54 protein-coding genes, 1 tRNA gene and 1 pseudogene (2 of these 56 running past the window's edge) are annotated in these 56,834 nt (G+C 70.2%); 29 read left to right on the top strand and 27 right to left on the bottom strand.

What is annotated here, in order from left to right:
* Positions 1-833, top strand: the 3' portion of a protein-coding gene (locus CDO52_RS02830) for a cytochrome P450 family protein (protein WP_017621659.1). It extends 418 nt beyond the left edge of the window; 833 of the gene's 1,251 nt are visible here — the last part of the coding sequence; the start codon falls outside the window, past its left edge; it ends in the stop codon at positions 831-833.
* A gap of 40 nt (positions 834-873) precedes the next feature.
* Positions 874-2,163 (top strand): activator-dependent family glycosyltransferase, encoded by a 1,290-nt coding sequence (locus CDO52_RS02835; protein WP_017621658.1) that lies wholly within the window; start codon positions 874-876, stop codon positions 2,161-2,163.
* A gap of 99 nt (positions 2,164-2,262) precedes the next feature.
* Here CDO52_RS02835 and CDO52_RS02840 read toward each other — a convergent pair whose 3' ends face one another.
* Complete coding sequence (locus tag CDO52_RS02840) at positions 2,263-2,694, bottom strand: hypothetical protein (protein ID WP_017621657.1); 432 nt, start codon at positions 2,692-2,694, stop codon at positions 2,263-2,265.
* Positions 2,695-2,989: 295 nt separating this feature from the next.
* Here CDO52_RS02840 and CDO52_RS02845 point away from each other — a divergent pair, with 295 nt between their 5' ends.
* On the top strand, positions 2,990-3,793 hold the full coding sequence (locus CDO52_RS02845; protein ID WP_026126389.1) for a PhzF family phenazine biosynthesis protein: 804 nt from the start codon (positions 2,990-2,992) through the stop codon (positions 3,791-3,793).
* 31 nt (positions 3,794-3,824) lie between these two features.
* Here the strand turns inward: CDO52_RS02845 and CDO52_RS02850 are convergent, their stop codons facing one another.
* Positions 3,825-4,745, bottom strand: a complete 921-nt coding sequence (locus CDO52_RS02850; RefSeq protein ID WP_094932188.1) for an NUDIX hydrolase — start codon at positions 4,743-4,745, stop codon at positions 3,825-3,827.
* 183 nt (positions 4,746-4,928) lie between these two features.
* Between CDO52_RS02850 and CDO52_RS02855 the strand changes: the two genes are divergently transcribed.
* Positions 4,929-6,209, top strand: a complete 1,281-nt coding sequence (locus CDO52_RS02855; RefSeq protein ID WP_017621654.1) for a hypothetical protein — start codon at positions 4,929-4,931, stop codon at positions 6,207-6,209.
* A gap of 10 nt (positions 6,210-6,219) precedes the next feature.
* Here CDO52_RS02855 and CDO52_RS02860 read toward each other — a convergent pair whose 3' ends face one another.
* The 3 genes from CDO52_RS02860 to CDO52_RS02870 form a co-directional block, all read right to left on the bottom strand.
* Positions 6,220-6,864 carry a hypothetical protein gene (locus CDO52_RS02860; RefSeq protein ID WP_017621653.1) on the bottom strand — a complete coding sequence of 215 codons (645 nt, stop codon included), beginning with the start codon at positions 6,862-6,864 and terminating at the stop codon, positions 6,220-6,222.
* A 264-nt stretch (positions 6,865-7,128) separates the two neighbouring features.
* Positions 7,129-7,743 (bottom strand): hypothetical protein, encoded by a 615-nt coding sequence (locus tag CDO52_RS02865; protein ID WP_017621652.1) that lies wholly within the window; start codon positions 7,741-7,743, stop codon positions 7,129-7,131.
* 5 nt (positions 7,744-7,748) lie between these two features.
* Positions 7,749-8,450 (bottom strand): hypothetical protein, encoded by a 702-nt coding sequence (locus CDO52_RS02870; protein WP_017621651.1) that lies wholly within the window; start codon positions 8,448-8,450, stop codon positions 7,749-7,751.
* A gap of 361 nt (positions 8,451-8,811) precedes the next feature.
* Here CDO52_RS02870 and CDO52_RS02875 point away from each other — a divergent pair, with 361 nt between their 5' ends.
* From CDO52_RS02875 to CDO52_RS02890, 4 genes are all read left to right on the top strand, one after another.
* Positions 8,812-9,033, top strand: a complete 222-nt coding sequence (locus CDO52_RS02875; protein WP_017621650.1) for a hypothetical protein — start codon at positions 8,812-8,814, stop codon at positions 9,031-9,033.
* Positions 9,034-9,078: 45 nt separating this feature from the next.
* A complete protein-coding gene (locus CDO52_RS02880) occupies positions 9,079-9,309 on the top strand; it encodes a hypothetical protein (protein WP_017621649.1) in 231 nt (76 codons plus the stop codon).
* Positions 9,310-9,422: 113 nt separating this feature from the next.
* A complete protein-coding gene (locus tag CDO52_RS02885; protein ID WP_232524369.1) occupies positions 9,423-12,479 on the top strand; it encodes an AfsR/SARP family transcriptional regulator in 3,057 nt (1,018 codons plus the stop codon).
* A 67-nt stretch (positions 12,480-12,546) separates the two neighbouring features.
* A tRNA-Pro gene (locus CDO52_RS02890) sits at positions 12,547-12,620 on the top strand.
* A gap of 580 nt (positions 12,621-13,200) precedes the next feature.
* Here the strand turns inward: CDO52_RS02890 and CDO52_RS02895 are convergent.
* Both CDO52_RS02895 and CDO52_RS02900 read right to left on the bottom strand, forming a co-directional pair.
* Positions 13,201-13,887 (bottom strand): TetR/AcrR family transcriptional regulator, encoded by a 687-nt coding sequence (locus CDO52_RS02895; protein WP_017621647.1) that lies wholly within the window; start codon positions 13,885-13,887, stop codon positions 13,201-13,203.
* Between the two features lie 155 nt (positions 13,888-14,042).
* The gene (locus CDO52_RS02900) at positions 14,043-17,987 is read right to left on the bottom strand and encodes a type I polyketide synthase (protein WP_094932189.1); all 3,945 of its coding nucleotides are present in this window, start codon (positions 17,985-17,987) and stop codon (positions 14,043-14,045) included.
* Positions 17,988-18,285: 298 nt separating this feature from the next.
* On the opposite strand from CDO52_RS02900, the gene CDO52_RS02905 reads away from it, so the two are divergent.
* Positions 18,286-19,110 (top strand): AfsR/SARP family transcriptional regulator, encoded by an 825-nt coding sequence (locus CDO52_RS02905; RefSeq protein ID WP_017621644.1) that lies wholly within the window; start codon positions 18,286-18,288, stop codon positions 19,108-19,110.
* Positions 19,111-19,151: 41 nt separating this feature from the next.
* Here the strand turns inward: CDO52_RS02905 and CDO52_RS02910 are convergent, their stop codons facing one another.
* The 7 genes from CDO52_RS02910 to CDO52_RS02940 form a co-directional block, all read right to left on the bottom strand.
* A complete protein-coding gene (locus tag CDO52_RS02910) occupies positions 19,152-19,904 on the bottom strand; it encodes a thioesterase II family protein (RefSeq protein ID WP_017621643.1) in 753 nt (250 codons plus the stop codon).
* 84 nt (positions 19,905-19,988) lie between these two features.
* Complete coding sequence (locus CDO52_RS02915) at positions 19,989-20,189, bottom strand: acyl-CoA carboxylase subunit epsilon (protein ID WP_017621642.1); 201 nt, start codon at positions 20,187-20,189, stop codon at positions 19,989-19,991.
* On the bottom strand, positions 20,186-21,787 hold the full coding sequence (locus CDO52_RS02920; protein WP_017621641.1) for an acyl-CoA carboxylase subunit beta: 1,602 nt from the start codon (positions 21,785-21,787) through the stop codon (positions 20,186-20,188). The genes CDO52_RS02915 and CDO52_RS02920 overlap by 4 nt, the downstream gene beginning before the upstream one ends.
* A gap of 49 nt (positions 21,788-21,836) precedes the next feature.
* Positions 21,837-22,541: a 3-oxoacyl-ACP reductase FabG gene (gene fabG, locus CDO52_RS02925; RefSeq protein ID WP_017621640.1), complete on the bottom strand. Its 705-nt coding sequence runs from the start codon at positions 22,539-22,541 to the stop codon at positions 21,837-21,839.
* 84 nt (positions 22,542-22,625) lie between these two features.
* On the bottom strand, positions 22,626-23,855 hold the full coding sequence (locus CDO52_RS02930) for a beta-ketoacyl-[acyl-carrier-protein] synthase family protein (protein ID WP_017621639.1): 1,230 nt from the start codon (positions 23,853-23,855) through the stop codon (positions 22,626-22,628).
* Positions 23,855-24,094 (bottom strand): acyl carrier protein, encoded by a 240-nt coding sequence (locus CDO52_RS02935; RefSeq protein ID WP_017621638.1) that lies wholly within the window; start codon positions 24,092-24,094, stop codon positions 23,855-23,857. The genes CDO52_RS02930 and CDO52_RS02935 overlap by 1 nt, the downstream gene beginning before the upstream one ends.
* Before the next feature lie 67 nt (positions 24,095-24,161).
* Positions 24,162-25,172 carry a beta-ketoacyl-ACP synthase III gene (locus CDO52_RS02940; RefSeq protein WP_017621637.1) on the bottom strand — a complete coding sequence of 337 codons (1,011 nt, stop codon included), beginning with the start codon at positions 25,170-25,172 and terminating at the stop codon, positions 24,162-24,164.
* Between the two features lie 380 nt (positions 25,173-25,552).
* Here CDO52_RS02940 and CDO52_RS02945 point away from each other — a divergent pair, with 380 nt between their 5' ends.
* The 4 genes from CDO52_RS02945 to CDO52_RS02960 all read left to right on the top strand — a co-directional run bounded on the left by CDO52_RS02945 (position 25,553) and on the right by CDO52_RS02960 (position 29,799).
* Complete coding sequence (locus CDO52_RS02945; protein WP_026126388.1) at positions 25,553-26,545, top strand: aldo/keto reductase; 993 nt, start codon at positions 25,553-25,555, stop codon at positions 26,543-26,545.
* 67 nt (positions 26,546-26,612) lie between these two features.
* The gene (locus tag CDO52_RS02950) at positions 26,613-27,311 is read left to right on the top strand and encodes a hypothetical protein (RefSeq protein WP_017621635.1); all 699 of its coding nucleotides are present in this window, start codon (positions 26,613-26,615) and stop codon (positions 27,309-27,311) included.
* A gap of 96 nt (positions 27,312-27,407) precedes the next feature.
* The gene (locus CDO52_RS02955; RefSeq protein WP_017621634.1) at positions 27,408-28,139 is read left to right on the top strand and encodes an HAD family hydrolase; all 732 of its coding nucleotides are present in this window, start codon (positions 27,408-27,410) and stop codon (positions 28,137-28,139) included.
* 211 nt (positions 28,140-28,350) lie between these two features.
* Positions 28,351-29,799 (top strand): MFS transporter, encoded by a 1,449-nt coding sequence (locus CDO52_RS02960; RefSeq protein ID WP_017621633.1) that lies wholly within the window; start codon positions 28,351-28,353, stop codon positions 29,797-29,799.
* A 56-nt stretch (positions 29,800-29,855) separates the two neighbouring features.
* Here CDO52_RS02960 and CDO52_RS02965 read toward each other — a convergent pair whose 3' ends face one another.
* Positions 29,856-30,866, bottom strand: coding sequence for a ScbA/BarX family gamma-butyrolactone biosynthesis protein (locus tag CDO52_RS02965; RefSeq protein ID WP_017621632.1), 1,011 nt, complete (start codon positions 30,864-30,866; stop codon positions 29,856-29,858).
* Positions 30,867-30,999: 133 nt separating this feature from the next.
* Here CDO52_RS02965 and CDO52_RS27145 point away from each other — a divergent pair, with 133 nt between their 5' ends.
* Together CDO52_RS27145 and CDO52_RS02970 are read left to right on the top strand one after the other, a co-directional pair.
* The gene (locus tag CDO52_RS27145) at positions 31,000-31,269 is read left to right on the top strand and encodes a hypothetical protein (protein WP_152471880.1); all 270 of its coding nucleotides are present in this window, start codon (positions 31,000-31,002) and stop codon (positions 31,267-31,269) included.
* Between the two features lie 10 nt (positions 31,270-31,279).
* Entirely contained in the window at positions 31,280-31,684 is a 405-nt protein-coding gene (locus CDO52_RS02970) for a VOC family protein (protein ID WP_017621630.1), read from the top strand.
* Here CDO52_RS02970 and CDO52_RS02975 read toward each other — a convergent pair.
* Positions 31,612-32,370 (bottom strand): helix-turn-helix domain-containing protein, encoded by a 759-nt coding sequence (locus CDO52_RS02975; protein ID WP_017621629.1) that lies wholly within the window; start codon positions 32,368-32,370, stop codon positions 31,612-31,614. The genes CDO52_RS02970 and CDO52_RS02975 overlap by 73 nt on opposite strands.
* Positions 32,371-32,458: 88 nt before the next feature.
* On the bottom strand, positions 32,459-33,367 hold the full coding sequence (locus tag CDO52_RS02980) for a metallophosphoesterase (RefSeq protein ID WP_017621628.1): 909 nt from the start codon (positions 33,365-33,367) through the stop codon (positions 32,459-32,461).
* 154 nt (positions 33,368-33,521) lie between these two features.
* Between CDO52_RS02980 and CDO52_RS02985 the strand changes: the two genes are divergently transcribed.
* Positions 33,522-33,977, top strand: coding sequence for a GatB/YqeY domain-containing protein (locus tag CDO52_RS02985; protein ID WP_017621627.1), 456 nt, complete (start codon positions 33,522-33,524; stop codon positions 33,975-33,977).
* Positions 33,978-34,195: 218 nt separating this feature from the next.
* Here CDO52_RS02985 and CDO52_RS02990 read toward each other — a convergent pair whose 3' ends face one another.
* Positions 34,196-36,595, bottom strand: a complete 2,400-nt coding sequence (locus tag CDO52_RS02990; RefSeq protein ID WP_026126387.1) for a penicillin-binding protein — start codon at positions 36,593-36,595, stop codon at positions 34,196-34,198.
* A gap of 460 nt (positions 36,596-37,055) precedes the next feature.
* Between CDO52_RS02990 and CDO52_RS02995 the strand changes: the two are divergent.
* A pseudogene (locus tag CDO52_RS02995) lies at positions 37,056-37,337 on the top strand (WhiB family transcriptional regulator); the annotation flags it as partial.
* Positions 37,338-37,480: 143 nt separating this feature from the next.
* Here the strand turns inward: CDO52_RS02995 and CDO52_RS03000 are convergent.
* Positions 37,481-38,647, bottom strand: coding sequence for an ArsA family ATPase (locus tag CDO52_RS03000; RefSeq protein ID WP_017621625.1), 1,167 nt, complete (start codon positions 38,645-38,647; stop codon positions 37,481-37,483).
* Between the two features lie 73 nt (positions 38,648-38,720).
* Positions 38,721-39,749, bottom strand: a complete 1,029-nt coding sequence (locus CDO52_RS03005; RefSeq protein ID WP_026126386.1) for an ArsA-related P-loop ATPase — start codon at positions 39,747-39,749, stop codon at positions 38,721-38,723.
* A 71-nt stretch (positions 39,750-39,820) separates the two neighbouring features.
* Here CDO52_RS03005 and CDO52_RS03010 point away from each other — a divergent pair, with 71 nt between their 5' ends.
* From CDO52_RS03010 to CDO52_RS03025, 4 genes are all read left to right on the top strand, one after another.
* Entirely contained in the window at positions 39,821-39,994 is a 174-nt protein-coding gene (locus tag CDO52_RS03010; protein ID WP_017621623.1) for a DUF4177 domain-containing protein, read from the top strand.
* Complete coding sequence (locus CDO52_RS03015; RefSeq protein WP_017621622.1) at positions 39,994-40,455, top strand: RidA family protein; 462 nt, start codon at positions 39,994-39,996, stop codon at positions 40,453-40,455. The genes CDO52_RS03010 and CDO52_RS03015 overlap by 1 nt, the downstream gene beginning before the upstream one ends.
* Positions 40,456-40,756: 301 nt before the next feature.
* A complete protein-coding gene (locus CDO52_RS03020; RefSeq protein ID WP_017621621.1) occupies positions 40,757-41,620 on the top strand; it encodes an NUDIX hydrolase in 864 nt (287 codons plus the stop codon).
* Between the two features lie 67 nt (positions 41,621-41,687).
* Positions 41,688-42,497 (top strand): MBL fold metallo-hydrolase, encoded by an 810-nt coding sequence (locus CDO52_RS03025; protein WP_017621620.1) that lies wholly within the window; start codon positions 41,688-41,690, stop codon positions 42,495-42,497.
* 111 nt (positions 42,498-42,608) lie between these two features.
* Here the strand turns inward: CDO52_RS03025 and CDO52_RS03030 are convergent, their stop codons facing one another.
* Positions 42,609-43,295 (bottom strand): Crp/Fnr family transcriptional regulator, encoded by a 687-nt coding sequence (locus tag CDO52_RS03030; protein ID WP_198345820.1) that lies wholly within the window; start codon positions 43,293-43,295, stop codon positions 42,609-42,611.
* Between the two features lie 300 nt (positions 43,296-43,595).
* On the opposite strand from CDO52_RS03030, the gene nth reads away from it, so the two are divergent.
* The 4 genes from nth (at position 43,596) to CDO52_RS03050 (ending at position 46,986) form a co-directional block, all read left to right on the top strand.
* Positions 43,596-44,336, top strand: coding sequence for an endonuclease III (gene nth / locus CDO52_RS03035; protein WP_026126384.1), 741 nt, complete (start codon positions 43,596-43,598; stop codon positions 44,334-44,336).
* Complete coding sequence (locus CDO52_RS03040; RefSeq protein ID WP_017621617.1) at positions 44,333-45,016, top strand: NUDIX hydrolase; 684 nt, start codon at positions 44,333-44,335, stop codon at positions 45,014-45,016. Before nth ends, CDO52_RS03040 begins: the two co-directional genes overlap by 4 nt.
* Before the next feature lie 16 nt (positions 45,017-45,032).
* Positions 45,033-46,211, top strand: a complete 1,179-nt coding sequence (locus CDO52_RS03045; RefSeq protein ID WP_026126382.1) for a MarP family serine protease — start codon at positions 45,033-45,035, stop codon at positions 46,209-46,211.
* Between the two features lie 319 nt (positions 46,212-46,530).
* Positions 46,531-46,986 carry an ASCH domain-containing protein gene (locus CDO52_RS03050; RefSeq protein WP_017621614.1) on the top strand — a complete coding sequence of 152 codons (456 nt, stop codon included), beginning with the start codon at positions 46,531-46,533 and terminating at the stop codon, positions 46,984-46,986.
* 148 nt (positions 46,987-47,134) lie between these two features.
* Here the strand turns inward: CDO52_RS03050 and CDO52_RS03055 are convergent, their stop codons facing one another.
* Complete coding sequence (locus tag CDO52_RS03055; RefSeq protein ID WP_017621613.1) at positions 47,135-47,683, bottom strand: ATP-binding protein; 549 nt, start codon at positions 47,681-47,683, stop codon at positions 47,135-47,137.
* 18 nt (positions 47,684-47,701) lie between these two features.
* Positions 47,702-48,049 carry an STAS domain-containing protein gene (locus tag CDO52_RS03060; protein WP_017621612.1) on the bottom strand — a complete coding sequence of 116 codons (348 nt, stop codon included), beginning with the start codon at positions 48,047-48,049 and terminating at the stop codon, positions 47,702-47,704.
* A 278-nt stretch (positions 48,050-48,327) separates the two neighbouring features.
* Between CDO52_RS03060 and CDO52_RS03065 the strand changes: the two genes are divergently transcribed.
* The 4 genes from CDO52_RS03065 (at position 48,328) to CDO52_RS03080 (ending at position 51,920) form a co-directional block, all read left to right on the top strand.
* Positions 48,328-50,568 (top strand): DEAD/DEAH box helicase, encoded by a 2,241-nt coding sequence (locus CDO52_RS03065; RefSeq protein ID WP_094932790.1) that lies wholly within the window; start codon positions 48,328-48,330, stop codon positions 50,566-50,568.
* Between the two features lie 408 nt (positions 50,569-50,976).
* Positions 50,977-51,180, top strand: a complete 204-nt coding sequence (locus tag CDO52_RS03070; protein ID WP_017621889.1) for a DUF4244 domain-containing protein — start codon at positions 50,977-50,979, stop codon at positions 51,178-51,180.
* A gap of 10 nt (positions 51,181-51,190) precedes the next feature.
* Positions 51,191-51,541: a TadE family type IV pilus minor pilin gene (locus CDO52_RS03075; RefSeq protein ID WP_017621890.1), complete on the top strand. Its 351-nt coding sequence runs from the start codon at positions 51,191-51,193 to the stop codon at positions 51,539-51,541.
* Positions 51,542-51,554: 13 nt separating this feature from the next.
* Positions 51,555-51,920, top strand: coding sequence for an Rv3654c family TadE-like protein (locus CDO52_RS03080; protein ID WP_017621891.1), 366 nt, complete (start codon positions 51,555-51,557; stop codon positions 51,918-51,920).
* 1,140 nt (positions 51,921-53,060) lie between these two features.
* Here the strand turns inward: CDO52_RS03080 and CDO52_RS03085 are convergent.
* The 4 genes in view from CDO52_RS03085 to ssd are tightly spaced (each overlapping or abutting the next) and all read right to left on the bottom strand, a layout consistent with a single transcriptional unit that may run on beyond the window.
* Positions 53,061-53,807, bottom strand: a complete 747-nt coding sequence (locus CDO52_RS03085; RefSeq protein ID WP_017621892.1) for a type II secretion system F family protein — start codon at positions 53,805-53,807, stop codon at positions 53,061-53,063.
* Entirely contained in the window at positions 53,804-54,703 is a 900-nt protein-coding gene (locus tag CDO52_RS03090; RefSeq protein WP_232524370.1) for a type II secretion system F family protein, read from the bottom strand. The genes CDO52_RS03085 and CDO52_RS03090 overlap by 4 nt, the downstream gene beginning before the upstream one ends.
* A complete protein-coding gene (locus CDO52_RS03095) occupies positions 54,700-55,947 on the bottom strand; it encodes a TadA family conjugal transfer-associated ATPase (protein ID WP_017621894.1) in 1,248 nt (415 codons plus the stop codon). The genes CDO52_RS03090 and CDO52_RS03095 overlap by 4 nt, the downstream gene beginning before the upstream one ends.
* Positions 55,944-56,834: the 3' portion of a septum site-determining protein Ssd gene (gene ssd, locus CDO52_RS03100; protein WP_094932190.1), read on the bottom strand. It continues 213 nt past the right edge of the window; only the last 891 of its 1,104 coding nucleotides appear in the window; its start codon lies off the right edge, out of view — the gene reads right to left on this strand; it ends in the stop codon at positions 55,944-55,946. Before ssd ends, CDO52_RS03095 begins: the two co-directional genes overlap by 4 nt.

A 56,834-nucleotide genomic window follows, 5' to 3' on the forward strand; every position in this document is an offset into this window, starting at 1 on the left:
ACGCGGTCAAGGGTCACCGCTCCGCTGTCGAGGAGACCCATCGCGATCTCGCCGACCGGCTCACCACGGCCGAAGGGTTCGACCTGGTGGCCGATTTCGCCCGCCCCGCGGCCGTCGCTGTGACCGCCTGCGTGCTCGGCGTGGCCGACGAGGACCGCGGCCGCTTCGCCGACCTCTGCGCTCGGCTGGCCGTGCTGCCCGACAGCCTGCTCGCCCCGCAGCGCCTGACCACCGTGCGCGACCTCGACTCCGCGGCCACCGAGCTGCGCGCGCTCCTCGGCGGGACATCGGACGACAGCCCCGACATGGCGACCGTCCGGGCTCTGCTCGCCGCCGAGGGCGTCACCGCGACGGTCAACCTCATCGGGAACGCGGTCCGGGCCCTGCTCGACCATCCCGACCAGTGGAAGCGGCTGCGCGACGCCCCCGATCTCGCGGAGTCCGCCGTGCACGAGACGCTGCGCTACGACCCGCCCATCCAACTGGAGGCCCGCGTCGCGCGCACCGCCACCGAGGTGGGCGGGCAGAGCGTCCCGGCCGGCGCCCACGTCGTCGTGGCGACGGCGGCCCTCGGCCGCGACCCCGCCCTCCACGCCGAACCCGACCGATTCGACCTCACCCGCGCGCACGCCTCCCCCGCTCCGCACCCGAGCGCGTTCCCCGGCGGCGGACACCGCGAGGTCGCGGAGCCGCTGTCCCTGCTCCAGGCCGAGGTCGCACTGCGGACGCTCGTCGAGTACCTGCCGCGGCTGCGCCGTACGGGCCCGGTCGTGTACCGCCGTCGCGCCCCCGTCACCCGCGGCCCGCTGGAACTCCCCGCGTCCGCGTCCTGACACCACGACCCCGCCTCACCGTAGGAAAGAGCAACATACGATGCGCGTTCTCCTGACGTCGTTCTCCGTAGCGTCGCACTACCACAACCTGGTCCCCCTGGCCTGGGCGCTCGCCGCCGCCGGACACGAGGTGCGGGTGGCCAGCCAGCCCGCCCTGACCGAGGCCATCCTGCACTCCGGCATGGTCCCGGCACCGGTCGGCCAGGACCACGCCATCAGCGACCTCCGCGACCACATCGTCAACCGCACCGGCCAGGCCGACGTGCAGGCGCCGCGGATGCCCGACGACATGGAGGCCCCGCTCACCTGGGATGACGTGCTCGGGTTCGAGACGGTGGCCACCTCGCTGGTGCTGTCGCTCATCAACAACGACCCCACCATCGACGACCTGGTCGCCTTCACCCGCGAATGGCAGCCGGACCTGGTGATCTGGGAGCAGCTCTTCTACGCGGGGGGCATCGCGGCGCACGCCGCCGGGGTGCCGCACGCGCGCGTGCTCTGGTCGCTCGACTTCCACGAGAGCGCCCGTCGGCACTTCCTGCGGTTGCGCGCGCAGCAGCCGGCCGCGCACCACGAGGATCCCCTCGCCGAATGGCTCACCTGGACCCTGGACCGGTTCGACACGCCCTACGCCGACAACGTGTCCACCGGCCACCTGACGATCGACGCCACGATCCCCAGGAGCATGCGCCTTCCGGTCGAGCCGCACACGATCGGCATGCGCTACCTGCCCTACAACGGACCCGCCTCCGTGCCCGACTGGGTGAGCGAACCGGTCGACAAGCCGCGCGTCTGCCTCACCCTGGGGCTGACGGCCCGTGAGGGCCTCGGCGGCAACGCGGTCTCGGTCGCCGACCTCATGGAGGCCATGGCCGACCTCGACATCGAGCTCATCGCGACGCTCGACGACGACCAGGTCGCCGAGCTCGGCGGGGTGCCCGCCAACACCCGGGCCGTCCCCTTCGTGCCGCTGCACGCCCTGATGCCGACCTGCTCGGCCATCATCCACCACGGCGGCACCGGCGCCTTCGGCTCCGCCCTCATCAACGGGGTGCCGCAGCTCATGGTCGCCGACCAGTGGGACATGCCGGTCAAGGCGCGCGTCTTCGCGGAGACAGGGGCGGGCATCTTCATTCGCCCCGACGACCTCACCCCTGAAGGGGTGCGCGACGGCGTCATCGCCATGCTGAACGAGCCGTCCTACGCCCGCGAGGCGCAGCGGCTGCAGCGCGAGAAGCTGTCCGAGCCCACCCCGGCCGAGCTCGTCGCGGAACTGGAGCACCTCGCTCTGCGGCACCGGGACCCCGTTGTCGGGCCCATCGGTGGGTGAGCCGCGGCGCGAAAAACCGGGGAGCCCCGGCGGGGACCGTCTCCTCCGCCGGGGCTCCCCGGTGTCAGTGGCCGGGTCGGCACCGACCCGGGCCCGCGATCAGGACGACCGGTTCCCGGCGACCATCGCGATGATGCCGAGGATGACCCAGAGCACGGCGGCCGTGGAAAGGCCGGCGAAGAACGCGTCGAACAGGCCGCTGATCAACGCTCCGCTAGTGATGATGGCCATCGCGTATGTGACGACCGCGACGCCTCCGCCACCGAGCAGCGCCGGAGCGGACGCGAAGCGCCACGGGTAGGTGCCCGCGTAGCGGCGGGCACGGCGGTCGCCCTTGCTCCCCAGCAGCGCAACGGCGCCGCCGACCAGGGCGAAGAAGAAGATACCGGTGGTGAGCCCGGCCGAGAGGCTCGTATTCAGCAGGAACGAACCGACCCCGGTGACCGCTCCGGCGGCGACAGCCGTCCCCCAAGGCCAGATCATCGTCGCCGAGGCGACGGGAGTGAATGCGTTGCCGCGCTCCAGCGTCATGTCTGCTCCTTCAGCTCGCGAGCGGTGCTCGACTTCGGCCCATGGCCGGGTTGTGTCCTTCCAGCATGCCCCGCACCACCGGTCGGCACATCAGGGCACATCCCTGACTTACCCCTGACGCCGCGTCGTGCACCCTTCGCGTCCATTTGTTCGGTGCCGACCGGGGCACATCCCCGCGGCCATCCGAAACTTCAGTCTCTTCGTCACTGTCTCGTTCGCCTCGCTCAACGAGTGGGCGGGGAAGGAAGTGCCCGGGAGAGGCGGGCGAAGAGGCCGGGCGATACGTTCGGCTGGCATGAGTCGCTTTCGTGTGATCGATGCCTTCGCCGACCGGCCGTTCGCCGGCAACCCCGCCGCCGTGCTGGTGCTGGACGGTCCGTACGACGATGCCTGGGCCCAGCGGGTCGCCGCCGAGTTCAACCTCGCCGAGACCGCATTCGTCGTTCCCGCCGATGGTGACACCGCCGACTACGAGCTGCGCTGGTTCACCCCCGCCGTCGAGGTCGCGCTGTGCGGGCACGCGACGCTGGCCGCCGCCCACGCGCTCGTCGAGGACGCGGCGAGTGGGCCGATCCGGTTCGCGACGCGGTCGAGCGGCGTGCTGACCGTGACCCCGCGCGAGGGGCGGCTGTGGATGGACTTCCCGGCCAACGTGCCCACCGCCGAGAGTTTCGACGGGCTGCCCGAAGCGCTGGGCGCGGCGCCGGTGTGGACGGGAACCGCCGGAACCTGCGACATCCTGGTCGAGGTCGCGGACGAGCGGACCGTGCGCGGGCTCACGCCCGACCTGGCCGCGCTCGCCGGATTCGAGTGCCGGGGCGTCATCGTCACCGCACGCGCCGACGAGGGATCGCCGGACGCGTTCGTGTCGCGCTTCTTCGCGCCGCGGGTCGGAGTCCCCGAGGACCCGGTGACCGGCAGCGCGCACACGGTGCTGGCTCCGTACTGGGCCAAGCACCTGGGGCGGACCTCCTTCTCCGCCTTCCAGTGCTCGCGGCGCGGGGGACGGCTCTACCTGGAGACACCGACGGCCGCGCCGGACCGCGTCTTCATCGGGGGATCGGCCGTGACCGTCAGCGAAGGGGAGCTACGGGCGTAGTCCGGGTCACCGGCGAGTGCCGTGGGGGGATTCAGCGCACAGCACGGGTCGCCCCCGCGGCACCCGCCAGCCACTCGGGAGGAACCACCGCTACCGCACCGCGGTGGCCGCCCACCTCGGACGGCGCAGTGACGACCAGGGTGCCGGCGGCGTGTGCACCGTTCAGGGAGCGGCGTCGGCCGCCGTCATCGGCACCATCCCCGCGGCCCGCCGACAGGACCACCGCCACGCCGGGCACCGACGGCAGCGAGCCCGCTGCGGCGTCGACCACCAGCCGAACGCGGGGGAACCAGCGATGCAGCGGTGTCAGCGGCAGCGCCGCGGGCAGCACCGCGCCGTCGATTCCGGCCGTCGCGAGGTCGGCGAGCTCGTCGCGGAGCCGTCGCGCTGCCTCGCCGCCGTCGTATCCGCTCCCCGTCTCCGCTTCCTCCCCCTTGCGGTGACGGAGAACGGCCGGGCCGTCCACGACGAGTTCCAACCGCTGCGCGAGGGCGGCGCGCAGCTGCGGCCAGATGTCGCGGAAGGGGCCCAGCAGCCGCAACCGCTCCACCTCGTCGATCGCGACCCAGCGGATCGCCGTGCTCTCGGCGTTGCCCGGCGCGAAGTCCGCACGGTGCGCCGCGTGCGCCAGCACGGTGTCGTACCGCCAGACCTCGTGGTCCTGCCGGTGCACGCCGTTCAACGCCACCTCGCCCAGGTCCCCGGCGACCTCTTCGCCGAACTCGCGCAGCGCCGCCTGCACCGACGACTCGCCGCTGTCCAGGGCACCGCCCGGCATTCCCCACGTGCCGCCCATATGGCCCCACATGGCCCGGAGCTGCAGCAGCACGTGCCCACCGCTCCCGTTGCCGGTGTCCTCGGCGTGGAGCAACAGCCCCGAGGCACCGTAGCGACCCCAGCGCCGCGAACCGTCGGGCAGCCGCACCCAGCCGTCGCCGTCACCTGCGCTCATCCGACCTCCTGCCCCAGAGCGGCACACGCTCCGGCATCGATCCTCCCGGCATCGGGGGCGGCGCGGCCCACGAGCCCGGAGCCCCGCCGACGCCCCCGTCGTCCAGGGTGCCGGTTCGCGGCCGCGCTGACCACCCTCAGCACGACTCCACCCGGGTGGGACCCCGCGGCTAGGATGCCTCCGATGGTCAGGCTGGCGACGTCCGCTGCGAAGCTGCCCCTGTACACCCTCGACCTGGCGAGGCGGTACTGGGCTCCGTTGCTGTGCGTGTACACGGTCGGGACGTTCCTGCACGGCATGCTGCTGCGGGGCATGGTGTGGGCGTCCCGGTTCGACGCCGCCCTGGCCCTCCTCGGCCTGGGGCTGGCGGTCCTGGTGACGCTGGCGACCACCATCATCATGTTCCACCTGCTGCGGCCCGGCATGCCCACGGTGGACGCCGAACTCGTCGGGATGCGGCTGTCACGGCGCGCGACGTTCGGTGATCGGGAACGGCACGTCGTCGACGCGGTGACGATGGCCATCCTGCCGTTCCTGCTCTTCTACAGCGGGTGGGGGCTCCTCGCCGACGAGTACCGGCGGTACAGCGTCGCGCTGCTGAACGACCGCGGCTTGGACGCGTGGCTGGCGCAGGATTACGACCCGCTCGGTACGCCGCTCGTCATCGCGGTGGTCGCGCTGGTGCTCCGGACGGTGTGCGAGCAGCTCTACAAGCGTGGCGGCACCAAGGTGCTCGGGGTGCTCACGGCGCTGTTCGAGGGCATCTGGATGTTCGCGGCGGTCTTCTCCGTCGCGCAGCTGCTCGACGACGCCAAGGAGTGGCTGACCACTCGGGTCGTCTGGGTCGAGGTGCAGAACGTCGTGCTCGCCGCGCTGGACGGGCTGGGCGACATGACCTCGCTGCCGATCCAAGCGAGCGTGCTGGCGCTGCTGGCCGCGATCGGGACGGTGTGGGGGTATCTGAAGGACGGACTCTTCGAACCGCTGCTGTGGCTGACCATCGCCGCGGTGATCTTCCGCGCCGAGATCGACCGGCCCGAGTCGCTGTTCGACGAGGACCGTGAGGAGACGGCGGTCGGGCGGGCAATCGCGGGGACACCGCGGCTGATGCGTCGGGTCGGCAGGGTCGCCGGGCGCGATGTGCGGGAGAAGTACACGCCGTTCCTCAACGCGTTCCGCTTCGTCCTGCGCCTGAATCCGGTCTTCTACCTGTCGTTCTGCCTCTACTACGTGCTGCTGGAGGCGGCCTTCGGGTGGCTGCGGCGGGGGATCTACGTGCTGATCGGCCCGGCGGACTTCCTGGGCTGGTGGTGGCAGTGGCTGACGCCGATCGACTTCGTGGTGAGCGGCCTGCACGAGCTGCTGCGGGTGTGCCTGCTCGCGGCGACGTTCGAGGTGATGCTGCGCCGGGTGGGCGCGGACAGCGCGGGCCGGCGGGCACTGCGCTCCACGCGGCTGGGGTAGGTGGTCGGAGCTAATCGGACGCGTCGGCGCCGTCGCCCCTGGAGGCTGTCTCCTCTTTCTCGTTCACCTGACGGTCGGGATGGGGGAAGAGAACGGCGGCGGGCTTGGGAGCGTCGGCCTTCGTGCTGGTGGGAACGCGGACCTCGAAGCGGAGCGAGTCCACCGCGTCCTTCGGAACGAGGAAAGGCACCACCAGGCTCTGGTCGCTGCCCGCGGCGATCCGCTCGCGGTCGGGGTCGGTGCAGCCGCCGAAGGACGGAGTCATGACGTCCTCGGGCATCTCCCGGCCGGAGAACGACGGGGTGGGTTCCCAGGACCGGTCGCGGGCGTCGATCACGCGGAAGCGGCATGACGATTCGAGCAGCTCGGAGGCGGTGTCGTCGCTCGGGGTCACTCGGAAGACTGCGTCGACCAGCTCGGTGCCCTCGGGAGGCCCCGCGGTGGCTCCGGATTCACCGACGGCCATCCCTCGCAGCTCCCACTCGCTGCCCGCGAGGTCGGCGGTGGAACCCGAGACGAGGGCCGGGGAGGGCGGCATGGTGCCCTGATCGAGCATGGCCTGCCGCTCCAGCCACCAGGGGACGCCGACGGCCGGAGGAAGGAGCACGCACAGCGCCAGCACGTAGGGCAGGTGGACGCGTCGCCACCAGGGCATGACATGCCGGGCCCCGGCGCGGCGCCGGACAGCGCTCCGTGGTCCGGGGCGCGGGTCGGGCCGTCGCGGATCGGGGCGGTGCGGTCCGCGCGGGCCGTGCGCCGCTTGCGGCGGCATCGGCCGCGGAGGATACGGCGGATGTGGTGGACGCGGTCCGCCACCGCCCGTCGGCGCGCCCCCGGGCGGACCACCGCCCGGGGGCGGCGAACCGCGCTGGGGATGCCGGAACCGTCGGGGATCCTGGGGATGCATGGCCGACGTCCTCTACCGCGTCTCGATCGGTGGGATGGGCACGGAGTCCTCCGCCGCGTCGATCCTCGCGGCGAGTGCGTCACCGCTCAGGCCCAGGTGGATGTCGGCTTGGGCCTGGAGCCGCGATCCGGGGCCGCGGGCCACGCCGACCTGGAGTGTGGGGTCCACGAGCCGCTCCTCGGGGAGCTCGAAGACGAAGGCGCCGCGGGTCGGAATCCCGGGGCCGAGGGACGAGCCGATGCCGCCGTAGGCGTTGAACAGCCAGGTGCTGGCGGCATAGGTGGAGTCGCCGCCGGTGTCGAGTTCGGCGGTGACGGTGGTCAGTGTGTCGCGGGTGGAGGTCAGAGTCGCCCAGGCGACGACCCAGATCCCGTTGGCCTCGATGGGCGTTGTGTCGCCGTAGTCCTTGCTGTCGTAGACACTGCGGGCGAACTGGACCTTGTCCACCTCGATCGTGAACCGGTGCGCGTCCACGGTGGCGCCGATCTCGCCGGAGTAGGCGATCGGATCCGTCTGCTCATCGGAGGACGGGATCAGTGACTGGGCCCCGATGATCAGGCCGATGAGGACCAGGCTCGCGGCGGCCGTCAGCGCACGGCGCGCCGGTGTCGTGGGGATGTCGCGCACGCTGGTCACTCCGCGCCGAGTGCGAGGGTGACGCGGCCGACCGGCTTGTCGCCGGGGAACCAGCGCTCACTCTGGTCGGTGAATCCGGCGGAGAGCTGCGCGTCCAGGACGGTCAGGGTCACGCGGTCGACGCGGGCGACCTGGTCGGAGACATCGTCCGGGGGCTCCAGCAGCTTGTCCATGTCGAGGAGTTCGTCGATCGACTCGGACTCGTCATCGGAGTCGGAGTCACCGTCCGGACGGGCGAGTGGCCAGCTGAGCAGGGCCTTCTCGGGCATCTCCGGCTGGATCTTGCCGACGGTGCTGTCCGGGCGGCGCTCGAACGCGATGCTGCCGTACTCGGTCTCGAGCTTCGCGGGGGCCAGGTCAGGTTCCAGCGCTCCCAGCACGGCAGAGCTGTAGACGGGATCGGTGTGGTGGGAGACGAGGTCGGCGTGGATCCGCAGCTCGCTGCCGCCGGTATCGGTGTTGGTGACGATCTCTGCCGTGTGCGGAGTAATGGTGAAGAGGTCGTTGCGAACAGTGGTTCCAGCGGGAGACGTCGGGCCCGTCGCCTCGGCTGAATCGAGCCCGCCCTGCGCCCACAGGATGAGGATGAGGAGGGCGGCGACGATGACGCCCGTAGTGGCCAGGGCGGCGCGCAGCATGAGCACGCGGGGCGGGATGTGTCCCAGCCCGTTGCGGAGGTCGAGCCCATGGTGTGCCACGGGCAGAAGTGTAGGCGCAGGCGGATACGGGCGTTCTCTTGGTGCCTCCTGCGATATCCGGGGCTCAGCGAATATGTGTGCAGTGTGTTCGGGGGCGGACAAAGAGTGATGCCCAGTGTGTTTAGGGAGGCCTGGAGTTCGTTGGATGGACTGATTTATTTCCTGTTCTCTGTTGTCCCGGCGGCCGTAAGTGAACTGAAAGCGGCCCGCAAGGCGTCCGCCCTAGTGTGAAACATGTTCGGCGAGACCGGTTCCCCGCAGGAGGACGGCCTGCGGGTACCGGTCCGGCGTTCATCCAGGGGGGAAGTCCGTCGGTAGGGACCGAATCTTCCCGGTCACCAGTGAGAACAGAGGAAGTGACATGTTGGTCACCGAGCCAGGCCGTGTCGACATCGAATTTCAGGAGATCGTGGCGGGTCTACTGGGCGGGGATGCCGGAACGGCCGATCCGGGGGGATATCGGCTCGGGGCCCTGGTGACCGGGAAGATCGACCCCATGAGCGACGGCGTTCCTCGTGAGGAGGACATGGAGCCCTGGGGGGATGAGGAAGAGCTAGACGACCTCGGTGTCGACTGGCCGTAGGGTTCTGAGTCCTGACAAGATCATCTTCAGGACAGAGGAGCACATATGGCGCAGCTGATGGCTGCTGGGGGGATCAACGTAGAGGCGGAGTTCGCGGCGATCACCGCGCGACTCGAGATGCCGGTGATCGCGAAGGCGGCGCCGTTCAAGGAACCAATCGAGCACGAGATCGACCCGTTCCCGGCTCCGAATGAGCACGACGAGGAGTCGCCCCGTGAGAGGCGGGGAGAACCCGTGCGGAGGGAAGAGGAGGAGCCCGAGAAGGTCGGTTCCTGACGGCCTCCGGCAAAAGTCGGCGCCGTGCCCCGGTGCACGCGGGAGGGGGTGGCCCGTGGGGTACGGCGACGTTATATTCCGTCACCACAAATGGCCTTGCTACAGTGCCATTTGTGGAATTTGGTGTTCTCGGTCCGATTTCGGCCTGGTCGGAGGGTGAAGCGGTCCCCGTCGGTGGGCCGAGGCAGCGTTGTGTGCTGGGCGCCCTCCTCGTCGATGTCGGGAAAGAGGTGACCGTCGAACGTCTGATCGATTACCTCTGGGACGATGACCCGCCTCGCACCGCCCGTTCGGTTATTCAGGTGCAGATTTCCCACCTGCGTCGATCATTTCCCGACGTGATCCAGACGACTGCGGGTGGGTATCTGGCGAAGGTCGATCCCAGCAAGGTCGACCTCCACAGGTTCCGCGATCTCGTGGCGCGTGCCCAGTCAAGCGGAGATCCGGCAGAGGCGGTCGTCCTGTGGAACTCGGCACTGTCTTGCTGGCGTGGCCAGCCATTCTCCGGAACCGGATCTGACCACCTCTGGTACTCGGTGTGCCGACCGCTGATTGAAGAACGTTGGGCTGCGGTAACGGCGTGGGCCGAATGTGCCTTCTCTCTCCACCTCTACTCGGAGATCATCACGCGCTTGACACCTCTGGTGCGCGAAGACCCACTGCGGGAACGCCTGCACTACCTGCTGATCGCGGCACTGTACCGCAGCGGGCAGCGAGCGTCGGCACTCACGGAGTTCCACGAAACGCGGAAGCATCTGGCCGAGGAACTCGGTGTGGACCCGAGCCCGGACGTCATAGAGCTTCACGAGCGGATTTTGAAGGACGCGGATGCGGGGATCGTCAAACCCGCGATTTCTGTTGACGGTGGCGACCTTCGGCCGGATTCCGTCTCGTCGGACACCGGGTCGATCTCCGAGGAGCGCTCTCCGGAAATCGTGCCACGCAACGATCTGCCTCGTGATATCCCTGACTTCACCGGCCGGGACCATGCCCTGCAGGAATTGCTCGATATCGGACGGCAGGACACTGGCCGCTCCGATGTTTTCGTCATCACTGGCCCGGGAGGAGCTGGAAAGACGACGCTGGCCGTTCACTCGGCCCATCAACTCGTCGAGCATTATCCGGACGGCCAGCTATTCGTAGATCTTTACGGATACACCGTCGATCAGAAGCCGCTGGAGGCCGTCGCCGCGCTGGGAATCCTGCTGCGGGCTGTGGGGGTGGAACCCGACGCGATTCCGGATTCGGTGGACGAGCGCTCGGCGCTGTGGCGGGCGATGCTCGCTGGTAAGCGTGTCTTGGTCGTGCTGGACAACGCGTACAGCCTCGCCCAGGTCAGCCCGCTACTCTCAGCGGCTCCGGGATCTCTGACGCTGGTGACCTCGCGTCATGATCTCGCTATCGTGAGCGGGGCCCGTTATATTTCGCTCGGCATGCTGGACGAGGAGTCCTCGCTCCAGCTGTTCTCCGCGATGGTCGGGTCGGATCGGGTCAAGCAGGAATCTGAACAGGCGCAATCCGTCGCCCGTCTGTGCGGGGGTCTTCCGCTGGCCATTCGTATCGTCGGCGGACGCATGCTCAGCCGGCCGAGGTGGACGTTCGCCCATGTCGATCAGCGCCTGCGAGAACATCAACGCAGATTCCGTGAACTGCGGGTCGACGGGCAGAGCGTGGAAGCGGTCTTCGAGCTCTCGTACCAGAGCTTGAACGAGGTCCAGCAACGTACGTTTCTCTACATTGGCATGATGATCGGCAGCAGCCTCGACCTGCACGGGGCGACCGCTTTGCTGGAGTGCGAACCGCCCGAGGCGGACGACCTCCTCCAAGAACTGGTGAGCGTCTGTCTGCTGGAGGAGCCTGTCGTCGACGTCTATCGGTTCCACGACCTCATCGGGGCCTACGCCAGGCAGAAGGCGCTGGCGCTACTTCCAAAGGACGACGTCGAAGCGGCGCGCAGGCGGATGTCCGAACACTATCTGGACATGTCGCAGTGTGCGGCCGACTTCATGGGGCCGCGAGGGCACAATTACGAGCGGGTCGAGACGACGGTGTCTCGCTACAGGAAGGAGCTCGCCACCCGCGCCGAGGCGGTGGCGTGGTTCGATGTGCATCAGGAGAACTTGGTTCACGCCGTCGACTTCTTCGCCTCGAGCGGGGCCGGAGACGAGTCGTGGCAGCTCGCCGATGCCATATGGCGCTTCTACGCGTTTCAGGGGCGGACCGAACTCCTCATCAGCATCCAGGAGAAGGCGCTGGACATCAGCCGCGCTCAGGATAATGAGCGCGGGAGCGCGATCACCCTGATTGGCTTGGGGATCTCGCACTGCCTGGCCGGGCGGTTCGAGCTATCGATTCGATTGTTGACCGACGCCCTGGACATCGTGACCCGGATCGGCGACGAGCGGGGGGAGGTCCGGGCCTACGGCAATCTCTCTATGGCGTACGAGCGGATCGGACGCTTTCACGATGCGCTGTCGTGCATGTGGAAGGTCCTCGAGCACGCCGTGTCCGTGGCGGACCGCGAACTGGAAGTGATGCAGCGGACCAACATCGCGCTCATCTACCAGATGCTGGGGGACTATCCCAAGGCTGTTGAGTTCTGTGAGATCGCGCTGCGGATCCAGTCTGACGATCAGTCTGATGGCGGTTCCGACCTCTTGCGCATCCTGGGAGAGGTCAAGGTGGCCACGGGCGACCTCGACGAGGGATTCCGCCATTTGGAGCAGTCACTGAAGACGGCGCACCTCGTAGGATCGCAGGCGCAGGAGCTCTACGCGCGCAACGGGCTCGCAGTCGCCCTACGGGAGTCCGGTGACCTTGACGCCGCAATCGATGCCCACCACGCTGCCCTCGAGGTCGGTGAGGCGTCAGCACAGCACAGCGGAGACGCCGAGATCCTTAACGAGCTCGGCGTCACCTACGCACGAGCCTGCCGCTACGAGGAGTCCCGCGACTCCCACGTGCGGGCCCTCGACCTCGCCCGCGAACGCAAGGAGCGCTACGCCGAAGGTCGCGCCCTGCTCGGACTCGGGACGCTGCCGCCGGACACCATCGACCGCGAACTGGCCATCGATCACCTCACCACCGCCGCAAGGATCTTCGCCGACCTCGGCGTCCCCGAGGCCGACACCGCTCAGGCCGAACTCCACCACCTCCGCGGCGACGCCTGACCCACTTTCCCTCACCATCGCGGTCACGAGCACCCTTCAGAGTCCGCTAGACTGTTCAACGTTGCTTCGGGGTGTAGCGCAGCTTGGCAGCGCGCTTCGTTCGGGACGAAGAGGTCGTGGGTTCAAATCCCGCCACCCCGACAGAGCGACCAAGGACGTTGTTCTTGGTCAGAGGGGCGATTCTCGGAACCGAAAAGGGTCCGGGGGTTGCCCCTTCTTCATGTCCGGGCGTCACGCGTACGTCAATGGTTCGCGGTGTGCGCCGAGAGAGCGCGCCGCCGGGCACTGCCGGGCCATGGCCGCCTGTAGCGCGTACGACGGTCTCTGGGCAGCGGGCGGATACCCGCACCTTGATGAGAACACCCGCCCCTCCTGGGGTCGTGCGTGCGTTTGGCGAGCTGCGCCCAGCGCTCGCGCCGGGCAACGCCAATGGTTCGGCATGCTCGAAGAAGACCGTGGGTTCGAATCCCGCCACCCCGCCCAAACAGAACGCCGGTCGTCGCGGACCGGCGTTTTGCTTTGGTTGCCGAACGGGGCAAAGGCGGCTGGTGCGCTCCGTCGGTCGGGTTTCTTCGGGAGACGAGGGACGAGGGCATCCATCCCGTCGGTTTCCGTGCGGGTACCGGGAGGGAGCCCTCGTTCCGGTGGACGGATTCGGTCGTGGATCCGCTGCCGCGGCCGACCGGTGGCTGTCGGCGTCGTGGCTGGGGTGGTGACCTGTTCAGTCGCGTGTCGTGTTCGATTCGTGGTCCGCGGCTCCGCTCGTGCCGATCGTGGGGGCCCCGCGGCCATGCGGGGAGTAGGACAGGACCCCCGTGAGCACGACCCTGAGGAGTTCGCGGAGGTCGTTGTGGAGTGGCACGTACGGCTCCGGGTTCTGTGACCAGCGGTAGAGCAGGCCGAGGTAAGCGTCGCGAAGCACGTTGCCGACCCGCGTGGGGTCGACGTCGATGGCGACTTCACCACGCTCGCGTCCGGCCTCGATGATGCCGGCGAAGATCTTGCCCGCCTGCTGGTCTTCGACGAGCGGGCGGCCTGCCTTGACCCAGGCTTGGAGCATGGCCGAGGTGACGTCGCGCTCCGTCTCGTTGAACTCCGCGAGTGCGGCCATGCACCGCTCCAAGTGGACGGTCACGTCATCGTTCTCGGAACGCATCGATTTCTCCATACGGAGCGCCAGCTGCTGTGTGCGGGCGTCGGCCCAGGCGGTGATCAGATCTTCTTTGCGCTGGAAATAGTTGAAAAATGTGCCACGCGCTACATCCGCGCGCTCGGCGATCTGATCGATGGTGGTCCGGTCGTAGCCCTGCTCCGCGAAGAGGGACAGGGCTGAAGCGTAGAGGCGGTCCTTGACCCTCTGCTTGTTTCGTTCTCGGCGCCCGAGGGGGCGGGCTGGGTCGGCGGCCATGGACTCCTCTTCCTCGCGTATCGGCTGGTGGTTCCCCCCGGTTACTCAATACTTATACTACAGTGCATCTTTGGCTTTGGGTGTTGGGTGTGGCGGATCGGCTCAGGTCGGTCCCTTCCCGCCCGCCACATGCCACCTGTCGTACAAGCCCCACGTCACCTGCGCTGATCGGCGAGGGATCGGGTGATGTCCCGCACAGGCTCACCGCCCAGCAGGCGCTGGGAGCTCACCGCGATCCCGAGGGATCGGTGGAGGCACACCCTGAGCTCCGTGGCCAGGAGCGAGTCCAGACCAAGAGCACGCAGTGGCTGGCCCTGGTCGATGCGGGACACCGAGACACCGAGGACAGTGGCGACCTGCTTCAGGACGTCATCCGGCGTGCGAGCCATGGGCGGGGAAGCCGGAGCGGGGCTCGGGGAGGCCATCGCCTGCCGGGGCGCCGGGACGGTAGGGACGGGGGTGTCTCGCGTCGACGTCTCGGACATCGGCCACATGGTGGTGGCCGGCGCGGCGGGAGCCGGAACGCTTGTGGCCAGCGCCGTACCGGCCGCTCCTGCCATTCGGCGCATCCTGACATCGCGGAACTCCGCCAGCTGCTTCCCGTTCGCGGTCATCAGTGCGACATCGCAGTGCGCGTACTCCGGTGCGGCCGCCACGCCGTTTTCCGGAGTGAAGCGGGCCATGGCCCAGTGACATTGGTCCATGTCGGCCTCTTCGGCGATACGGACATGGCCGAACGAGACGGGTACGTACGCGGAGGCCGCTGCGGCGTCACCCGGAGAGTGCGGCCACGCCGCGAGCATGACCAGCAGTCCCGCCTCCAGCGCCGCCGCCCGCGCGCCGCCGAAGGGGGCCATGCGCGCGACGGCCTGCCCATCCGTCCGCCACAACTGGGCGACGGTGCGCAGAGCGTGGTCGATGGTGAATCCGCCTGCCTCGGTTCGACGGTAGAACTCCGCCGCGGGTACGTACTCCGTGCACCGTGTCAGGTAGGAGTCCAGCAGCCGCAGGCCGTGCCGGGCCTCTTTCTCCGCCGGTTCCGCGTCGGGTCGCGCGCCTCCGCCTGTGTCGGCCATGCGGACCCTTCCAGCCAGGCACGGCTGGCCCTCATGCGCCCCGTTGGCGGCCGGACGCGCGGTGACGGCGAAGAGGAACACCCCCGGCCGAGTCGTGGGCGTGAGCGTGACCCGAACGGCGGCATCGCGGCTCCGCGCCAGGTCCAGAGGGTGATCGCCGAATTCCACGTCTTCCACGACGCACGGTCCGTTGCCCACGAGCTCGCTCGCCGTATGGAGAACGGCCGCGACGTAGACCACCGGGGGCACGATCGTTCCGCCTCGCGCGTGCACCCCGGCGCCGAAGTCGTCCAGGCCCAGTTCACGGAGGCCGATCTCGCGTACCAGCTCGGGTGGCACGGCAGCGGCCCGGGCGGGTTCCCGCCTGAACTGCTGTGTGTCCCAGGCGTACAGCGGAAGTCGCACCCGCGGCACGGGGCCGGAGAACCAGCGGCCCCAGTCGACTCGGCCGCCGAGGGTGAACACCCGGCCCAGCGTCCGCGTGATGTTCTCGTACTCGTCCTGCCGGCGTTTCAGGGTCGCCACCGCGGAGGCCGGAGCCCCCTGCCCGTCCAGGGTCTCCGTCAGGGACTGGACCAGCACAGGGTGCGGACTGACCTCGACGAAGACCGTCTCCTCCTTAGCGATCGCCTGGACTGCCCCGACGAAGCGCACGCGCTCTCGGAGGTTGTCCATCCAGTACGCGGCATCCAACTCGGTCCCCTGGAGCGGCGCACACCGGGCGGAGGAGAACATCTGGATCTCCGACGGTACGGGCACGAGGTCGCGCAGATCCGCGAGCAATGACTCGCGCAGCGCCTCCACGCCTGGGGAGTGCGAGGCCACGTTCACCTTGACGAAGCGGCACCAGACCCCCGCGTCCTCGAACCCTTCGGCCAGGTGCCGCAGCGCTTCGGGGTCGCCGGCGAGGACGGTGAGACGCGGTGCGTTCTCGGCGGCGACGCCCACGACGTCACCATAGGGAGCGGCGGACCGGTCCGCCTCGTCCGCACTGAGCTCGACGGCGAGCATCGCCCCGTGTCCCGCGAGCCCCTGCATCAGTCTGCTCCGCCTGCAGATGACCGCGGCCGCGTCGCGCAGCGACAGTCCTCCGGACACGCAGGCGGCCGCGGCCTCTCCCATGCTGTGCCCCAGGCACAGATCCGGTTCGATGCCCCTGTCCCGCAGCAGGGTGGCCAGCGACACCTCCATGGCCCACAGCAGCGGCTGCACCACCGCTACGTCGGAGGGGAACTCCTCGCCGTCGGCCGTCAGCAGCTCGATGACCGACCACCCCAGCTCTTCCTTGATGGCGGCGTCGCATTCGGCCATGACCCGGCCGAACACCGCGTCGGTGGCGAGCAGGTGCCGCCCCATGCCGATCCACTGCGAACCCTGTCCAGGAAAGACGAAGGCGATCCTGCGGTCCGCGCCGAACGGCGCGCGGCCGATGCCGCCGTCCGGGACCTCCTCGTCGGCGGCCAAGGCGCGCAGCGTGGCGGCGAGTTCGTCGTGCGTCCTCCCCACCGCCCAGAGGCGGTACGGATGCGCCTCGCGCTGCCGGGCGGCGGCATGGCAGATGTCCCCGAGCGCCACGTCGCGTCCCGTGCCCCCGGGTTCGAGGAACGCGGCGTAGCGTTCGGCCAGTCGGCGCAGGGATCCGGAGGTCCGCGCGCTGAGAACGAGCAGAGAGGGCCGGGTGCCGTCATCGGGCTGCCGGGACGGCGCCTCGGAGACGGCGTCGGGCGCGTACTCGCCGACGATCACATGGGCGTTGGTTCCCGAAAGGCCGAAGGAACTGACGCCCAGGACGGCGGTCGGCCCCGCGGGCTCCACGGGGGTGTTGTGCGCGACGCCGTCGATGGGAACCGTGTCGTCGGCGAGGAGAGGGTGGGGATTGCTCAGGTGCAGCGACGCCGGAATGACGCCGTGCTGGGCGATCAGTACCGCCTTGATCAGCCCGGCGATCCCCGCCGCGGCCTCGGCGTGGCCGATGTTGGTCTTGACGGAGCCGACCCGCAGCGGGCGGGAGGAGGATGCGTCGGCCCGCACCGCCTCGGCGAGGGCGCGCAGTTCGACGTCGTCGCCGACCTGGGTACCGGTGCCGTGCGCTTCGACGTAGTCCAGCTGCGAAGGCGTGACGCCGACGCTCTGGCACGCCGCGCGGACCATCTCGACCTGCCCGGATACCGCCGGTTGCAGCAGCAGCCCACTGCCCTTGCCGTCGTTGGTCACCGCGCTGCCGCGGAGCACGGCCAGGACGGGGTCACCGTCACGCACCGCGTCGGACAGGCGCTTGAGAACGACGGCGCCGACCCCCTCGCTGCGGACGAAGCCGTTGGCGTAGCTGTCGGCGAACTTGCAGCGGCCGTCCGGTGAGAGCATCTCCCCCTGCGAGTAGGCGATCGCGTCGGATGGCGAGAGTATGGCGTTGACGCCCCCGGCGATGGCGAGGTCGCTCTCGCCGGTCAGCAGACTCTGCCGGGCCATGTGCACCGCCACCAGTGACGAGGAGCAGGCGGTGTCCACCATGAGGCTCGGTCCGCGCAGGTCGAGCGCGAACGAGACGCGTCCCGCGGTCACCGCTCTGAGGCGGCTTCCCACCATGCCGTGCACGTCGTGGATCCCGGCGGGGTCGGCGACGTCCGCGTAGTCGGAGGTCGCCTGCCCCACGAAGACGCCCGTGCGGCTGCCTGCCAGAGACGACGGGACGATCCCGGCGTCTTCCAGCGCTTCCCAGACGACGTGCAGCAGGATCCGCTGCTGCGGGTCCATGGTCTGCGCTTCACGCGCGGAGATACCGAAGAAGCCGGCGTCGAATCCGTACAGGTCGTCGATGAATCCCCCGTGCTGGGAGACGGTCTTGCCAGGTTCGCCCGGGGAGGAGGTGTGGTGCGACCGTACGTCGAAACGGTCTTCCGGGACGAGCGTGACGGCGTCGATGTTGTTCTCCAGCAGGTCCCAGAACTCGCTGACTCCGTTCGCGCGAGGAAACCTGCATCCCATGCCGACTACGGCGATCTCGGACATGTCGCTGTGCTTCACGAACCCCTCATGTGCCTAGTTCGGGATTCAAAAGTAAACCGAAGGACAACTTTGGTGTCCAGTAGCCCTGTGCGTGGATAGGGTCAACGGGATGTCACGGTTCATCGTTATCCCAGGTCAGTGGGTATCTTCTTGGGAAGGGTGCTGGAGTTGGGGTGATGGATTCAGCGACTATTTTTGAACGATGGATGTTCTGGAGCGTATTAATGTACTGTTGTCCATAATTTGATGAGCGCGAGTGTGCCTGGACGCGATGCTGGCTCGTTAGTGTCCGTCCGCTGGCGAGAGAGGAGGACGGATGATCGCTCGAGTGCTCGGCCCTCTGCGTGTGACGGTGGGCGATGTATCAGTGGTCCCGACACCGCTGAAGGCCAAGAAGCTCTTGGCTCTGCTCGTCCTGAACCGTGACCGGGTGGTGCAGCGCGCGACCATCGAGCGCGAGCTGTGGGGGCTGGACGTGCCTATGAGCGCGTCTACCGGGATCCAGAACTGTGTGATGCAGATCCGCAAGTGCCTAGGCCTGGCACAGGACCAGGCCCCCGCGGTGCCTCTCCCGAAGAAGGTGCTGATCACCGAGCCCACGGGGTATCGGCTGGCCGTACCGGGGGATCATTTCGATGTGTCGCGCCACCGCGGGCTCGTCGCCGCGGCGGGCCGGGCGGAGGCCGAGGGCGACCTGGCGGAGGCCTCAGCCCAGCTGAACAACGCCTTGAGCCTGTGGCGGGACGCGCCACTGGCCGACGTCCCGGCCGGCCCGGTACTGCAGTCGCACGTTCGGCGGCTTCAGGAGGAACGCAAGTCGATTCTGGTTCAGCGCGTCGCGCTGGATCTCCGGCTGCGCAGGTACACCGAAGTTATTGGTGAGCTGCACGCGCTGGCGGCGCTCAACCCGTACGACGAGGTGCTGTACGAGTACCTGATCCTAGCCCTCTGCCTCTCCGGACGGCGCAACGACGCGCTCTCCGTCTACCAGGAGTTGCGTGCCGCGATGATCGACGAACTCGGACTGGAGCCCTCGCCGCGGCTCCGGACCCTGCAACAGCAGATCCTGAGCTGCGACGCCGACTTCGACGACGCCCTGGAGCAGCGGGTCTCAGGCAGGACGGAGCTGGTCCGGGCCTGACCGGACCGATCGAGAGCCGGTCGGGAGGTGTGGGTGCGCCCCTACCCGACCGCGAAGTGCGATCGTGCGACCGCGAGGGAGGCGGAAAGCTCGTCGACGAGGACGCCGTGCCCGAAGGGGGCGAAGGGGAAGAAGTGTCCGCCATCGACGAGCCGCTCCCGGAAGGCGCCGGACGTGAAGGTGGCCCACAGCGGCAGTACGTCCGGGGGGATGAGCGGGTCATCCGTTCCGGCCAGCGCGGTCAGCGGCACGCCGAGGCGCAGATGGTCGACCGCCCCCAGCGCCTCCGCGGTGAGTGACAGGTCGTGGGCCAGAGTCTGCTGGGCGCGACTGAGACCGGGAGCCTGCAGTGCGTCGCCGGGCAGCTTGTGCAGGGCGAAGATCTCGGCCATCCCCTCGGGAGACGACACCCGCCGCGGATCCGGGTAGCCCCGCGTGCCCGGCATCGAGCAGCTGGCCACCACGCCGTCACACGCGCTGACGTGCGCGGTGGCGAGAGCCAGGAGCGCCCCCATGCTGTGCCCGTAGAAGACGGTGGGGCGGGGAGGGAACGCGTGCAGTTCCGCGCGGATGGCCGCCACCGCGGCGGCCATCGTGGTGCGCGGCGACTCTCCCGCGCGCCTATCCCTCCCGGGCAGGGTCACACCGACCGACTCCACGTCCTCCGGCAGGTCGGACACGATCCTCAGGTAGCGGGAGGCACCCGAGCCCGCATGCGGGAAGACGATGAGGCGGCTGTCGGGTCGCGGCGCGGGGCGCAGCACTTCGGTCCAGTGGTTCGGGCGCGACGTCATGAGGAGGGCACTCCGGGGCTCTCGGGCTCGCGTTGACGGATCGACGGTGAGCGGCACGGGGGCACGGTGCCGGGTCGGTGGTGGTCAGGTGCCCCGGCACCGCCAGGAGCCCGCGGACCGGCCGGGCGACCGGCGAGAGTCGCTCCATGGGGCGGGGGCGGGGGCCGGTGCGGGCGCCGGGGCGGCGGAGCCCCTGAGGACCGCGGTCAGGACGACGGTCAGCGCGGCCAGCTCGGCCGTATCCGGGTTGCCCCGGACCACCACGAGGGACGTGTCCGCCGTCATGTCGGAGGGTTCCCGTGCTTGCGCGACGGCAGATCCGCGTGCTTCGCGCGCAGCATCGCCAGCGAGCGGATCAGCACGGAGCGGGTGTCCGCGGGGTCGATGACATCGTCGACCAGTCCCCGCTCCGCGGCGTAGTAGGGGTGCATCAGCTCGGCCTTGTACTCCTTGACCATCAGCTCGCGCATGGCGTCGGGGTCGTCAGCGGCGGCGATCTGCCTGCGGAAGATGACGTTGGCCGCACCCTCGGCCCCCATGACCGCGATCTCGTTGCCGGGCCACGCGAAGGCGAGGTCAGCGCCGACCGAGCGCGAGTCCATGACGATGTACGCTCCGCCGTACGCCTTGCGCAGCACCACCGAGATGCGGGGCACCGTGGCGTCGCAGTAGGCGTAAAGGAGTTTGGCGCCATGGCGGATGATGCCGCCGTGTTCCTGGTCGACGCCGGGGAGGAAGCCCGGGACGTCGAGAAGGGTCACGAGGGGGATGCTGAAGGCGTCGCACATCTGCACGAAACGGGCGGCCTTCTCCGAGGAGTGGATGTCGAGGACCCCCGCCATGCTCGCGGGCTGGTTCGCGACGATGCCCACGACACCGCCGTCCAGGCGGGCGAGCGTGCAGACCACGTTGGGCGCCCACCGCTCGTGGACTTCCAGGTACTCGTGCTCATCGACGATTTCCTCGATGACCCGGCGCACGTCGTACGCCTGGTTGCCCCTGACCGGGACCAGGTCCGACAGCTCCTCGCACCGCCGATCCGCGGGATCCTCGGCGGGCTCGTGCGGGGGCAGTTCGCGGTTGTTCGCCGGGAGCAGGGACAGCAGGTACCGCACCTCCTCCAAGCAGGTCGCCTCGTCGTCGTAGGCGAAGTGGGCCACACCGGACGTCTCGGCGTGCACGTCCGCGCCGCCCAGGCCGTTCTGGGTCATCTCCTCTCCGGTCACGGCGCGCACCACATCAGGGCCGGTGATGAACATCTGCGACGTGTCGCGGACCATGAAGACGAAGTCCGTTAGCGCCGGGGAGTAGGCCGCGCCACCGGCACACGGGCCGAGCATCACGGAGATCTGCGGAATGACGCCCGAGGCCCTGGTATTGCGCTGGAAGATGCCGCCGTATCCGGCCAGCGCCGAGACCCCCTCCTGGATACGCGCTCCAGCGCCGTCGTTGAGCGAGACCAGCGGTGCCCCGGCCGCGATCGCCAGGTCCATGACCTTGTGGATCTTCTCGGCATGGGACTCGCCGAGTGCCCCGCCGAAGATCCGGAAGTCATGGGCGTACACGAAGACCTGGCGGCCGTGGACCGTGCCCCACCCCGTGACGACACCGTCGGTGTGCGGACGGCGCGCCTCCAGTCCGAATCCGGTCGCCCGGTGGCGGCGCAGCGGCTCGATCTCGGTGAAGGAGCCCTCGTCCAGCAGCAGGTCCAAGCGCTCGCGCACGGTCAGCTTGCCCTTGGCGCGCTGCCGCTCGGCCGCCGCCGGATCGCCTTCGTACACCGAGCGCTTCAGCGCGTGCAGTTCCCGCGCCCGATCCCGTAGGCAGGACTCCTCGACCGTCCCGCGGGGCGCGTCGAGCGCCGCGCCGTTCACTTCCGCCATCGGTGGCACTCTCCCGTTCTCCTTTCGTAGCGGTACGCCTGGGCCGACATCAGTGCCCCATGCCCAGCCCGCCGCTGACCGGAAGTACCGCGCCGGTGATGTAACTGGCGTCCTCACTGGCCAGGAAGCGGATCGCGGCCACCACCTCGTCGACCGTCCCCGGGCGGCCCAGCGGGGTCATCCGCATGACGTCGTCCATGCGCCGCTCCGAGAGAGCGGCGGTCATGTCGGTGGAGATGATTCCGGGCGCCACGACGTTCACGGTGATGCCGCGGTCTCCCAGTTCCCACGCCAGGGAGCGGGCCAGCCCCATCAACCCGGCCTTGGACGCCGCGTAGTTGGTCTGGCCCGGCGCTCCGAGGAAGCCGAGCGCCGACGAGAGCAGGACCACGCGTCCCCGCCGGGCCGGAAGCATACTCCGCACCGCTGTGCGGACCGCGTTGAACGCCCCGGTCAGGTTGGTCGCCAGGACGTCGCCGAACTGCTGGTCGCTCATCCGGAGGAGCGGGGTGTCCTGGGTGATCCCGGCGTTGGCCACGAGCACCTCCACCGCCCCGTGTTCGGCTTCCGCCTCCCGCACGGCACGTTCGACCTCCGCGGGCTCGGCGACGTCGGCCTTGACGCCGAGCAGCCCTTCGGGCGGATTGCCGGACCGGTGGCACACCGCCACCTTGTCCCCGTCCGCGGCGAAGGCCCGGGCCACGGCCAGACCGATTCCGCGGCTGCCTCCAGTCACGAAGACCGAGCGGTTCATCGACTCCTCCTTTCACGGGCCCGGGCCACCGGGGCGCCGTGCGCGTTTCCCGGTCCGGGGGGACCGGGGGTGGGATCCCGGCTCCTACGCCGGGGTGAATACGAGAGCGGCGTTGTGGCCGCCGAACCCTAGAGACGTACTGACGGCCACGTTCACCTGGACCGTGCGCGCCTCCTCGGCGACGACGTCCAGGCCGAGCGCGGGGTCGAGGTTCTTCAGGTTCGCCGTCGGCGGCACGACGCCGTGCTGCGCCGCCAGCACCGTGTAGGCCGCCTCGATGGCGCCCGCCGCCGCCAGCGAGTGCCCGGTGACGCCCTTGGTCGAGGTGACAGCGGGCCCTCGGCCCAACACACGGCTGAGCATCCGCCCCTCGATGAGGTCGTTCATCGGAGTCGCGGTGCCGTGCGCGTTGACATGGTCGACGTCGTCCGGTTCCACCCCGGCGTCCGCCAGGGCGGCACGCAGTGCCCGCTCGATGCCCTGTCCGTCCGGGTCAGGGGCGGTGGCGTGGTGGGCATCGGAGGAGGCTCCGTAGCCGCTGACGGTCGCGCGGATCGCCGCACCCCTGGCCCGGGCATCGGCCGTTCGTTCCAGGACCAACACCCCGGCCGCCTCAGCGGCGACGAATCCGTTCCGCTCAGCGTCGAAGGGCTTACTGGCATGCTCGGGCGCGTCCCGCGACTTGGACAGGGCCCCCATCTTGCACAGCCCCGCCATCACCGTCGGGGTGAGCGCGGACTCGGTCGCACCCGCCAGGACGATGTCGCAGACCCCGTCCCGCAGCAGGTCCCGCGCCGTGCCGACGGCCGTCGCGCCCGACGCGCACGCGGTGGCGGTGACCAGGCTGGGCCCCAGGGCCCCGCAGTCCATCGCCACGTATCCGGCGGCCATGTTCGGCATGTACTTGGTCACCAACAGGGGGGAGACCTTCGCCGGGCCGCTGTCGCGGAGTGCGCCGTGCTGCTCTTCGAACGTCGCCGCTCCGCCCAGCGAGTTGCCGAGCACTACCCCCACCCGGGTGCCGTCCCACGACGTCGGATCCCACCCGGCGTCCTCGACCGCCATACGGGAGGCGACGAGGGCCAGTTGCACGAACCGCTCCAGTTGCCAGGAGGCGAATCCCCCCAGCAGCTCAGCCGCGTCGAACCCCGGCACCCTGCAGGAGAAGTCGACCGACAGGTCGCCGAGCGCACCGTCCGGCGTCGCGCAGGACCGCCCGGACAGCACCCGCTCCCAGTTCTCCTCGACGCCGATCCCGGCGGGGGTGACCAGTCCGAGGCCGGTGACGGCGATGTCGCCGCTGCTCACCGCCATCAGGCCGCCGCTCCCTTGGACACCAGGAGCTCGACGAGGTCGTCGATGGTGTGCTCCTCGGTGAGCTCACCGTCGCCGATCACCACCCCGAACTCCTTGTCGAGAACCAGACCCAGTTCGATCAGCATGAGGGAGTCGAACGACAGCGCGCCGAGTTCCACGTCGGCCCCGATAGTGTCCGCCTTGACCTTGAACTGATCCGAGAGGACGGTCGAGACTCGCTTGGTGATTTCCTGCATATTTGTCACTCCTGGTGAATTGAGATGGGTGAAGGGAATCGTGGATTCGAAAATTCCATGCGGGTGTTCAGCATGTGGAAATATCTGGCCATACCAGGCCGACCGACCCCCACGAGAGTCCACCGCCGAATCCGCCGAGCACGACTTTCTGGCCGGCTTGGAGTTCGCCCGAGGAATTCGCGTCTGCGAGGACGAGGGGAATCGACGCGGCCACCGTGTTCCCCACCCGGTCGATGTTGGAGGGGAACCGCTCCGACCCCACGCCGATGCGTTCGGCGATCGCCGCCAGAATGCGCGCGTTGGCCTGGTGCAGGACGACCTTGTCGATGTCGGCGGTCGCCCAGCCGAGGCGGTCGGCCGTCTCCTGGACGGATGCGGTCATGTGGCGCACGGCCTCGGCGAATACCGCCCGGCCTTCCATCGTGAAGTAGGTGTCGGCCTCGTCCGGGGGTAGTCCGGTGGAGCGCTGACGTGACCCGCCGGCGGCGACCTCGATGAGGCGGCTCCGCGTCCCGTCGCTGCCCAGGTGCAGGCCCTTCAGCGCGCCGTGCTCCGACGGTGCTCCGCCGCGCAGGACAACGGCGCCCGCGCCGTCCCCGAACACCGCCCGTGTCGCCCGGTCGGAGGGGTTCAGAATCGTGGAGAAGGTATCCGCCCCGATGACCAGGGCGGTGCTCGCGAACCCCGATTCGATGAGTCCGGCACTGACCCCCAGTGCGTAGACGAACCCCGTACACACCGCACCGACGTCGAACGCGCCGACCCCGGTGAGCCCCAGACGGCTGGCGACCTCGGGCGCGGTGGCGGGACACGGACGGTCCGGCGTACTGGTCGCGACCACCACCACATCGGCGTGGTCCGTGCCGGCGGACTTCAGCGCCCGGCGGCCCGCTTCGACCGCCAGGTCACCAGAGGATTCGCCCGGAGCGATGATGTGCCGCCGGCCGATCCCCGTCCTGCTGCGGATCCACTCGTCCGAGGTGTCCAACTGCTGGGCGAGCGCGTCATTGGTGACGACGCCCGGGGGAACCCAGACGCCCAGGCCCGCGACGACAGCCGCCCGGTCCGTACCGCTCATAGGGCGCCTCCGTCAGAGCGCCGAAGCCCCTCCACGGTCCTGATCCTGTCCCCCATTGTCGTCACGGCGTCATTCCTCCCGGGCTTGTTTCGCTGTCGCCGACGTGCCCTCGCAAACCAATCTCTGGACTGCCCGGAACGCATCGGTCATTTCACTATGGCAATGGCGCCTCCGGTTTCTCTCACTGGAATCCCACGCCCTGCCCACGGGGAACTCACGTGCGCCGTGAGTGCGGCATGAGTGGCGCAGAAGCGGGCTCTGTAAGGATTGGCAGTGGCCGGAATGGCATTCCATCGAGGCAGTGACTCACCGGTGTGGGGTGGCATGGGTGCCGGGCCGGATAACGCGAACCAAGCGCAACAACGAGCACGAGGAGAAAAGTGCAGCAACGTAGGATCGGCAGGAACGGCCCGCTGGTCTCCGCCCTTGGTTTGGGCTGTATGGGAATGTCGGAGTTCTACGGGCCGACCGACGAGGCCCAGAGCCTGGAGACCCTCAAGGCGGCGCTCGACTCCGGGGTCAACTTCCTCGACACCGCCGACATGTACGGCAAGGGCCACAACGAGCGTCTCGTGGGCCGGGCCGTTGCCGGGCGCCGTGACGAGGTGGTCCTGGCGACCAAATTCGGATTCAAACGCAACGAGAGCGACCCGCGGCTGGGCCGGGAGATCGACTCTAGCCCCGAGCACTGCCGCCGTGCCATCGACGCCTCGCTGCAGCGGCTGGGCGTCGACCACGTCGACCTCTACTACCTCCACCGCCGCAACCCCGACGTGCCGATCGAGGAGACGGTCGGGGCGATGGGCGAGCTTGTGCGGGAGGGCAAGGTCGGCCACCTGGGCCTGTCCGAGGTGACCGCCGAGACCCTGCGCCGGGCACACGCCGTCCACCCCATCGCCGCGCTCCAGACCGAGTACTCGCTGTGGACGCGCGAGGTCGAGGACGAGGTGCTGCCCGTGGCCCGCGAGCTGGGCATCACCCTCGTCGCCTACTCGCCGATCGGCCGGGGCTTCCTGACCGGGACCATCACCCGCCCCGAGGATCTCGACCCCACGGACTTCCGGCACTCCCACCCCCGCTTCCAGGGGGAGCACCTCGCCCGCAACGTGGGGATGGTCGAGCGGGTGCGGGAACTCGCCAACCGCTACGGCTGCAGCCCGGTCCAGCTGGCTCTCGCCTGGCTCCTGGCCCAAGGCGAGGACATCGTCCCCATCCCCGGAACCCGCAGGACGAAGTACCTGTCCGAAAACGTCGCCGCGGCCGATCTGAAGCTCACGGATGAGCAGCTGGCCGCGGTGTCGGCCGCGGTTCCACGCACTTCCGTGTCCGGCGAGCGGTACGACCCGGCCGGTATGGCGACCGTCGGCTTCTGACAGGCCCCGCTACCCCGACCTGTTCCCCAGCGCCGCGCGCGCTGCCCGTACGTGACAAGGAAGCCCTATGGCAGACAAGCTGGAGCAGCTGAAACTGGCCGCCGTCAACATCGACGGCGTGCTGCTCAACGACACGTTCAGTCCGGTCATCTACAACTTCATCGTCAGCCGCGGCGGAGAGTACACCGCCGACGTCGAGCGGAGTATCTTCTCCCAGCCACAGCTGGTGGGCGGTCAGGGGATGGCAAACGCGGCACGCGTCCCGTGGACCGCTCAAGAGGCGATCGACGTCTACTTCAAGGAGCGCGAGGAGTACGTTCGCGATCACCCGGTCCAGCTCCTCGACGGTGCCATCGACCTCCTGCGCCGCCTGCGCTCCCTGGGGCTGCAGACGGTCAGCTACGGCGGGCTGAGCAAGTCCCACTTCGACCACTACCTGGGCGAGCACGCCGACCTCTTCGACGGCCCCGGGTACGTCTGCACCAACGACTTCCGTCCGGGGCTGCGCGAGATCACCACCGAGATCTTCGGGCTGGACTACGACCAGGTGCTGTTCATCGATGACGTGGCCCGCGTCGCCGAGGTCGCCAAGGCACTGGAGATTCCGTTCATCGGCCACCCCAGCTCCTTCGAGCACAGCTTCCAGCCGCAGCTGATGCGTGAGAGCGGAGCCCGCCACATCGTCGACTCGCTGCACGCCATCGACGAGGGGCTCCTGCGCACGCTCGACGCCGAGGCCGCCGCCCACTCCGTCTGGCGCGGCTGAGCCCACCCGACCGCCGACCCGCCACGCTCCCCGGGCGGGTCGGCGCCCCCCAGGACGGCCCCAGTCCCGCCTCCCAACCTCACAAGGAGTCACGCCGTGGACCACGTCGCTTCCCCGCACACCCTGCTGCTGGACTTCGACGGAGTCCTGAGCCTGAACGCTTCCGAACTGCTGCTGCACGCCCTGCACGAGGGAATCAACCGACACACCGCGTTTCCCTTCGAGGCCACGGCCGCGCAGTTCAAGGCCATCAGCACCTTCCCGCAACGCGACAGCCTGCGCGCGCTGTTCGCCGGACTCGGGATCGAGCAGCATCTCGACACCGAGATCGAGGCCCTGCGGTCACTCATCTCCGCCGCGGGACGGCGGATGACCCTGAGCGAGGGCGTGGAGCGCTTCTGCGCGGAGCAGCGCGCCCGGGGAAGGAGACTTCGGGTCTTCTCCACGATGGACCGCACCACCGCGCGCCGGTCGCTGCTGGACGGGCTGTTCGGCCCCGAGGACTTCGTGCCGCTCGGCCATGCCTCCAAGGCCGATTCCCACTCCTATACAGCGCTCCTGGCCGCCGAAGGAGAGCCGGATCCCGGGCAGGTGATGCTCGTGGACGACTCCCCGCTGGCGCTGCGGGCGGCCAAGATCGCGGGCGTGCGTACCGCCCTGATGCGCGGCCAGGTCTTCACGCCTGCGGATGTCGCGCCGTTCGCCCCCTTCATCGACGCGCAGGTCGCGTCCTTCGCCGAACTCGGCGCCCTCTTGCGGAGCGCGGAGCCGCTCTTGGCGGAGCGGCCCGCCGAATCGCCCGTCAATGGGTCGCCCCTCCCGTCCTGACCCGCACCGCCGTTGTCCCGCCGTTCCTCCGGCTCCGGACCGTCCCCAGCACAGAACACAGGATGAACTTGTACTGATGGCTAACGCACCGACCGACTCAGACCTCCACGAATCCCCGAGGACCCCGGATACACCTGCCCGCGCGACTGGTGGGAAAGAACCGCACCCTTGTGCCGCGGACCGGGCTCCGGTCAACCCCACCCGCGTCCTGGTGGCCATCGCCCTGGCCGCTGTCATGCTGCCGATCTCCGTGACCGGTCCCGGGGTAGCCCTCGCCGACATGTCCGGCGCGCTGAACGCTTCCGCGGCGTCCACCCAGTGGGTGCTCAACGCCTACAACGTCGCGTTCACGGCCTTCATGCTGGCCGCCGGCTCCGCCGCCGACCTCTTCGGGCGCCGCCGCCTGTTCCTGACTGGCACGACGGTCTTCGCCCTGGCGTCGCTCGTCGCGGGCACGGCACCGTCCATCTGGCTCGTGGACGTGGCGCGCTTCGTCCAGGGCATGGGTGCCGCGGCGGTGCTGACCAGCGGTTCCGCACTGCTCGCCCACACCTTCACCGGGACCGCGCGCGCCCGGGCCTTCGGTATCTTCGGTGCCTCGATCGGCTTCGGCCTGGCGATGGGCCCCTTCGTCTCCGGCCTGCTGGTGGGGGCGGCGTCCTGGCGCGCCGTCTTCCTCGTCAATGTCCTGCTCGGCGCGGTCGTCCTGGTTCTGGCGTGGCCGCTGTCGGAGTCGAAGAACCCCGGAGCCCGGCGCATCGACATGCCCGGTGTGCTGACGTTCACCGCCGCCCTGATGCTGCTCGCGCTCGGCTTCGTCGAAGGCCCCTCCCACGGCTGGGCCGGGGCGCCGACACTCGGCTCCTTCGCCGGTGCTGCAGTCTTCCTGGCGGCCTTCGTCTTCGTCGAACTTCGCAGTTCCGAGCCGATGTTCGACCTCAGCCTGCTCCGCCGACCCACCTTCGTCGCGATCATCTGGCAGCCGGTGAGCATCGTCTTCGCGTTCGCCGCCCTCTTGGTCTACCTGCCGCCGTACTTCCAGGGCGTGGGTGGAGCCAGCTCCACGGTGTCGGGCGCGATGCTGCTGCCGCTGACGCTGCCCGTGTTCATCCTGCCCCTGTTCTCCGGCGCGCTGGTCAAACGGCTGTCCGTGCGGATGCTGCTCGCCATCGGCCCGGCCGTTCTCGCCGCCGCGCTGCTGCTGATGACGCTGACCGACCCGGTCTCCTCGCCTATCGCGCTGTTCGCCGCCCTGTTGGTGGCGGGCATCGGTATCGGCCTCGCCTTCGGTGTCATGGACAACGCGGCGGTGAGCTCGGTGCCGCCGGAACGCAGCGGCATGGCGTCGGGCATGTTCAACACGCTTCGCGTGGCGGGCGAGACGATCGGTGTCGCCTGTGTGGCCGGTCTGCTGCTCACCTCCACACGGCAGGGGCTGGGCGGTGCGGCCGACAGTGGGGCGATCGCGGACGACGTCGTCCAAGGCCGCTTGGACTCCGTGCGCGAAGCGGGAGGCGCGGAGCTCGCCCACCGCGCGGTGCTGGGTCTCGAACACGGCTGGACCACGGTGTACGTGCTGCTTGCATGCGTCGCGCTCGCCGGGTCCATCGCCATCTTCACCATGGTCCGCGACCGGGATCTGGACCAGTCGGGCGGGTAGGACGCCTGACCGTCGGGTCCGGGCCGCGCACCGGTGCGCGGCCCGGACCGTCGTGGCTATGGGCGTTCCCCGCCCTCTCCCCGCGCTCCGGTGAACACGGCTGTGGCGACAGCGCGCTCGTCCTGCTCGAACGTCACCCGAACCGTGAACTCCGCGTCCCGCGCGGACCGCTCCGGGCGGCTCGCCCGCACCATGAGTGGGGCATCGAGCTCCGCATAGGCGCCGAACGACGCGTCGAGCCCGGACACGTACCATGATTCCGCCGGGACCCCGGTGAATTCCTCGGCCGCCAGCAGACTGATCTGGCGTCCCGCCTCCATCAGCACCATCCCCGGCACGTGGTCCTGCGCGTGGTCGAACAGGCTCGGGTGCCCCCCGGCCACGCGAAGGCGCGCCTGGACACCGTGCTCATCGGCGGCCGGATCCAGCAGGATCACGTTCTCCTCGCGCCTTCGGCCGACCCGTCCAGGCGCCGCGAGCCCCGGGACGGCGGTCGCGCGGTAGGCGTCCGATGTCGGCAGGGGGCCGTCGTTCCTCCGCCCCCGCAACATCGCGTAGACGTCGTCCGCTACGTATTTCACGCGCATCCTCACCTCCCCCACGCTTTGGTCGCCCACACGAATCCGCATCCGGTACGCGAGACTCCGGAGTTCGCCGCCGAGCCATCGGGCATCGTGGGTGTCGACCGACACCACCGCTGCGGTGGGGCCGAGGACGGGGTCCATCGAGGCGAGTCCGGGAAGGTCCATCGACCATTCCTGGAGCACGAACTTGGTCCCGATCGGGGCGCCGAAGTGCGCGTGCACCGCGTGGGTCTCGGCCTGCCGGCAGCACTCCAGCAGCAACAGCGGATCAATCGCATTGGGCGTCGTGTGGTCGGTGTAGTACGCGTGGGAGGGCGGTAGCTGGGCCGCCGCCACGAAACGCGATTCGTCGATCAATGAGCTGTCCGTCAGGAACACCTCGGAAAGGGCTCGACGATGCACCAACTGCTTGTCCACAGTGTGAGCGAAGTTCAGCTCCGAAAGAACGTCCGGTGCCCTATCGGCCTCGACCGCGATACTCAATTGATCCACCTTTTTTCACGACTCTTGGGGCTCGTGAAACGCTCGCACACCTCCCTAGCGCCCAGCTCATACGCGCATCATGTCGTACTCCGGGGGTCGTGCGGGCGCGCTGCGGGGTCGCGGGTGGAAGCCGATGACCGCGGTCATTGAAGTGCACCTATGGCCAGCGGATACTTTGTCGCGTGTGCTGCGCCATTGGTTTCGAGGGGAAATAGTGGACCTAGCTATTTTTGGTGAACTGAATTGGCTTGCCGTTATTGTGGCCGCTCTGGTCTATGTCGGGCTCGGGCCGGCGCGGTTCGCGCGGCCCGTGTTCGGAAACGCGTGGATGCGCGCCATTGACTGGGCCGGGGACATGGCGCTGTCCGATTTGTTCAAGACGCCGTGCGGCGCACGCTCCTAGCGTGATGGGCATGGCACCTCGATTTGATCTGATCGGACTGGTCGTCGCCGACATGGGGCGGTCCCTGGCCTTCTACCGTCGGCTCGGCTTGGCGATACCGGAGTCCGCCGACACCCAGCCGCACGTGGAAGCTCAGCTTCCCGGAGGGCTTCGGATGGCGTGGGACACCGTCGAGACCGTTCGCTCCTTCGATCCGGACTGGACCGCGCCCCGGGGCGGGCCCGGGGTGGCGTTGGCGTTCTGCTGTGATGAACCAGCCGAGGTCGACCGGGTGTACGCCGAATTCGTCCAGGCGGGGTACGAGGGGCGTACGGAGCCGTGGGACGCGTTCTGGGGGCAGCGCTACGCCGTGCTCGGCGATCCCGACGGCAACAGTGTCGATCTGTTCGCCCCGCTGTCCGCGCCCGGTGGGTGAGGGACGAGAACCGTCGGTGCGACCCCGGCCAGGGCCGTGACCTCCCGGGTGAGGTGGGCCTGGTCGGCGTATCCGACGGTCACCGCCGTCGTCGCCCACGGGACGCCCGTGCGGGCCATCGCCAGTGCCCGGTGCATCCGCAGGATCCTCGACAGTGTCTTGGGGCCGTAGCCGAAGGCGGACCGGCAGCGTCGGTGCAGGCGGCGTTCGCCGAGGCCGAGCGTGCGTGCCGTCTCGGTGACCGTCGCGCCCGCACGAGCGAGGTCGGTGATCGCGGAGAGCTCCGGATCCGGAGGAACGGCATCGTCAAGTCGCTGGAGGGCGATGTCCTCCAGCGTGGCTGCCGGGTTCGATGAAGCGGCGATGAGATCGGTGAGTCTTCGGGCGCGCGCCGACCCCCACAGATCGGTCAGGGGGATCCGCTGGTCGCGCAGCTCATGTGCTGCCACGCCCACAATGGTCGGGCCGGTTCCGGGGGCGAATCGCAGCCCGATGATGTCGTGATCCGGCCGCCATACCGCCGAATGCGCCGCCGTATCCGGCCCGGCCACCAGCAGGGTGCCGTCGACCCGGATCAGGTCGATACAGCCGTCCGGCAGGACGCGTTGCTCGGCCTCGTCGGCACCGTCGGCCCTCCCCCGCCACAGGACCGTCCTGGGGACCCGTGAGCGCCGTTCCCGGTACATGGGACCAGTGTGACAGGGAGGCAGCGGTGGTGAGGAGGGGCGGTTCTCGTTCCTGCCCTGGGCTTGCCCGTCCGATGACGGTCTGCGCTTAGCCGCGTGCCACCAGGTCGATCAGGCTGGCCTCCGGGCGGCAGCAGAAGCGCACGGGGGCATAGGGGGACGTGCCGAGACCGCCCGATACGTGGAGCCAGGCGTCGCCGTAGCGGTTCAGTCCCCAGGCCCGTCGGCGGTCGATGCCGCAGTTGGTGACGAGCGTCCCGTAGAACGGCATGCAGATCTGGCCGCCGTGCGTGTGCCCGGCCAGCAGGAGCTGGTAGCCGTCGGCCTCGAAGCGGTCCAGGTTGGCCGGCTCGGGTGAGTGCAGCACGCCCAGGCGCAGGTCGGCGGTGGGGTCGGCGGGACCCGCGATGTCGTCGTAGCGGTCCATGTCGATGTGGGAGTCGTGGACGCCGCCGAACGCGATGTCCAGGCCGCCCGCCTTGAGGTATCCCGTGCCGTTGTTCAGGTCGAGCCACCCCGACGCGCTCATCGCCGCGCCCAGGTCCTCCCAGGGGAGATCCGGGACGGAGCGCTCGCCGTAGTCGGTCTTGCTGTCGCGCCACAGGTAGCGGGCGGGGTTCTTCAGGCGGGGGGAGAAGAGGTCGTTGGACCCGTAGACGAACGCGCCCGGGCGGTCCAGCAGCGGGCCCAGGGCGTCGATGAACGGCTCGACGGCGTCCGGGTGGCCGAGGGAGTCGCCAGTGTTCACGACCAGGTCCGGACGGTAGTCGTCCAGGCCGCGGATCCAGTCCATCAGCATCCGGCGGCCCGGCGTCAGGTGGGCGTCGGACAGGTGCAGAACGCGGAGTCGCCGCGCGCCCTCAGGCAGCAGCGGGATCTCATAATGCCGCAGCCGAAACCAGTTGCGTTCGATGACCGAGGCATAGCCGAACCCCGCGACCCCCACCGCCGTGGTGATGGCCGCCGCCCGGCCGATGGTTTTCCCCAGACCGCTCACCCGTACGCCCCTCCTGACTGTCCGCATATGTGATGGTGCCAGATGCGGGAACGTGGACAGACCGTCCCCGTCACCCGCTGTGCGGAGCGCCCCGTCCACGGCATCGCCGGAAAAGACGTGGGTGCTCAGGCTTCCGGACTCTATGATCTCTTGCATGGCCGAAATCAAAGACCGCCTGAAAGCCGACCTCACCGCCGCCATGAAGGAGCGCGATGAGCTGCGGACCCGGACGCTGCGCATGGTGCTGACCGCCCTGTCCACCGAAGAGGTGGCCGGTGGCTCCGCACGCGAGCTCAGCGACGACGAGATCATCAAGCTGCTCACGCGCGAGGCCAAGAAGCGCCGCGAAGCCGCCGACGCGTTCGACAAGGGCGGCCGTCCGGAGCAGGCGACGGCCGAGCGCGAGGAGGGTGAGGTGCTGGCCGAGTACCTGCCCGCGCAGCTCACCAATGCTGAGTTGACCGAGCTGGTCAGCGCTGCCATCGCGGAGGTCGGGGCGAGCGACGTCAAGGCCATGGGCAAGGTGATGAAGGTCGTCAACCCCAAGGTCGCCGGTCGAGCCGAGGGCGGCCGGGTGGCCGCTGAAGTGAAGAAGCAGCTGGGCGCGTGACACCGATGCGACGGTAACGGCCGCTGGCGGTGCAGCGGATCGGCGCCCCGTACACGGGCCCGAGCGCGTGGTCTGTGGCGGAGAGGGCCCCGACCGGCCGTCGCCGGTGGCGTCGCTTCCGATGCCGCCGAATGGGGTGGTGTCGACCTCTGCCCGGGATGCGAAAGGGCGGGGTGGCTCCGTGTCCACGGAGCCACCCCGCCCTTTTGTCGTGGCGACTAGGTGCCCTCGCGGCCCATCGCGGGGGCCATCACCGGACCGGTTCCCGGCGGCCAGGCGTTGCCGTCGGGGACGGTCGTGGCGCGGTCAGAGCCCGTGCCGTTGCTGAGGAACACGTTGACCGTCGCACCCGGCGGCAGCGACGTGCCCGGGTCAGGGTTGACTGCGGCGACACTGCCCTCCGGATGCGGTGAGCGGATCCGCGTGGTGGAGACGTTCACCCTGAAGCCCGCGTCCTCCAGCGCCCGCACCGCGGCGTTCTCCGGCTGTCCCAGGACGTTGGGAACGCCCCCCTCGTCGGCGGTGTTGCTCGTGGGGGTCGTTCCAGGCCCGTCGTCGTCCTTGGACGAGTCCTCGGACGTGGAGCCGAACTTGCTCGGCGCCGGCGGGAACTTCTCCTTCGGCAGGTCCTTCGCGGCCCCGCGCATCGTCTCCTGCCAGATCGGGCCGGGGATCGTGGCGCCGTAGACCACGCCGTAGGTGCGGTCGCCGAGCTTGACGTTGCGCAGCGGGTGGTTCTGCGGACCGCGCGGGTCGCCGACGAACACGGAGCCGGCCAGGTTCGGCGTGAACCCAGCGAACCACGCGGCGGCCGAGCCGTCCGTGGTGCCCGTCTTCGCCGCCGCTGGCCGGCCGATGTCCAGCCCGGTGGTGGTCCCGCCCTTGAACGTCTGCTGCAGCAGGTAGCTCACGCCGTCGGCGACGTCCTGGTCGATGGCCCGTTCGCAGTCGTTCTCGATCTTGATCGTCTTGCCGGACTGCTGGTCCTCGATCTTGGTGATGGCCTGCGGCTTGCAGCGGACGCCACCGGAGGCGAACGTGGCGTAGGCGCTGGCCATGGTCAGCGGCGAGACTTCCTCACTGCCCAGGGTGAAGGAGTTGTTCGCCTGGGTCCGCGGGTTGTCGAACGACTCGCCGTCGGCCCGGTGCACGCCGAGCTTCTCCGCCATGTTGATGACGTTGCACAGCCCGACGCTCTTCTGCAGCTGGGCGAAGTAGGTGTTCACCGAGCCCTTGGTGCCGCCGGCCATATCGAGCGTCGCGCCGCCCTTGGTGTCGCCGGCGTTCTTCACCGGCCAGGGCTGGAGCCGTCCGCCGTCGCAGTTCCGCTGCCCGGTGATCGTGGTGCTGCCGGGGGAGCTGAACGAGGTGCTGAACTTCTTGCCCTGGTCGAGCGCCGCGGCCAGGGTGAACGGCTTGAAGGTCGATCCGGCTTGGAAGCCGCTGCTGCCGCCCCGGTTCATGTCGGTGGCGAAGTTGATCGACGTCTCGCCGAGCTTCGACTCGTCGGGGCCGTAGTTCCGGCTCTGCGCCATCGCGCGGATCTCGCCGCTGCCCGGCTCGACCAGGACCTCCGCCGCGACCTTCTTCGACTTGTTCTTGCGCGGCACCCACTTGTCGACGGCCTTCTGCGCCGCCTCCTGCATGTCGACGTCGAGCGTCGTGTGGATCTTCAGACCGGCCGTGCGCAGCCAGCGGGCGCGCTCGGTCTCGTTCTTGCCGAACTTCTCGCTCTTCTCGATCTCCTGGACCACGTAGTCGCAGAAGTAGGGCTGCTTGCTGGGCATGCACCCGTTGCTGGGCGTGTTGACGTCCAGATCCAGGCCCTTGGCCTTGGCTTTCTCGCCCTCTTCCTTGGTGATCTCCCCGGTCTGCACCATGCGGTCCAGCACGACGTCGCGGCGGGCCTTGGCGTCCTCGGGGTTGAGCCGGAGGTTGTAGAGGTAGGGGTAGCGCACCGCACCGGCGAGCGCGGCGGCCTGCTCCAGCTTCAGCTCATCGGCGCTGACGCCGAAGTAGTGCTGGGCGGCCGATTCCACGCCGTAGGCTCCGTCGCCGAAGTAGGCGATGTTCAGGTAGCTTTCGAGGATCTCCTCCTTGCTGACGCGCTGCTCCAAGGCGACGGCGTAGCGCAGCTCGCGGACCTTGCGGGAGATCGACGTCTCGGTGGCCTCCTCCTGCTCGGCCTGCGACGTGGCGCTTTCGACCAGCACGTTCTTGACGTACTGCTGCGTCAGCGAGGATCCGCCCTGGGTACTGCCGCTGAGCGTGCGCAGCGCGGCGCGGAAGGTTCCGACGAGGTCGATCCCGCCGTGTTCGTAGAAGTGCGAGTCCTCGATGGCGATGATGGCCTTTTGCATGACCGGCGCCATGTCGTCGAGCTTGACCAGCTCCCGGTTCTGGTCGTAGATCTCCGCAATGGTTTTCCCATTTCGGTCGTAGATGACCGAACGTTGAGGCGGGGGAGGCGTCTCCAGTTCCCCCGGCATGTTGAGGAAGCCGGTGGCAACGTTGCGCGCGGTGATGCCGAGCCCACCGACCGCGGGTAACGCGAGCGCAGCGACGAGCACTCCGGCGACGACCCCAACGCCTACAAGCTGACCGATTTTCTGCAGCAATGTCCCCTGACCCACCCCATCAGACTATGTGCGGTCGGCATCACGTCGTACGTGGGCGGGGGAGCGGAGGGGGCCATCCGCGGCGACCACGCCCACCCACCCGAATCATCCAGCGCCGTACCAATCGTCGCATAGACGACGCCTGGTGAAGGGCTGCGGTTGACAGACAATCCATCACCCTGCGTACCGAAAATGTGACTCACACCGGGGGCGGGATGACACGCCCGGGCTATATCGGAAATAGGCCCAAAGAGGCCTGTCGTTTCCGGCCACTGATCCGTAGTTTCGACCACAGCGGTGAGGAGGGACACACCGGGCCGAAATTCGGCGGCCCGTGCGGCGTCGGCCCCTGCCGGACTCCGCGAGCGGCACCGTCCGCCGATCTCCCTCCCGCCCCGCCGACGACCGCGCCCGTCGGCCACACCACGAAACACACGTTGATCTTGGGAGTGGGGCACCAATGTGGATCACGGACTGGAGCACGCGCGCCATATGCCGGGAGACCGATCCCGACGCGCTGTTCGTGCAGGGAGCGGCCCAGAACAGGGCCAAACTCATTTGCCGGGGCTGCCCGGTGCGCGCCGAGTGCCTGGCCGACGCGCTGGACAACCGGATCGAGTTCGGAGTCTGGGGCGGAATGACCGAGCGTGAGCGGCGGGCGCTGCTTCGCCGTCGCCCCGACGTCACCTCGTGGCGTGCCCTGCTGGAGTCGGCACGCGACAAGTACGAACGTGACGGCGACCCCGGTGCCCCCGCCCCCCGCGGCTCCGACCGGTTCACCGCGTCACTGAAGCAGCGGCAGGGCGGTCCCAGCGCGCCGAAGGGCACCGACAGCAGGGAAAGGGGCGGAGCGCTGACGCGCTGACCCTCCCGCCTCGCCTCGCGTCACCCCCGGCGTCCGGCCTCCGGACGGTCCCCCGTATCCGCCAGCGCCGCACCGATCTCGCGCAGTCCGTCGAGGTCGTGCACGTCCTCTGGGCGCGCCCGTACCTCGGTGAGGGGGACCGCGGGGTGGGCCGAGGTGAGGTGCCCCCGGAGCCGCTCCTCTCGATCCCGCAGCCGTGCCCGCTCGGTGTGCAGCCGCAGTGCCGCGGCCGCGAGCTGGTGGTTGCCGGCGTCCACCAGCGTCTCGACCGCCGCCGACGCGCGCGCCGCCGACAGGCTCCGCACCACGGTGCTGTGGGTCCGGTTGACGATCACCCCGGCCAGCGGCATGCGGTCCTGCCCGAGACGTTCGATGAAGTACGACGCCTCGCGCAGCGCGTCGCTCTCGGGCGTGGCCACCACGATGAACGCGGTCCCGGGGGCCTGCAGCAGCCGGTAGGTCTCCTCGGCGCGTTCCTGGAACCCGCCGAACACGGCGTCGAACGCGGTGACGAAGGTCTGCACGTCCTTCAGCACCTGAGCGCCGACGATCTTGCTGATGACACCGGTGACCATCCCGAACCCGGCGCCGAGCAGCCGGAACGCGCCCGTCTTCGCAGGGGCGCTGAGGAACTTGATGAGTCGGCCGTCGAGGAAGCGGCCGAGGCGCTCGGGCGCGTCGAGGAAGTCCAGCGCCGAACGGCTGGGCGGGGTGTCGACGATGATCAGGTCCCAGTCGCCCGACTGGCGCAGCTGGCCCAGCTTCTCCATGGCCATGTACTCCTGCGTCCCGGTGAAGCTGGAGGACAGCGACTGGTAGAAGGGGTTGGCCAGGATCTGCCGGGCCCGCTCGGGGTCGGCGTGCGCCTCGACGATCTCGTCGAAGGTGCGCTTCATGTCGAGCATCATCGCGTGCAGCGTGCCGGGGGGAGCGGTCCCGTCCGCGCCGGGCGGCAGCGGGACCCGCCGCGGGATGTTGTCCAGCTCCGTGAGCCCCATGGACTGGGCCAGCCGCCGGGCCGGGTCGACCGTGATGACGACGGCGTCGCGCCCGTGCCCGGCCGCCCGCAGGCCGAGGGCCGCCGCCGTGGTCGTCTTGCCGACACCGCCGGAGCCGCAGCAGACGACGATCCGTGTGCGCCGATCGGTCAGCAGCGCGTCGACGTCGAAGGGTGGCGCCTCATTCATGTCCGTCCCTCATGTCCGTCCCTCGCCATTCACTACCCACACCGCGCTCCGCCCCGGACCGACGTCGGGGCGCTCATGCCGCTCCCTGCTCCCGCAGCCGCTCGGCCAGGGCGTAGAGTCCGGCGAGGTCGATGCCGTCGTTGAGGTAGGGAAGCTCGTAGCGCGGCTGCTCCAACCGCGTGAGCCGCTCCCGGATCCCGGCTTCCACCTTGATCCGGAGCGCGTGGTCGGTGATCTCGGCGGCGAGTTCGCGCGCCATCTGCTCGGGCTGTTCCAGCCGGGCGGCCTTCAACCCCCGGGCCAGCGACTCGACATCGAGGTCCCCGGCCTCGGCCGCCGCCAGCGACGCCGCGTCGAACAGCGGGTCGCGCACCATGTTGACCATGATGGCCCCGACGCTGAGCCCGACGTCGCGGATCTCGGCGGCGCCGTCCACGGCCTCCTGGGTCGGCATCTCCTCCAGCAGGGTCACGAAGTGCACCATCGTCTCCGGCGACCGCATCGTCTCCATGACCTTGTCGGCGTGGTTGCGGATGGGGCCGACCCGGGCCAGCCCGGCCACCTCGGCGTTGACGTTGAGGAACTGGGCGATCCTGCCGGTGGGCGGCGCGTCCATCACCACGGCGTCGTACACGAACGGCTCCGGCGATCCCTCGCGGCCGCCCCCGCGTCTGCGGTCGGCGCCGACCCGGCGGCGGACCGCCTCGGTGGCCTTGCCGGTGAGCAGGACGTCGCGCATCCCGGGCGCGATGGTGGCCGCGAAGTCCACCGCGCCGAACCGGGTGAGCGCCTGCCCGGCGCGACGCATGCCGTAGAACATCTCCAGGTAGTCGAGGAGGGCGGCCTCGGCGTCGACGGCGAGCGCGTAGACGTCCCCGCCCCGCGGCGCGACCGCGACCTTCCGCTCCTCGTACGGCAGCGGCGGGCAGTCGAAGAGCTGGGCGATGCCCTGGCGGCCTTCGACCTCGACCAGCAGCACCTTTCGGCCTCCGGAGGCCAGCGCCAGGGCGAGGGCGGCGGCCAGGGTCGTCTTGCCGGTTCCTCCCTTTCCGGTCACGACATGCAGCCGGACGCCATCCCAGTCCCGATCGCGCGCGCTCATCCCTGGGAGTTTATGCGCGCGGCGGCGGGCGCGCCGATCATCACCGGCCTGTGGTGAGTAAGGTGTCGCCCATGACGAAGTGGGAATACGCGACGGTTCCGCTGCTGTCGCACGCGACGAAGCAGATCCTGGACAACTGGGGCGAGGACGGCTGGGAGCTGGTGGCCGTCATCCCGGCGCCGGCCGTGGACGCCGACCCGCGCAACCAGCAACTGGTCGCCTACATGAAGCGGGAGAAGGCCTGATGGCGACTCCGGAGGAGCGCATCGAGAAGCTCGGGCTGACCCTGCCCGAGGTGGTCAAGCCGCTGGCCGCCTACACCCCGGCGGTGCGGACCGGCGACCACGTCTACATCTCCGGCCAGGTGCCGGTGGTGCGGGGGGAACCCGCGGGCACGGGCAAGGTCGGTGCCGAGGTCACCCCGGAGCGCGCGAAGGAGCTCGCGGGCATCTGCGCCCTGAACGCGCTCGCCGCGGTCAAGGCGGAGATCGGTGACCTGTCGAAGGTCAAGCGCGTGGTCAAGCTGGTCGGGTTCGTGGCCAGCGACCCGTCCTTCACCGGCCAGCCCCAGGTCATCAACGGGGCCAGCGAGCTCATCGGCGAGGTCTTCGGTGACGTCGGCGTGCACGCCCGCAGCGCGGTCGGCGTCGCGGCGCTGCCGCTGGACGTCCCGGTCGAGGTCGAGCTGATCGTCGAGGTCGCCTGAGGCGCCCCGGAGAGGATTGCGCACCCGCGCCGGTCTCGGGAAGAGTGCACGCGAGATGATGGTGACGAAGCGTGTGTATCCGCCCGGGGCCGGCCGTTGTCGTTGAAACGGGAGGTCGGCGCCGACGACCGGCAGTGCTGACAAAAAGAACACCGCTGCCAAAGAACACCGCCGTCGAGGAACACCGCATCCGGAGGCACGCCGACCCCGCCACGATCCGGCCCACATGAACCGCCCATACAGACCGCCCCCGCAAACCGTCCACACCATGGCTGTTCACCCGCACCCCAGGAGGACGACGATGACGACCGAGCACTCCCGGGTCCGCGACATCCTGAGCGGGCGGATCGCCCCCGCGGAGCCCCGCCCCGCGGCGACGGTCATGCTGCTGCGCGAGGGCCCCTCCCCCGCGCCCGGGAGCCGCGTCGGCCGCGGCGACCTGCAGGTCTACCTGCTGCGGCGTGCCTCCTCCATGCCGTTCGCCCCCGGCGCCTACGTGTTCCCCGGCGGCGGGGTGGACGAGCGCGACGCCGACCCCCGTGCTGGTTCGACGGACGTGGGCTGGGCCGGTCCCACGCCGCGTGCGTGGGCCGAGCGGCTCGGAGCCACCGAACCGCTGGCGCGGGCACTGGTCTGCGCGGCGGTGCGGGAGACCTTCGAGGAGTCGGGCGTGCTCCTGGCGGGCACATCGGCGGACGACGTCGTCGCCGACACCCGGGACGACGGCTGGGAGGCCGACCGCCAGGCCCTCATCGACCGCTCCCTCTCGTTCGCCGAGTTCCTCGACAAACGGCGGCTGGTGCTGCGCTCGGACCTGCTGCGGGCGTGGTCGCAGTGGATCACCCCGAAGGTGGAGCCCCGCCGCTACGACACCCGCTTCTTCGCCGCCGCGCTGCCCGAGGGACAGCAGACCCGGGACGTGGGCGGCGAGGCCGACCGTGTCGCGTGGATGCGTCCGGCCGACGCCGTGGCCGGATGGGAGCGCGGCGAGCTGCGCATGCTGCCGCCCACCGTCTCCACCTGTAAGGACCTGGCCGCCTGCGGCACGCTTGTGGGGGTGATGGCGGCCGAGCGGGGCGAGATCCGGCCGATCGAACCCGAGCTGCGCGAGATCGACGGGCGGTTCCGCCTGGTCGTTCCCGACGGTGTCGACTATCCGCTATGACGATCCCCCGTCACCGGGCCGCGGCGGCGTTCCGGTCCGGTGGCCTCCCAGCGAGAGACGAGGTGCGATGAGGATCGACGGCTCCGGCACACTGCGCGCGAGCTGCGTACTGTGCCCCAACCCCGGACCCATGACGCTTGACGGGACCAATACCTGGATACTGCGCGAACCCGGCGCCCGCGGCGTGGCCGTGGTCGACCCCGGGCCGCACGACGAGCGGCACCTGGAGCGCGTGGCGCGCACCGTCCAGGAGCAGGGGGCCCAGGTCACCGTCACCCTGCTGACCCACCACCACGCCGACCACACCGAGGGCGCCCGCTACTTCTCCGAGCTCACCGGGGCGCCGGTGCGCGCTGTGGACCCCGCGCTGTGCATCGGCGGGGAGGCGCTGGCCGACGGCGAGACGATCAGCGTCGACCGCCTGGAGCTGCACGTCATGGCGACGCCCGGGCACACCGCCGACTCCGTGTCCGTCCACGTTCCGGCCGACGGCATCATCCTCACCGGCGACACGGTCCTGGGCCGCGGAAGCACGGTGCTCGACGACAACGGCGGCCTGGCCTCCTACATGGAGTCGCTGGACCGGTTGCGCGACCTGGCGCGCCGGACCGACATCCGGGCGCTGCTCCCCGGCCACGGCCCCATCTGCACCGAGGGGCTCGAGAAGATCGAGGAGTACATCGGGCACCGCGAGGAGCGGCTGTCCCAGGTCACGGCGGCGGTGCGGTCCGGTGACCGGACACCGAGGGAGATCGTCGCGCGCGTCTACACCGAGATCGAGCCGTCGCTGGTCCCAGCTGCGGAGTCATCGGTCCGGGCCCAGCTGCACTACCTGGCCAAGCGCGGCGACATCCCCCCGGAGATCGGCGACGTCTGATCCGCCGGTCCGCCCGAGGAAGGTGCGAAGGGTCGCGGACCTCGGCCACGGGCCGACCGGACACACGACGAGCCCGGCACTCGGCCGGGCTCGGATCGTGATCGGGGATGCTCAGCGCGCGCGGCGACGCATCCGCTCGACGTCCAGCAGCACGACGGCCTTCGCCTCGATCCGCAGCCAGCCGCGCAGAGCGAACTCGGCGAGCGCCTTGTTGACGGTCTCCCGCGACGCGCCCACGAGCTGCGCCAGCTCCTCCTGGGTGAGGTCGTGGTGCACGTGCAGGCCGTCCTCGCCCTCCTTGCCGAAACGGTCGGCAAGGTCGAGCAGGGCCTTGGCCACGCGCCCCGGCACGTCGGTGAACACCAGGTCCGACATGGCGTCGTTGGTCCGGCGCAGCCGGTTCGCCAGGGCCTTGAGCAGCTCCACGGACACCTGGGGCTGCCCGGCGATGAAGGGCCGCAGGTCATCGTGGCCCAGCCCGGCGAGCACCGCGTCGGTCACGGCGACGGCGCTGGCCGTCCGCGGGCGCGGGTCGAACAGCGAAAGCTCACCGAACATCTCGCTCGGGCCGAGCACGCTCAGCAGGTTCTCTCGGCCGTCGACGGCGGTACGGGTCAGCTTGACCTTTCCGCTGAGGATCACGTAGAGACGGTCGCCCTCATCCCCTTCGGAGAAGAGCGTCTGTCCCCGGCCGAGGCGAACCTCGCTGACCGAAGCGCGCAGCGCCGCGGCGCCCTCCTCGTCGAGTGCTTCGAAAAGAGGCGCCTTCCGCAGCACCTCATTGGTCTCGTCCACCACGTCCTCCTTGCAACCTGACCGTCAACAGTGTGACGTATATCGCACCCCAGTGTGAAACCAGGTGGTTACCTCGGCTTGTCGCCTGGGTGACAACCCGCCACAGCCGACGTCGGCATTTCTGATCTTAGATGCATTAGCGTCCCGGACGGTGCTGACCCCGCCGATCTCCTGATATTGCCGACATAATCTCCGTCACCGAGGCCGGACGATGCGTCATCATCGTCGGTTTCTTGCGTTCCCCGGCCCGCCGAACGGTCGCGGGGTACGTAGGCTTTGGGTGTGTCCGGTGACCCTTCCACTATCCCTACGCCAGCCGAGTCGACCGAAGCCCCCGCGTCTCCCACGGGCGAATCGCGGCTCGCGCTGGTGCGTCGCGCCCGTCGCATCAACCGGGAACTGACCCGGCTGTACCCGGACGCGCACTGTGAACTCGACTTCACCAATCCGCTCGAACTGCTGGTCGCCACGATCCTGTCCGCGCAGTGCACCGACAAGAGGGTGAACGCGGTCACTCCGACGCTGTTCGCGCGGTACCGGACCGCGGCCGACTACGCGGCCGCCGACCGGGAGGAACTAGAGGGGATCATTCGCTCCACGGGCTTCTTCCGAGCCAAGGCGAACAGCATTATCAGCCTGGGACAGCAGCTGTGCGAGCGGCACGGCGGCGATGTCCCCGGAACTCTGAATGCCCTGGTGAGACTACCCGGTGTTGGGAGGAAAACGGCAAACGTCGTGCTCGGCAACGCTTTCGACGTCCCAGGACTCACCGTGGACACCCACTTCGGACGGCTGGTCCGCCGCTTCCGCTGGACGGAGGCGACCGACCCCGTCAAGGTCGAGCACGAGGTCGGCGCGCTCTTCCCACCCAAGGACTGGACCATGCTGTCCCACCGGCTCATCTGGCACGGCCGCCGCGTCTGCCACGCCCGCCGCCCGGCGTGCGGGGCCTGTGAGCTGGCGCGGCTGTGTCCCTCCTTCGGCGAGGGGCCGACGGACGAGGAGACCGCGCGCAAGCTCGTTCGGAACGGCCCGTTCTCATGAGCGCGGAGCGGAGCCAGGAACGCGATACCGCCGCCCCCGCGTGGCTGGAGCGGCTGGCCGACGCCGCGCGGCGCATGCCGGTCCCGACCGTGATGCGCCCGCCCGCGAGCGGCGGGCGCGCCTCGGCCGTCCTCATCCTCTTCGCGGAGGGCGACACCGGCCCCGATGTGCTGCTCATCCAGCGGAGCGACGGGCTGCGGCGGCACTCCGGCCAGCCGGCCTTCCCCGGCGGCAGGATCGAGCCGGCCGACGACGGCCCGGAGGAGGCCGCGCTGCGCGAGGCCGTGGAGGAGACCGGTCTGAATCCTGACGGGATCGAGACGCTGGCCCTCCTGCCCGAGCTCTACATCCAGCGCAGCGGCTTTCGGGTCGCGCCGGTCCTGGCGTGGTGGCACACCCCCTCGGCGGTGCATCCGGCCGACGCCGGGGAGGTCGCGGGGGTCGAGCGGGTCCCCGTGGCGGAGCTCGCCGATCCGGTGAACCGGGTGCGTGTGCGTCATCCGGATGGGACCATCGGCCCGGCGTTCCGTGTGCGCGGCATGCTGGTGTGGGGCTTCACCGCCGGGCTGCTGTACCGCCTGCTCGTGCTGGGCGGTTGGGAGTCCCCGCTGCCGAACCACGGCAGCGGGGAGATCGTGCCTATAAGTGACCTGGTACGGCCGGACGGCGGAACGGCGTGACGTGATGGAGGGCATCGTGCTGGATTTGGCGCTGGTCGTCCTGGTGCTGCTCTTCGCGGTCTCGGGGTACCGGCAGGGGTTCATCGTCGGGATCCTGAGCTTCGCCGGGTTCATCGGCGGCGGCGTCCTCGCCGCCCTCGGCGCTCCGTCGCTGATCCAGTCGTTCGTGGTCGACCCGGGCCGCCAGGCGCTGCTGGCGATCGCCGTGGTGTTCCTGTCGGCGGCCATGGGCCAGTTCCTCGCCTCCTACCTCGGCACGGTCGTGCGCAACCGCGTCACCTGGGACTCCGCGCGTGTGCTGGACGCGATGGGCGGAGCGCTGGTCAGCACCGTGTCGGTGCTGCTCGTGGCCTGGCTGGTGGGCAGCGCCGTGGCCAACTCCGCGATCCCGGTCCTCAACAACGAGGTGCAGCGCTCGCGCGTGCTGCAGGCCGTGGACCAGGTCATGCCCGACACGGCCTACATGTGGTTCTCCACCTTCCGCAAGATCGTCGACCAGAGCGCCTTCCCGCAGGTCTTCAGCGGTCTGGGCTCGGGCGAGCCCGCCGAGGTGGACCCGCCCGACCCCGACGTGCTCAACACCGGGGAGCTGCGCGACGCCAGCAAGAGCGTCGTCAAGGTGCTGGGCACCGCGCCGTCGTGCCAGCGGCGGGTCGAGGGCAGCGGATTCGCCTACGCCGAGGACCGCGTCATGACCAACGCGCACGTCGTCGCGGGGGTCACCCAGGACCTGCGCGTGGTCACGCGCTCCGGCCGGCAGATCCCCGCCACGATCGTTCTCTACGACCCGCAGCAGGACATCGCGGTGCTCGACGTGCCCGGCATGGGGCTCGAACCGCTGGACTTCGAGCCGGAGGCGGCGAAGGGGGACGACGCGGTCGTCGCCGGGTTCCCACGCAACAACGGGTTCACCGCCGTTCCTGCCCGGATCCGCGCCCGGCAGACCGCGCAGGGGCCGGACTTCTACCACTCCCAGCAGGTCAGCAGGGAGATCTACCAGGTGCGCGCGGTGGTCCGGCCGGGCAACTCCGGCGGCCCGCTGCTCTCGCCCGACGGCACGGTGTACGGCGTCGTGTTCGCCGCCGCGACCAACGAGGGCGAGACCGGCTACGTCCTCACCGCCGACGAGATCGCGCAGAACGCGCGGACGGGGGCCACCGCGACGCAGCCGGTGTCGCCGCAGCAGTGCGACTGAGGGCGTCCACAGGCGAAGGGAAGGGCGGTTCGGGACGTGGAACTGACGGTTCTGGGCAGCGCCACGCCCCACCCGAGGCCGGGCGCCCGGTTCACCGGTCCGATCGATCACGCGGAACCCGGGCGGACCTTCGACCTGCGCGGATCACGAAGCACCACCGAGGAGGCGCGCGGCACTGTGGGGGGATGAGGTGGAGGCCGCCCGCGGGTTGTGAGCGAGGTCTCCCTCGCGGCTCGATGCTGGACTCCACAAGGATTGCGGTGTGACCCGTCGCGCAGAGGCGCGGTTACGCGCCGGTAGGGCGGCTTAGGGTTGCCGCATGTCGTTCGCCAGCACCATGCGCTTCGCGCTCGCCTCGCTCCCCACGGCCGAGTTCGGCTTTCCCGGCCCGATGCGCGACAGGCTCGTCGCCGCGATCCTGGACGGTCGCAAGACCGGCACGACCGCGCTGCTCGCCGCGTACGAGGGGGCGGGGGAGCAACCGCCGCAGACGGGTGATCAGGCGCTGCTCGTCGATTCCGCGGGCCGTTCGGTGGCCGTCATCGAGACGACCGACATGCGCGTCGTTCCCCTCCACGAGGTGGACGAGGCGCACGTGGCGGCCGAGGGGGAAGGCCACGGCACGGTAGCGGAGTGGCGCGCGGCGCACGAGGAGTTCTGGCACAGCGCACAGATGCGCGCGGAGCTGGGTGACCCCGACTTCACCGTGGACGACGCCACTGAGGTCGTCCTGGAGCGCTTCCGGGTCCAGGCGGTGCTCCGGGACGGCAGCTGACGCGCGGACGCGTACAGCGGGCGCTGAGGGCCCGGGAACGGCGGAGCGGCGGCAGGACCGGCGGGCGGCATGGCGCGGGCGCGGTACGGCGCGGCACAGAGCACAGCGGGCGTCCACTCCGCGGCGGAGTGGACGCCCGCTGTGTCCGTCAGTCGACGAGTTGCGTGCTCTCGGGCTCGGTTCGACCCAGAGGCCAGCTCATCCGGACGACGGTGCCGTCGTCGTTGGGCTCGATGCTGACCTCGTCGGCGAGACCGACGATGACCGCGAGGCCAACGTCGGGGGAGAGCCCCGAGACACCGCCCGGCGGAGTCTGGTCGCCCAGAAAGATCCCCGCGCCACCGGGCACGTGATGGTTCACCGTCGAGCTCGGTTCCTTGACCGGGGCTCGGTCGGAGACCACGACCTCGAAACGCTGGGCGGCACGCCCGTTCTGTGGGACCGCAGCCGGTGCACTGCCTTGGGGACCGTCGGGCCGGGGCGCCGCGCTGTCGATCAGTTCGAGCTGGATCGGCTGGTCGGGGCAGTGCGCACGGTGTGCCTCCACCGCACGGGAGCACGCTTCACCGACCGCCAAACGAATCTCGTCGAGGGCGGTTTCGGATATGCCCGCACGCCGTGCCACGGCCGTGGCCATGAGCCGGGCCGTGCGCACATGGGCGGGCAGCGCGCTGATCGTGAGCTGGACGAGTGCCATCGTTTGCTCGTTACGTGACTACTTGGACTTACGTTTGTCGATGGCTTCCTGCACCGACTCGTAGATGCCGAAGACCTTGGTCAGCCCGGTGATCCGGAAGATCTTCAGGATTCGCTCCTGGGTGCAGACGAGGTCGAGCGTGCCGTCGTGGGCGCGCACGCGCTTCAAACCGCCCACAAGCACGCCGAGACCCGTCGAGTCGAGGAACTCCACCTTCTCCATGTTCACCACGAGGTGGAAGTTGCCCTTGTTGACCAGATCGATCAGGAGCTCACGCAGCCTGGGCGCGGTATAGACGTCGATCTCACCCTCGACGACGACGACCTCGGTGTCGTCCTTGGTGTAGTGATCAAGCTTCAAGTCCACTAGTCCTCCAGCGCCGAACCGCGAAAAACCGCGAGTGATCTCTGCCGGGCGTTACCCCACACGGCGGCATTCAACCACGCGCGTGCATCGCGTCTTCCTGTTATGCCCAAGAAAACCACGACACCGCGCGTCTCTTCCCCCAGATGCCACACTGAAACCGTCCATCCGTCAGCCGCCATCCATGTGAGGAGGCGGAGCTCACCGAGGAAGGGCTCGGGGTGAATCAGTGGGAGTCGACCCTCCACCGGCTGTGGCGAGTCCATACCCGGAACTCGCAGGTGACACATGTGGAGCGGCTGGCACGTAGCGACGGAGTAAGTGAAGACTGGCCAGAATGGGCACCCTCCTCCGTTCTGGAACGCCTGGCCGAGACGGGGGTCTCGGCGCCGTGGACGCACCAGATCGCCGCTGCGAACCTCGCTCGCTCCGGTAGCAATGTGATCATAGCCACGGGCACAGCGTCGGGAAAGTCGCTGGGCTTTCTGCTCCCGTGCGCGGACGCCGTAGAGCAGGGCGGGACCGTACTCTACCTGTCCCCCGCCAAAGCTCTCGCCGCAGATCAACGCCGTTTTCTCAGTGATCTCGACATTCCCGGACTACGGGCGGCGACCTACGACGGCGACACCCCGGGAGAGGAGCGCGCCTGGATCCGCGCGCACGCCAACTACGTACTGACCAACCCCGACATGCTGCACCACGCCATCCTCGGGCGGCACGCGGCGTGGTCGGGATTCTTGCGGCGGCTGCGCTACATCGTGATCGACGAGGCGCACCGCTACCGCGGGGTCTTCGGCTCCCACGTGGCGCAGATCATACGGCGGCTGCGGCGGGTCAGCGCCCGCTACCGCAGTGAGCCGACCTTCATCCTGGCCTCGGCGACCACGGGCACCCCGGAGGAGAGCGCGAGCCGCCTCATCGGCCTGCCGGTGCGCGCGGTTACCGAGGACGCGTCACCGCGCGCGGCGCTCAGCGTCGCCCTCGTCGAACCGGAGCTGACCGAGCAGCAGGGGGAGCACGGCGCCCCGGTGCGCCGCACGGCCACCGCCGAGGCCGCCGACATCCTCGCCGGGCTCGTCGAGGAGGGCGTGCGAACGCTCGCGTTCGTTCGCTCCCGGCAGGCCGCCGAGACCGTCGCCATGGCGACGCAGCGCGTCCTGAGCGATTCCCCGACGCGCGGCCTGTCCCGGCGGGTGGCCGCCTACCGGGCCGGGTACCTGGCGACCGACCGCAGGGAGCTGGAAGACGCATTGCGCAGCGGGGAACTGCTGGGGCTGGCGACGACGAGCGCTCTGGAGCTGGGGGTCGACATCACCGGCCTGGACGCCGTGCTGATGACCGGCTGGCCGGGCACCCTGGCGTCGCTGTGGCAGCAGGCGGGGCGCGCCGGACGGCGGGGCGACGACGCCCTGGCGGTGTTCATCGCCCGCGACGACCCGCTCGACACCTACCTCGTGCACCACCCGGAGGCCATCTTCGGCCGGCCGGTGGAGGCGGCGGTCATCGACCCCGACAATCCGTACGTGCTGGGGCCGCACCTGTGCGCGGCGGCGTCGGAGATCCCGCTGACATCCGACGATCTGGCGATCTTCGGCCCCGGTGCGGAGGCGGTGCTGGCCGATCTGGTGGGCCGGCGACTGCTCAGACGCCGGCCCCGCGGCTGGTTCTGGACGCGCCGCGAGCGCGCGAGCGACCTGGCCGACCTTCGGGGAACGGGCGGTCCGCCCGTGCAGATCGTCGACTCTGAGAGCGGGCAGCTCCTGGGCACGGTCGACCAGGCCGCCGCACACGGCACCGTCCATGACGGCGCGGTCTACCTGCACCAGGGCCTGACCTACGTGGTGGACGAGCTCGACCTGGAGGAGGGCGTGGCTCTGGTGCACGGGGAGATGCCCGAGTACAGCACCTGGGCGCGCGATGTCACCGAGATCCAGATCCTGCGTACACAGCGGGAGGAGGACTGGGGCCCGTCGGCCACCGTCCACTTCGGCGAGGTCGAGGTCACCCGCCAGGTCGTCGGCTACCTCAAGCGCGACGTCCGCACCGGCTCGGTCCTCGGCGAGCAGCCGCTCGACCTCCCGGAACGCACCCTGAACTCACGCGCGGTGTGGTGGACGCTGGCCACCGACGCCGCCGATCGGCTGCGCAAGGCCGACGTCGACCTCCGTGGAGCCGCCCACGCGGCCGAACACGCCGCCATCGGGCTGCTCCCCCTCTTCGCGACCTGCGACCGCTGGGACATCGGCGGCGTCTCGACCGCCCTGCACGCCGACACCGGCCGACTCACCGTGTTCGTCTACGACGGCCACGAAGGCGGCGCCGGCTTCGCCGAACGCGGCTACACCGCCGCCCAGGCCTGGCTGACGGCCACCCGTGAGGCGATCGCCGACTGCGAATGCGCGGACGGCTGCCCCTCGTGCATCCAGTCGCCCAAGTGCGGCAGCGGCAACGACCCCCTCAGCAAGTCCGGCGCCCTGCGGCTCCTGGACGAACTCCTCGCCGACGGCGCGCAGAGCAGCTGACGCGCTCGGCTCCGGAACGTGCCCGGCGGCGGGCATGGGCCCCTCGGTCGAGAGTCGACCTCGATCAGGGTCGGTGCTGTCAGGGTCGGTGCTGTCAGGGGCGATGCTGTGCCGTGAGCGTGGCGTTCCGCCACAGTCCGGTCGCCGGCGACGACCGGGCGCGGTCCCCGAGTTATCCACAGGCGGGAAATTCTTCTTCCGCCTGCTGATCAAGCTGGCGCAGCCTGGGTGCAGCCCACGCGGCTTCCCTGCGTCGCGTGTGGCCGGTCCTACTCGTAGGAGGCTGCAGTGTTGTCCTTGAGCACCTGGTCCTTGAGCACGTTGTCCCTGAGTACCCGGTTTTCATCGGGCACCCGCCCCCGACACCTCGCCGCACTGATTCTTCGCTGCTGTGCCCACAGCCGCGGCGTGGGCCGGTCCGTCGCCTCGCCGCCCCCGGCCGAGCACTCCCCGTGGAGCGGAACCGACCGCGGCATGTCGACCGCGGAGTACGCCCTGGGGACGGTCGCCGCGTGTGCTTTCGCGGCCGTGCTGTTCGCCATCCTGACCAGTTCCGAGGTGCGCGATGTGCTGACCCAGATGGTCACCGATGCCCTGCAGTCGGGCGGGTGACCGGGGCACGGTGACCGCCGAGACGGCCGTGGCTCTCCCTTCCCTCGTCCTTGTTCTGGGGGTCGGCCTCGCCGCTGTCCAGGCGGTCACCGTGCAGCTGGCGTGCGTCGACGCGGCGCGTATCGGTGCGCGGGCCCTTGCCCGGGGCGAGTCCGAGGACGCGGTGGTGGCGCTGGTCGCCAACGTGGCGCCGGACGCGGCCGATGCCGAGCTCTCCGAGGACGGCGGGTTCGCCCGGGTCGCGGTGAGCGCGCCGGTCCGGCTCGGCTCGGAGGTCACCGTGCCGATCGACGTCGTCGGCGAGGCCGCGACCCCGCTCGAACCCAGCAGCTCGACTCGGCAGTTCGGCCCCTCTAGCTGACAGGAGCCCGCCCATGCGTGTCGTGTCCGTCCCTCGCCGCCGATCCGACCTCGGCTCCGGCACGGTCTGGGTGCTCACCCTGTGCGCCGTCATCTGGTTCAGCGCGTTCGCCGCGGTGCTCGTGGCGAGCGTGCGTACCGATCGGCACAGGTCCGCCACCGCCGCCGATCTCGCCGCACTAGCGGGCGCCGAACAGGCGGCCCACGGGCGGCGGCGCAGTTGCGCGGTCGCACGTGAGGTGGCGCGGGCCAACGGCGCCCGGCTCGTCGACTGCGCGCTGACGGGGCTCACCCTGCGCGTGGAGGTGGATGTTCCCGCCCGCATGTGGCCGGGTTCGGTCCCCGCCGAGGCTCGGGCGGGGCCGATGACGGCCGAATGAGCCGGTGCCCCCTGACCACCTTCCTCAGCTTTCCCGCCGTGCCGAAAACCTCCCGCTGTGCCGAAGGCAGGTGCGTATGAACCTCCAGCTCTCCGACATCCCCCGCGAGGTCGTCCTCCGTATCGCCGCCCTGGTGAGAGACATGCCCGGTCCACCCCCACATCCCGCGGTACCTCCGGCTGGCCGTCGGACGCGCAGGCTGGGCCCGGCGGCGCTCGTGGTCGCCGCCATCGTGGGGTGTACCGGGTTCTCGACCACCGATCTCGAGTCCGGGCCGTCGCTCATGGGCGGACACCGCCATCGCCCCGACGCACACGGCCCCTCGCCGGGGCTCGATTGGGGCGGCGGCGTCCCCGGATGGCCGCACGGGGCGGAACCTCGGTCCCGCGACGGGCGGCCGACCGCACGTTTCCCGGTACCGGCGGTGCCCACCCGTCCGCCCCACCCGGTACCGCGCCCGCGTCCGGACCCTCCGCCTGTTCCGCCGCCCGTGCCGCGTCCCAGGCCGGAGCCTCGGCCCGCGTCCACGGAGTCGGCGTCCGACCCCGCGCCGGACCTCGGGATCCGTCCTGGAGCCGTGCCGCAACCCGGGGAGATCATCAACGGCCCGCGAATTCCCGTCGTCGGGGGCGGTGGCGGACGCACCGGGCGTGCCGGCCACGAGGCGGAGAAGACGCACCCTTCACGCGGTACCTCGGCGTCACCGCCGTCCGACGGTGCGGAGGAGCCTGATTCGCCGCCCTCGCCCTCAGCGTCCCCTTCGGCCGCGGAATCGACGGGCGGCCGATCGGCCGCAGCAGGTGCGGGGGAAGGCGGGACGTCCGCGGCGACGAAGAACCGAGGCCTCGTGCGCTTCGGCTACGCCCCGGCTGATTCCCTGTTGAGCACCGCCTCAGGAGCTGTAGGGACGGCGGCCACCTGGTGCCTGGCACTGCTGCTTGGTGCCACCTTGGCACTGCGGCTCAGTATCGGCTGGCCGCGCTTCTCGCCGTCCTACCGAGGGCGGCGCAGAAGCGACACCCGGCGCTAGGCCGTGTTTCCTGAATGCTTTCGGATCAGCGGGCGGCCGTCCGGAGCGGCGCAGCGAACATCGTTCCGGACGGCCGCGAGCCCGGAATGTTTCGAAAAACACGGCCTGGGTCACCCGGGGACCAGCTCGGAGATGAGTCCGGCGGCGAGGGGAACCACGCCGATGAGGACGAAGGCGGGCAGGAAGCACAGTCCGAGGGGAGCGACCACCAGGACACCGAGCCTCTGGGAGCGGGCAAGGGCCGCGCTCTGTGCGCTGCGCCGGGCCTCGGCGGCATGCCGCTCCAGGATGTCGGCGACGGGTGCTCCGGTCTCGGCGGCCCGGGCCATGACCCGGCCCACGGGGGCCAGCTCCTCGGTAGCGCCCAGCTCGCGCCAGACCGACGCGGGATCCGCACCGAGACGGAGCCGTTCGGCCGCCTCCCCCAGGAGGCGGCCGAGGGGACCGCCCACTGCTGTGGCGACGGCCGCCAGGACCCCCTCCATCGTGCAGCCCGCCCGCAGGCCCGCGACGACAAGGTCAATGGTCACCGGAAGCTCGGCGGCGATGCGCGCCTGCTCGTCCTTCCGGGAGCGGGCGTCGCCTCGGCGCCTCCGCCACCAGATCAGGCACCCGGCCATGAGCCCGGCGCCGACGCCGCCCACAGGGCCGACCACGGCGAAGGCGGCCAGTCCGATCAGCAGGGGGACGGCCGTTCGCGTGACCGGACGGCTGAGGCGCACGGTATCTGGGGAAGCGGACGCCTCCCGGGAGAGTGCGGCCAGGCGACGCCGCGCGACCGATCGCGGGGAGGGGCGGATGAGCAGGTGGACGGCTGTCACGGCCAAAACGATGACGCCGACCTCCAGCGCCGTCACCGTCCCGCCCTCGACGTGAAGGAGGCCGACGTCCGGCGCACCATGCGGTCGGTCCAGTACAGCCCGAGGACGTCGAGGGCGACCCCCGTCGCCAGGCAGGCGAGGCCGAGCGGCGTGCCGAACAGGAACGCCAGCGCTCCGCCGCCGAGGAGCGAGGCCATGGCCAGCCCGGCGACGGGAAGGACGCTCAGGAGCAGAGCGGTCGTGCGGGGCCCGGCGAGGTGGGCGGTCAGCTCTTGGCGCAGTTCCTCCTCACGCATCAGGCTCTCGGAGAGACGGTCGACGACGTCGGCGAGCCCGGCACCGGTACCGGCGGTCACCCGCCAGCAGGCGGCGAGATAGCGGAGTCCGGCCGTCCCAGGCAGGGCGGCGGTGGCTTCGAGTGCGGGCGCGAGATCCTCACCCGCGCGGGCCGCCGCCGTCACGGGGGCGAGTTCCGCCGTGACGCGAGGGTCCGCATCGGTGATGGCGGACTCTAGGGCGGCGGCCGGAGCGCGGCCCGCACGCAGTTCAGCGGCGAAGCTCCGGGTGAGCTCGACGACGGCCCGGCGCCTGCGGATCAGGTCGCGGCCGACGAGGCGGTGGAGGAGGTGTCGGCCGATCCGCACCGGCGCAAGGGTCCAGGGGCGTGCCTGCCCGTCGAGTGGACGGTCCCGGCGCCCCGGATGCCCGGGACCTCGTGCCGGTGTGCCGGCGGCGACGCGGCAGAGCGCGCGGAGGCGGGCCGTGGCAGAGCTCGGCAGGGACTGGGCGAGCACGTATCCGACGGCGCTGAGGAGGAGCGGCGCCGCGGCCCACCCCGACAGCGGATCGAGTGCGTCGAGCGGAAGCGGCACATCGCTGGCGCCACGCAGGGGGAGCAGAATACGGCTGGGGGTTCCTACGGTGTCGATCAACGGTCACCGCCAAGGGTCGGGTTCGAGGTCGCGGAGACGGGGACGGGTCGGCGCCACCCGTGACCGACACGGGCGGTGAGCTCGGAGATGCCGACGTGCTCGGCGACCGTGCCATCGGCCGGGAAGGTCACGGCGGGAACCGTTGTCACCAGGCCGGAGGCGTCACGGTGCAGGACACGCACCTCGGCCACGCGGCGCCGCCCGCCCGGATCGCGGACCACATGAACGACCAGCACGCGGGTCGCGGCGAGCTGGCTGTGCACCGCCTCGCGCCCGAGCCCGGCCGCGCAGCCCAGCGCCTCGATACGCGCGGGCAGATCGGCCGCCGTGTTGGCGTGCAGCGTGCATGCGCCGCCCTCGTGCCCGGTGTTGAGAGCGGCCAGGAGGTCGACGACCTCGGCGCCGCGTACCTCCCCCACGACGAGGCGGTCGGGACGCATTCGGAGTGCCTGGCGGACCAGCTGGTGCATGCTCACCTCGCCGGTCCCCTCGATGTTGGGTGGGCGTGCCTGCAGCCGGACGACATGCGGGTGCTCGGGGCCGAGTTCCGCCGAGTCCTCGACAAGCACGATGCGCTCCGCTGGGTCGACGAGGGAGAGGAGGGTGGACAGCAGCGTGGTCTTGCCCGTGCCGGTGCCGCCGCAGATGAGGAACGCGGCCCGCGCGGAGATCAGGGACTGGAGCAGCCGCGCGCCGATCGCGGGAACCGTGCCGCCGGCGACCAGCTCGGCGAGGGAGAACACGCGGTGCCGGGGCAGCCGCAGGGAGAGGCAGACCCCCTCCGGCGCGATCGGGGGAAGAACCGCGTGGAACCGCGCGCCGGATGGCAGCCGGGCGTCGCACCAGGGTGCGGCCGAGTCCAGGCGGCGCCCGGCTTGAGCGGCCAGGCGCTGGGCGAGGCGGCGGACGGCGTCGTCATCGGGGAAGCGCACGTCGGTGGTGCGGCGCAGCCCGTGGCCGTCGTCGATCCATACCCCGTCGGGGCCGTTGACCAGGATGTCGGTGATCTCGGGGGCGGCGAGCAGCGGGTCGAGCGGACCCGCCCCGGCCAGGTCGGCGCGGAGGAGCCGGACGATCGACAGGAGTTCGGCGTCGCCGAGCACGTCGCCCTCGGCGCGCAGGGCCGCGGCCACCCGGGCGGGGCTCGCCTCGGCGCCCTCGCGGACCAGTCGGGCGCGGACGGCGGCCAGGAGCGCGGGATCGGGGGCGGGCGCCGGTGCGGAGCGTGGCGCGGTGGCGTTCACCGGGCGGCCCCCGCTTCGGCGGGGTGCTCCGCCCGCAGGCGGGCGAGGAAGCGGTCGGCGAACCTCGCCAGCGGGGAACCGCGGTGGTCGGCCGGGGCGTCACCGCGATCGAGGACGGCGGTCAGATCGCGCTCCTTCGCGATGTCGTCGGCGAGCGGGAGGCGCAGAGCGCGGGCGATATCGGCGGCGGGCAGATCGGCATCGGCCGCGCGGGTCACAACGCGTACGTCGGCCACATGGTCGCGGAGCCGCGGCGCGAGCCGCTGAGCGGCCATCACCGCCTGCACCGCCGCGGGGACCACGAGCAGCGCGGTGGTGGTGCGGCGCAGTGCCTCCTCCGCCCCGGCGTCCAGGGCCCGGGGGAGGTCGGTCACGACGAGATCGGAGCCGTGCGCGGCCGAGGTGAGCACGGCCCGCATCGCGGGGGTGGGCACCGGCTGCGCCGCTCCGCGTTCCCAGGTGAGCAGCGAGAGTCCGCGTACGACGGGAAGTGCGCCGCGCACGGCCGACCAGTCCATCCGTCCCTCTCGCGCGAGCAGATCGCCCCACCGGCCGCCCTCTGCGTGCTCTTCGCCGAGGAGCACGTCGAGGCCGACGCCGAGCGGGTCGGCGTCGATCAGCGCCGTGCACAGCCCGGCCCGCGCACCTCCGAGCGCCAGCGCGATGGCGAGCAGGCTCGCGCCCGCGCCGCCGCGGCCACCGATGACCGAGACCACCGGTGCCCTGCCCGCCCGAGGTCGGCTGGACTCGGCGAACAGCTCGGCCAGGGCGGCTTCGTCATGGGGGAGCGAGAACACGGCGCGGGCGCCGACGCGACGAGCGGCGGTGCCGACGGGGTGGTCGGGCGCCGCGTATCTGAGGCCGTCGCGCCCCGCGGCGACGACGTT

The sequence above is a fragment of the Nocardiopsis gilva YIM 90087 genome, assembly GCF_002263495.1.
GTDB classification, from domain to species: Bacteria; Actinomycetota; Actinomycetes; order Streptosporangiales; family Streptosporangiaceae; genus Nocardiopsis_C; species Nocardiopsis_C gilva.

Bases quoted from the DNA above. Each gene is read 5' to 3' on its own strand.
- CDO52_RS02975 (WP_017621629.1), bottom strand. From the start codon at position 32,370: ATGTACCGGGAACGGCGCTCACGGGTCCCCAGGACGGTCCTGTGGCGG.
- CDO52_RS02940 (WP_017621637.1), bottom strand. From the start codon at position 25,172: ATGAGCGGTACGGACCGGGCGGCTGTCGTCGCGGGCCTGGGCGTCTGG.
- CDO52_RS02835 (WP_017621658.1), top strand. From the start codon at position 874: ATGCGCGTTCTCCTGACGTCGTTCTCCGTAGCGTCGCACTACCACAAC.
- CDO52_RS03080 (WP_017621891.1), top strand. From the start codon at position 51,555: ATGCGTGTCGTGTCCGTCCCTCGCCGCCGATCCGACCTCGGCTCCGGC.
- CDO52_RS02905 (WP_017621644.1), top strand. From the start codon at position 18,286: ATGATCGCTCGAGTGCTCGGCCCTCTGCGTGTGACGGTGGGCGATGTA.
- CDO52_RS02950 (WP_017621635.1), top strand. From the start codon at position 26,613: ATGGCAGACAAGCTGGAGCAGCTGAAACTGGCCGCCGTCAACATCGAC.
- CDO52_RS02935 (WP_017621638.1), bottom strand. From the start codon at position 24,094: ATGCAGGAAATCACCAAGCGAGTCTCGACCGTCCTCTCGGATCAGTTC.
- CDO52_RS02880 (WP_017621649.1), top strand. From the start codon at position 9,079: ATGGCGCAGCTGATGGCTGCTGGGGGGATCAACGTAGAGGCGGAGTTC.
- CDO52_RS02850 (WP_094932188.1), bottom strand. From the start codon at position 4,745: ATGAGCGCAGGTGACGGCGACGGCTGGGTGCGGCTGCCCGACGGTTCG.
- CDO52_RS03005 (WP_026126386.1), bottom strand. From the start codon at position 39,749: ATGAGCGCGCGCGATCGGGACTGGGATGGCGTCCGGCTGCATGTCGTG.
- CDO52_RS03040 (WP_017621617.1), top strand. From the start codon at position 44,333: ATGAGCGCGGAGCGGAGCCAGGAACGCGATACCGCCGCCCCCGCGTGG.
- CDO52_RS02985 (WP_017621627.1), top strand. From the start codon at position 33,522: ATGGCCGAAATCAAAGACCGCCTGAAAGCCGACCTCACCGCCGCCATG.
- CDO52_RS02855 (WP_017621654.1), top strand. From the start codon at position 4,929: ATGGTCAGGCTGGCGACGTCCGCTGCGAAGCTGCCCCTGTACACCCTC.
- CDO52_RS02845 (WP_026126389.1), top strand. From the start codon at position 2,990: ATGAGTCGCTTTCGTGTGATCGATGCCTTCGCCGACCGGCCGTTCGCC.
- CDO52_RS02915 (WP_017621642.1), bottom strand. From the start codon at position 20,189: ATGACGGCGGACACGTCCCTCGTGGTGGTCCGGGGCAACCCGGATACG.
- CDO52_RS03000 (WP_017621625.1), bottom strand. From the start codon at position 38,647: ATGAATGAGGCGCCACCCTTCGACGTCGACGCGCTGCTGACCGATCGG.
- CDO52_RS02860 (WP_017621653.1), bottom strand. From the start codon at position 6,864: ATGCCCTGGTGGCGACGCGTCCACCTGCCCTACGTGCTGGCGCTGTGC.
- CDO52_RS03025 (WP_017621620.1), top strand. From the start codon at position 41,688: ATGAGGATCGACGGCTCCGGCACACTGCGCGCGAGCTGCGTACTGTGC.
- CDO52_RS02910 (WP_017621643.1), bottom strand. From the start codon at position 19,904: ATGACGTCGCGCCCGAACCACTGGACCGAAGTGCTGCGCCCCGCGCCG.
- CDO52_RS03015 (WP_017621622.1), top strand. From the start codon at position 39,994: ATGGCGACTCCGGAGGAGCGCATCGAGAAGCTCGGGCTGACCCTGCCC.
- CDO52_RS03055 (WP_017621613.1), bottom strand. From the start codon at position 47,683: ATGGCACTCGTCCAGCTCACGATCAGCGCGCTGCCCGCCCATGTGCGC.
- CDO52_RS02840 (WP_017621657.1), bottom strand. From the start codon at position 2,694: ATGACGCTGGAGCGCGGCAACGCATTCACTCCCGTCGCCTCGGCGACG.
- CDO52_RS02930 (WP_017621639.1), bottom strand. From the start codon at position 23,855: ATGGCGGTGAGCAGCGGCGACATCGCCGTCACCGGCCTCGGACTGGTC.
- CDO52_RS03020 (WP_017621621.1), top strand. From the start codon at position 40,757: ATGACGACCGAGCACTCCCGGGTCCGCGACATCCTGAGCGGGCGGATC.
- CDO52_RS03010 (WP_017621623.1), top strand. From the start codon at position 39,821: ATGACGAAGTGGGAATACGCGACGGTTCCGCTGCTGTCGCACGCGACG.
- CDO52_RS27145 (WP_152471880.1), top strand. From the start codon at position 31,000: ATGACCGCGGTCATTGAAGTGCACCTATGGCCAGCGGATACTTTGTCG.
- fabG (WP_017621640.1), bottom strand. From the start codon at position 22,541: ATGAACCGCTCGGTCTTCGTGACTGGAGGCAGCCGCGGAATCGGTCTG.
- CDO52_RS02875 (WP_017621650.1), top strand. From the start codon at position 8,812: ATGTTGGTCACCGAGCCAGGCCGTGTCGACATCGAATTTCAGGAGATC.
- CDO52_RS02895 (WP_017621647.1), bottom strand. From the start codon at position 13,887: ATGGCCGCCGACCCAGCCCGCCCCCTCGGGCGCCGAGAACGAAACAAG.
- CDO52_RS02970 (WP_017621630.1), top strand. From the start codon at position 31,280: ATGGCACCTCGATTTGATCTGATCGGACTGGTCGTCGCCGACATGGGG.
- CDO52_RS03050 (WP_017621614.1), top strand. From the start codon at position 46,531: ATGTCGTTCGCCAGCACCATGCGCTTCGCGCTCGCCTCGCTCCCCACG.
- CDO52_RS02920 (WP_017621641.1), bottom strand. From the start codon at position 21,787: ATGGCGGAAGTGAACGGCGCGGCGCTCGACGCGCCCCGCGGGACGGTC.